This is a genomic window from Methyloparacoccus murrellii (assembly GCF_054657115.1).
Map to the genome: position 1 here is coordinate 1 of NZ_BAAHXD010000001.1, position 57464 is coordinate 57464.

Sequence of the window (57464 nt, forward strand, 5' to 3'; positions counted from 1 at the left end):
CATACTAAAGCGAAGCCAATACCCATGCGACTGACACGACTTGAAATCAGCAATTTCCGCTGTTTTGATCATCTGCAAATCGATTTCCACCCGGAATTGACAGTATTGATTGCGCCAAATGGCAGTGGTAAGACGACGGTTCTGGATGCGGCAAGGGTAGCGCTATCTCCCTATGTCAAAGGCTTTGATCTTGGAAAAACCGGGAAAGGGGCGAGCATCCAGATCGCTGATGTCCGTCTGGAGTTGCAATCCAATGGAAACATGGAACCTCAGCTCCCCAGCCGGATAGAGGGGTATGGTGATTGGGGCGAAAATCGGGTCAATCAGACGTGGACGCAAACCCGGGAGCGAATCAAGCCCGGCACTAATACGTTGGGCGATGCAAACACCAAGGCACTGACAAAGCTTGCCAGCACCCTGGAGAAACAGGTGCGCGGTGATGAGGGGGAGGTCATCCTGCCGCTTGTGAGTTACCTTGGCACTTCCAGACTCTGGTTTGAAGGTCGGTTTACCTCGAGGGCGGAAGATGTTGCACTGAATACGAGCGATTACTCCCGAACGTCCGGTTATCTGAATTGTCTCGCTTACGCTTCAAGCTTCAAGGCGTTCACGGCGTGGTATGGCTGGGTCTTCCGTAGTTACCGCGAAGAACAGATTCAATCAATCGAAAGCTCGACACCACTGAGCGAAACCGGGCGGCGATTTGCTGTTATCGTCAAAGTCATCCAGGACGCCGTGAATGCCCTCATAAAAGAGGCAACCGGTTGGCATGGGCTGGAATACAAGGCCAGCCAAAACCAGCAACTGATCATGCGCCATGACCGGTTCGGTAGCATGCCGGTTGAGATGCTCAGCGACGGTGTCCGCAACGCCATTGCCATGGTGGCTGATTTGGCATTTCGCGCCTATAAGCTCAATCCGCATTTGGGGGCCAATGCGGCTCTTCTCACGCCGGGTATCGCTTTGATCGATGAAGTGGATATGTTTCTGCACCCGTCGTGGCAGCAAACTATTGCCGGCTCACTCATTCGGGCTTTCCCATGCGTGCAATTCATCGTCACGACCCATAGCCCACAGGTGCTAACTACAGTCAACCGCGACAACATCCGAATTCTCCAGGCCACGGAGACCGGCTTCGAAGCCAGCAAACCCGACTTCAGCCCTCTGGCGCACGAGTCCGGCGACGCCCTTGCCAAGGTCATGGGTACCCACCGCGAGCCTGAGCTGCCCTTGCAGTACGACATCCGCCGCTACGAGCAGTTGGTTCGTGCAGGGCTTGAGGATAGTTCGGACGCACAACAACTGCGCGACACACTGGAAAACGCTGGCTATCAGTTCCACGAGAGCGATCTCGCAACTTGGCGCTTTCTTGCCGCGCGCAAATCGGGCAAGGCGGGTTGAGCATGGTCGAATTGCAACACCGGCTCATCCCGACCCAGGCACTGAGTGATTTCGTCGCAGACCACCCCGTGTTGGGCGCTAAGGACTTTGAAAGCCATGACTTCCAACTGGTCAAGCAAGCCATCAAGGCCGATCTGAACGCAGATCAAGGCGGACTGTGTGCTTATTGCGAAAAGCCGTTGCCGGCGATCGAAGGCCAGATCGACCACATCAAGCCCAAGGCGGGCGCGAATGCCAGGCCGGATTTGCGCTTTGTCTATGGCAACTTCGCCCATAGTTGCATCAACCCGAAAACCTGTGGGCAGAAGAAGAAAAATGGCCTGCTGCCCATCGAACCCGGTCCTGGCTGCAATGCCGAATGGTCGCTGTCCACCGATGGCACCATCGAACCGCTGCCCGAACTGACCCGGCAACGCCGGCACGCCGTGACCCAGACACGTGACATGCTGGGCTTGAACAAGGACTCGAACCTGGTGGATGAACGCAAGCGTTGGCTCAACAGCGCCATCGCTGTTCTTCAGCAGGTCCCCGCCGACTTCCCCGAATTTCTCCAGAGTGCGCCCTATCGGCACATCCTGGCGGCTGCTTTCTGACACCCGAACATGACCCCCATCAAAACCCCCAGAAAACTCATCGAAGTCGCCTTGCCGCTGGACAAGATCAACGCGGCGGCGGCGCGGGAGAAGTCGATCCGGCACGGGCATCCCAGCACCCTGCATCTGTGGTGGGCGCGGCGGCCGTTGGCGGCGGCACGGGCGGTCATCTTCGCGCAGATGGTCAACGATCCATCGGAATCGGTACCGGGTGATCGACGGACACGGTCATGGAAAGATGCGGTCAAGATCGAGCGCGCGCGACTGTTCGGCATTCTGGAACGGCTGGTGCTGTGGGAAAACACCAACAACGAGGCGGTGCTGAACGAAGCGCGCGCGGAAATCTGGAAAAGCTGGCGCGAGACCTGCGAACTGAACAAGAACCTGGGAGCGCGGGCTTCCAGCCCGCAAGAAGCGGCCAAGATGGCCGCGCTCCAAGAGTTATTCAATCCCGATAAGCTGCCCGCTTTCCACGATCCCTTCGCTGGCGGCGGCGCGCTGCCGCTGGAAGCCCAGCGACTGGGGCTGGAGGCCTATGCCTCCGACCTCAACCCGGTGGCGGTGACCATCAACAAGGCCATGATCGAAATCCCGCCGCGTTTTGCCGGCCGCACGCCGGTCGGGCCGCTCCCGGCGGGTGAGAAGAAGAACGTCGACATGCATGAAGACTGGTCCGGCGCGCGCGGCCTGGCCGAGGACGTCAGGCGCTATGGGGCCTGGATGCGATCCGAGGCGGAAAAGCGCATCGGCCATCTGTATCCGAAGATCGAGATCACCGCCGAGATGGCGGTGGAACGGCCCGACCTGAAACCATTGGTCGGCCAGAAGCTGACCGTCATCGCCTGGCTATGGGCGCGCACCGTGCGCAGCCCCAACCCGGCTTTCAGCCATGCCGACGTGCCGCTGGCCTCGACGTTTGTGCTGTCGAGCAAGGAAGGCAAGGAGGCGTATGTGGAACCGGTGGTGGAGGGAGACTCGTATCGGTTTACGGTGAAGGTGGGGACACCGCCGGAGAGTGCGAAAGGCGGCACCAAACTGGCGCGTGGTGCGAACTTCCGATGTCTGCTGTCCGACATGCCGATTGATCCGAAGTACATCAAGGCCGAAGGCGTTGCCAGACGCCTTGGACAGCGCTTGATGGTGGTGGTCGCCGAAGGTGTGCGCGGCCGTATTTATCTATCGCCGACCGAACTACATGAAGCCATTGCGCGCCAGGTGCAACCTGAATGGAAACCTGAGACACCGTTGCCGGACGATCCACGCAACTTCTGGACGTTGAATTATGGCCTGAGCAAATTCAGCGATCTCTTCACCCCCCGCCAACTGGTGGCGCTGACCACCTTTTCCGATCTGGTGCAGGAAGCCATCGAAAAATGCAAAGCCAACTACCTGGGAGCGCGGGCGTCCCGCCCGCAAAAAACCTGGCACACCCGAGGCTACCTTCCCCATTGGGAAGCCGGTGAAATCGCCCAGGCCATCACGTTCCGTCTCCATGACAGCCTTCCCCGTGAATTGCTGGAACAATGGCGCGAGGAGCTATCCCGTCTTCCCGAAACCGAACAATCCTTAGAACGCCGTAAGCGCATCGAAATCGCGCTGGATACAGGGTACGGCGCTTGCCACTTGCGCTGCCCCGATGTTGCCAAGATTGTGGAAGACGCCTTGCTGCATTTTGATGGGCAACGTTACCGGCTGCACGCCTGGACGATCATGCCCAACCATGTACACGTACTGGCAACGCCGCTGCATGGCTATAGCCTTTCTTCGATCCTGCATTCCTGGAAGTCCTTCACGGCGAAAGAAGCCAACCGGATTTTGGGGCGAGCGGGAGAGTTTTGGCTGGAAGAGTACTTTGACCGGGCGATTCGCAGCGATGCGCATTTCGCGCGTGCTGTCGAATATATTGAGAATAACCCGGTGAAGGCAGGTCTGTGCACCAGCGCCGAGGAATGGGAGTTTGGGAGTGCATGGGAGCGCGGCCATCCTGGCCGCAAGGAAGAGCGGGCGGGACGCCCGCGCTCCCAGGATGAAATTCCATTGGACGAAGGCGGCAGCGGCGCGACGGCGTATGCGCAGGCGGTGGGGGTGTATTTGGGGTTTGCGCTGAATAAACTAGCCGACCGCGGCTCTAGTATTTGCACATGGTTTACCGAGCGAGACTCGACACGTAACACCTTCGCGCGTCAATCGATTCCGATGACTTGGGACTTTGCCGAACTGAATACGTTGCTAAGTGGCACAGGAAGTTTCACAGGGGCTACGGGATGGACAGCCGAGAGCATTGAAGGCGTAGCGGTTGCAGATGCATTCGGTATACCAGTAGCGACGCAAGCTGATGCACAATCGCAGGCGATCAGCAAGACGAAGGTCATTTCCACCGACCCCCCGTACTACGACAATATCGGCTACGCTGACCTTTCCGACTTCTTCTACGTTTGGTTGCGGAAGAGCTTGAAACCGATCTTCCCCGGCTTGTATGCCACGCTGGCCGTGCCCAAGGCCGAGGAACTGGTCGCCACGCCTTACCGCCATGGCGGCAAGGAACAGGCCGAGGCTTTCTTCCTCGACGGTATGACCCGCGCCATCCGCAATCTGGCTGATCAAGCCCACCCGGCCTTTCCAGTAACTATTTATTACGCCTTCAAACAAGCTGAAACCAAGGGCGAAGCGGGCACCTCCAGCACCGGCTGGGAAACCTTCCTTGACGCGGTGATCCGAGCGGGCTTCGCCCTCACCGGCACCTGGCCCATGCGCACCGAACTAGGTAACCGCATGATCGGTGCCGGCACCAATGCATTAGCCTCCAGCATCGTCCTCGTCTGCCGCAAGCGTCCCGCCGATGCGCCCACCGTCAGTCGCCGCGAGTTCATCCGCGAACTGAATGCCGTGCTGCCGGATGCCTTGGCGGATATGGTAAATCCAGGGAGTGCGGGCGTCTCGCCCGCCAAAAGCGGCCAAGATGGCCGCGCTCCCATTGCGCCGGTGGACCTGTCCCAGGCCATCATCGGCCCCGGCATGGGCATCTTCAGCCAGTACGCCGCCGTGCTGGAAGCGGACGGCAAACCCATGTCGGTGCGCACCGCGCTGCAACTGATCAACCGCTTCCTGGCCGAGGATGACTTCGACCACGATACCCAGTTCTGCCTGCACTGGTTCGAGACCCAGGGCTGGGCCGAGGGTCAGTACGGTCAGGCCGATGTGCTGGCCCGGGCCAAAGGCACCAGCGTGCTGGGCATGCAGGCGGCCGGCGTCATCGAATCCGGCGGCGGCAAGTTGCGGCTGCTGCGCTGGGCCGAATACCCGCGCGATTGGTCCCCCGAAACCGACGACCGCACGCCGATCTGGGAAGCCCTGCACCAACTCATCCGCGCCCTGAACAGCCAAGGCGAGACCGAAGCCGGCGCCTTGCTGGCCCGCATGCCGGCCCGGGCCGAACCGATCCGGGCGCTGGCCTACCGCCTCTACACCCTCTGCGAGCGCAAGGGCTGGGCCGATGACGCCCGCGCCTACAATGAACTGGTCACCGCCTGGACCGGCGTCGAACGCGCCGCCAGCGAATCCGGCACCCGGGGCGAGCAGACCGGATTCGACAACTTCTGAGGACCACGCCATGTTGAAGAGTTACGAAGCGATTTATGACCGGGGCCGTCTCCAATGGGTCGATCAGGCTCCCCGGATTGAACACGCCCGGGTGATGGTGATCGTGGCTGAGCCTGATCAGGTCACCATACCCCCGGAACATCCCGCTGATCAGGTCGATCAACTGCTGGCCAGAACCGCCGGGGCATGGGGTAGACACTCGACCAGCGAGGTCAAAGCGCGCATGGCCAAACAGCGTCAGGCCGACTGGGGGAGCGACTGAGGATGGCCTACCTGTTCGACAGCAATGTCTTCATCTTTCAACTGAATGGCGTATTGGGGGACACAGGGCAGGCTCTGCTGCGAACCGGTTTGATTGAAGGCGGCGCCTATTCCGTCATCTCGCGTATCGAGGTGCTGGGCTATCCGCAGTCAGCCGCTGAACTGGCCTTGGCGGAGGAACTCTTTGAACGGCTCAACCCGATAGCCGTGGACAATGCCGTCATCGCACAGACCATTCGTCTGCGTCAGATGCGCAAGATCAAGATTCCTGATGCCATCATCGCCGCCAGCGCCCTGATTCAGGGCTTGCCGCTGGTGACCAATAACGTGAGCGACTTTCAATGGATCGAGGGGTTGCGCCTGATCGATCCTCTGCCCAAGATGACGCCATGACCCTCAAACCCTGGCGCGAGATCGCCGAACCCCACTCCGATGTCCGCGAGGGCAAGTTCCAACAGGCCGAGTTTGCCGCCGATCTGTCGCGCGTGCACGCGGGCACCGCCAACGAGGAATACCAGAACCCGGCGCTGTTCTATCAGCGCACCTTCATCACCGAGGGCATGCGCCTGCTGCTGGATTCGGTGATCAAACGGCTGGCCGGTCGCGGCGGTGACCCGGTCATCCAGTTGCAGACCGCATTCGGCGGCGGCAAGACCCACACCATGCTGGCGGTCTATCACCTGGCCAAGGGCGAGGTGCCGGTCAGCGACATGCCCGGTCTGTCGACCCTTCTCGATGCGTCCGGTATCACCGAACTGCCCCGGGCGCGGGTGGCCGTGCTGGATGGCAACCAGTCCGCGCCCAATCAGCCGTTTACCCCCGGGAGCGCCGGCGTCTCGCCGGCATCGACGAAGGGCCGCCAGGATGGCGGCGCTCCCACGATTCACACCCTATGGGGTGATCTGGCCTGGCAACTGGGTGGGGCCGAAGGCTATGCCCTGGTGGCCGACGCCGATGCGTCCGGCACGTCGCCGGGCAAGGCCGTGCTGGAGACACTGCTGTCCCGCTACGCGCCGTGCGTGATCCTGATCGATGAATTGGTGGCCTATGTCCGCCAGTTCGAGGACGGCAAGACACTGACCGGGGGCAGCTTCGATTCCAACCTGTCGTTCATCCAGGCCTTGACCGAAGCGCTGAAGGCCGTACCCACGGCGGTGCTGCTGGCTTCGCTGCCGGAATCGGACAAGGAGGCCGGCAGCCAGCGCGGTGTGAAGGCGCTGGAGGCGCTGTCGCATTACTTCGGCCGCATCCAGTCGCTGTGGAAACCCGTCGCCACCGAAGAGGCGTTCGAGATCGTGCGTCGGCGGCTGTTCAGCCAGATCACCGACCGGCTGGCAGCGGAAACGGTCTGCCGGGCCTTTGCCGACTTCTACTCCACCCATCGCAGCGACTTCCCCCAGGACACCCAGGAAAGCCGCTACCTGGAACGGCTGCAGCATGCCTATCCCATCCACCCCGAAGTCTTCGACCGGCTGTATGAGGACTGGTCCTCGCTGGACAACTTCCAGCGCACCCGGGGCGTGCTCAAGCTGATGGCCAAGGTCATCCACCGGCTGTGGAAGGATGGCAACAACGATCCGATGATCATGCCCGGCAGCTTGCCGCTGTATGACGGCGATACCCGCAACGACATCATCTACTACCTGCCACAAGGCTGGGACCCGGTAATGGACAAGGACGTGGACGGCGAACGGGCCGAGACCACCGACATCGACAGCCAGGACACCCGTTTCGGCAGCCTGCAGGCTTGCCGCCGTTGTGCCCGCGCCGTGTTTCTCGGCAGCGCGCCCAGCACGGCGCATCAGATGGTGCGGGGCATCGAACTGGAGCGGGTCTTGCTTGGCGCGGCGGTAGCCGGTCAGCCGATCGGCACCTACAAGGATGCCATCCGCCGGCTTGGTGACCGCTTGCATTACCTGAACCATGCCAACAACCGGTTCTGGTTCGATACCCGGCCCAATCTTCGCCGGGAAATGGAAGACCGCAAGCGCCGCTTCCAGGACAAGGAGGATGTGATCCCGGCCATTCGCGACCGGGTGCAGAAGTCCTTCGCCCCCGGGCTGTTCGCTGGGGTGCATGTGTTCACGCCCAGCGCCGATATCCCCGATGACTGGCAGATGCGTCTGGTCGTGCTGCCACCGGATGCTCACTACAGCCGCTCGGGCCACAGCGTCGCCGAAGAACGTGCCATCGACATCCTGAAAAAGCGCGGCGAGCAGCCCCGTTTCAAGCAGAATCGCCTGATCTTCCTTTCGCCGGATTACGACAACGTGGCCCGCCTGCGTGACCTGACCCGCTCGATGCTGGCCTGGCAATCGATTGTCAGCGACATCCGCGAGATGAAACTGAACCTGGATCAGTTTCAGGCCAAGCAGGCGAACAAGAGCCTGGAAGAGGCCAACGAAACCCTGAAGCGCATGGTGCGCGAAACCTGGAAGTGGCTGCTGGCGCCGGTTCAGGACGCCAAGCCTGGGAAGGGGCTGTCCGAGATTCAGTGGGAGGCGTTTCCGGTCAACCCCGGCGCGCCGAACCTGACCCAGGAAATCGAGCGCGTCCTCAAGGAAAACGAGCTGCTGATTACCGAATGGGCGCCGGTTCATTTGCTCAAGCTGCTGAGGGATTGGTTCTGGAAGGACGGCGTGCAGGAGGTCAGCGCGGTCAATGTCTGGCAGCAAACCTGCCAGCAGTTGTACCTGCCGCGCCTGCTCAATGACCATGTCTTTCACCACACCGTCCAGGCCGGCGCGGAAAGCCGGGACTTCTTCGGCCTGGCGCAGGGCAAGGAGGAAAACCGCTACATCGGCTTCAGCTTCGGCGAGCGGACCTCGGTCTTCCTGGATACCGTTCTATTGATCGAACCGAGCGTGGCCAAGACCTATGCGGCCGCCATCAAGGAGCCGCCTGCACAGGGAACGCCTCCGGGTAGCACACCTGACGCGCCGGCGGCAGGAACGCCACCGTCTATCGATCCATCCGGGACACCCGGTACGGGAGGCACGGTCACCCGGACCACCCAGCGGCACTTCTACGGCACCATCGACCTTGATCCCGTGAAGGCCAAGATGCAGTTCGCCGACATTGTCGACGAAGTCGTTCAGCCGTTCACGACCCGGGCCGGGGTGAAGGTCAGGATTGCCGTCGAAATTCAGGCCGACTACAGCGCGGGCTTCGATGACGGGCTGCAACGGGCCGTCAGGGAGAACTGTAACGTGCTGCGCTTCCGGAACGCCGAGTTCGAGGAGGGCGAGGGTTGATCGCCATGGCCCCGCGTCCGGGCCACATGCCCGGGTATCGCGCCCGACACGCTGTTGCCTCCGGACGGGAACGTCCGTGGCCATCGATATGCCAGACGGGCATACCCCGGGCATGAGCGAATTCCTGCGCCAGCCCCGGCACGCCTACGAAGACCCGCTGGCCCGCATCTGGCGGCTCTGCGCCGAACGGGTCGGCTTTCGCGTGATCCGCTCGCGCGAGGCCTACGCCTCCGCCGACGGGTGCGGCAACCTGCTGATCGCGACCGAGGACCAGTTCGACCCCGACGACAACCTCGGGCAGATGATCTTCCACGAACTCTGTCACGCACTGGTGGAGGGGGACAGGGGCGAAGGCCTGCCGGACTGGGGCCTGGACAATACCCGCACGGGCCACCCCTGGCGCGAACATGCCTGCCTGCGCCTGCAGGCCTGGCTGGCGGATCGCCACGGCCTGCGCGACTTCCTGGCGCCAACGACGGATTTCCGCGTCAGTTTCTGGGACAGCCTGCCGGCCGATCCCTTCGCCGTCCCGCCCGGACAGGGCGGCCGGCGCGAGCGGAGCTGCGTGGCGGCGCGCATTGGCGCCTGGCGGGCCAGCCTGCCGCGCTGGGCGGCCCCGCTGCGCGAGGCCCTGCAGGCCACCGCCGGCATCGCGGCGCTGGTGGCCGGGCACGGCGGTCCGACGGCTGGCCAGCCGGCCAGCCTGGTACCGCTGTGGGACACCGCGACGACGCCGCCGACGCCGCACCCGGCCGGGCATGCGGCCATCGCCGCGTACCACGCGGGCGCGACCTGCGGCGACTGCGCCTGGCATGACCGACGGCGCCACAGCCTCGGCTGCCGGCACGTCCCCCGGGCCCGGCTGCGCGGCAACCCGCCGGCCTGCGACCGTTACGAGCCCGCCGCCGAACTCGACTGCCAGACCTGCGGCGCCTGCTGCCGCGAGGCCTACCAGGCGGTCGAGGTCTCGTCCCGCGACCCCGTCAACCGCCGCCACCCGGAACTGGTGCAGGTCGAGGCCACGCGCCGCCGGCTGCGGCGCGCCGGCGACCGTTGCGCGGCGCTGACGGGCGGCCAGCAACCCGGCGAGGGCTTCGCCTGCACCATCTACCCGGATCGCCCGCAGACCTGCCGCGATTTCACCCGCGGCAGCGCCAACTGCCTGGACGCCCGCCGGCGGGTCGGGCTGTCGCTGTAACGCTTACAAAACCCCGGGACACCGGGTTGTCAGTCCCGGCTCCGCGGATGTGACCGTGCGAGCGCTCCGGCTCTACAATGCCGGGCATGGTTTCACTCCCCCATGGCGCCATCATGAAGCCGATATTGCAGATCCTGCGCAAACCCTGGGTCAGGACGGTTCTGGCGGTTCCGCTGGTGTACGGCCTGATCGGATTCCTCGGCCTGCCCTGGCTGGTGCGGCACCAGCTGCCGCCCCGGGTCGGGCAACTGCTGCAGCGGCCGCTGTCCATCGGGGCGGTGAACTTCAATCCCTTCCTGCTGCGCCTGGAACTGCGCGACACCACCCTGACCGAGGGTGACGGCCAGCCCCTGTTCGCGCTGCAACGCCTGCTGATCGATTTCGAGCTGCTCGACACGCTGCGCAACCGGGCGCCGACCTTCGCCGAGCTGCGGCTGGAACGGCCCATGCTCCAGCTGGTGCAGGAACCGGACGGCACGCTCAACCTGTCGCGGCTGATCGACGATCTGCCGGACAGCCCGGAGCCCGCCACGCCGGCGGAGGACAGCCCACCGCCGCGACTGGTGCTGCAGCGGATCGTCCTCGCCGACGGGCGGGTCGCGCTGGAAAACCGCGCCAGCGAGCCGCCCATCGCCAACCAGGCCGAGCATCTCGACCTGGAGCTGAAAAACCTGTCGACGCTGCCCGCAAGAGCGGGGCGCTACGCGGTGGACGCGGCCCTGCCGGATGGCGGCAGCCTGCGCTGGAGCGGCGAGCTGTCGCTGAATCCGGTCCGCTCCAGCGGCACGGTGACGGTGGCAGGACTCAAGCTGGCGACGCTCTGGCACTGGGCACAGGACCGTCTGGCGCTGGCGGAACCGGCGGGCGACCTTGAGCTGTCGAGCCGCTATGCCTTCGCGCAGCAGGAGGGCGAGAACCGGCTGCAACTGGAGGAGACCCGCGTCCTGCTGAAGGGCCTGCAACTGGCCACCGCCGAGCCGCGGCGCCCCCTGCTGGCCCTGGATACCCTGCGCATCGACCCGGCCCGGATCGACCTCGGCGAGCAGACGGTGGCGATACCGGCCATCACCCTGGAAAAGGGCCAGCTCGACCTGGTGGCCGACGCCAACGGCGAGCTGAACTGGCTCACCCTGCTCGGGCGCGGCCAGCCCGCCGCCACGCCGGCCGCACCATCCGTCACGCCGCCCACGTCGGCGGCGGCCAGTGCCACGGGCGAACCCGGGCGGCCCTGGTCGATCCGGCTCGGGGCCTTTCAGCTGAAGGATCTCGCCATCGGCTACCGGGCCGAACCGAACGAGACGCCGGTAGAAGCGACCATCGGCAGCCTCGGGCTGGCGTTCGGGGCCGAGGCGACGCTGGGCGGCACCGCGGCGCCAGACTGGAAGATCGGCGACATCGGCCTGCAACTGCGGCAGATCAGCCTCAGGCAGGCCCAGGACCCGCTGCTGCAACTGGACGACATCCGCCTCGAACGGGCGAGCATCGACGGCGTCGCCCATGCGATCCATGCACCGCTGCTGGCGATCGGCAAGGGCCGCATCGGCGCCGACATCGATCCGGAGGGCCGGCTCAACTGGCGGGCGCTGCTGCCGGACGCGACAACCACCGCGCCGACAGCGCCAGAACCGCCGGCCGCCGACACCCCCGCCGGCCAACCCTGGCAGTTGGCGCTGGACGAATTGCGCCTGGACGGGCTCGGCCTGGAGCTGAGCGACGCCAGCCGCGCTGCGCCGATCATGGCTCAGCTGGACGAACTCGGGCTGACACTCAAGGCTGCGGCCAGCCTCGACGCGGCAGCGCCCCAGGTCCGGGTCGAGGGCCTGAACCTGCAACTGAACCGGCTGGCCATTGCCGAGCTGGACCAGGATGCGCCGCTGCTGGCCTGGGATGTGCTGCGTCTGGAGGATGGTCATGCGGACCTCGGGCAGCGTGAAGCCGGCGCGCGGCGCCTGCTGGTGCAGGGGGGCGGTACCGCGCTGGCGCGCGAGGCCGGCGGCGACCTCTATCCGCTCTCCAGCCTGCGGGCGCCGGCCGCGGAGTCGCCGGCGCCCGCCAGCCAGCCGCCCCGCGGGACGACCGCCAGCACCGCGCCACCCTGGCACTACAGCCTCGGCGAGGTGGCGATCCAGGACTTCGATCTGGGCATCCGCGACCAGACCCGGACGCCGCCGCTGGCCTACGATCTGGACGGCCTGACGCTATCGGTCCGCACGGTCGACAACCGCGTCGGGACCCCGATGCCGTTCACGCTGGCGGCGCGCGTGCGCCAGGGCGGGCAGCTGCGCGTCAACGGCAGCGCCGCGCAGAGCGGCGAATCCGCCCACGCCAGGATCGAACTGGAGCGCTTCGACCTGCGGCCGTTGCAAGGCATGCTCGACGAGCATGTCGCCCTGCGACTGGAGGCGGCGAACCTTTCCACCCAGCTCGCCCTCGATTACCGCAACGCCCGGCCGGCGCCGCAGGTCCGCGTCAGCGGCGGCGCCAGCCTCGCCAACCTGAAGCTGACCCAGGGCCGCGACGGCGGCAAGTTCCTGTCCTGGGACGATCTGATCGCCCGCGGCATCGACTTCAGCCTGGCCCCGGACCGGCTGGCCGTGAAGGAACTCAAGCTGATCGGCATGGACAGCGTCATCGCCATCCGCGAGGACAAGCGTTCCAACATCGGCGACATCCTGAAAACGCCCGATGCCGGCAAACCGGCGGCCGCCGCGCCGCCGCCCCGCTCTCCCGCCCGGCCGGCCGCCACGCCCGCCTTCCCGGTCGCCGTGAACCGCCTGCTGATCAGCGGCGGTCGCGTCGATTTCAGCGATGCCAGCCTGGTCCTGCCTTTCGCAACGCGGGTGCACGATCTTAGCGGCTCGATCGCCGGCTTCAGCCTGACCCCGAAGAGCCGGGCGACGATACAGCTGGCCGGCCACGTCGACGCATTCGGCGAAGCCCGCGTGGAGGGCTCCCTGAGCCCGCTGGATACCCAGCAGTTCAGCGACATCGGGGTGGCGTTCCGCAACGTCGCCATGACCTCGCTGTCACCCTACAGCGCCACCTTCGCCGGCCGCACCATCGAATCCGGCAAGCTGGATCTCGACCTCCTGTACCGGATCGAGGACCGCCAGCTGAAGAGCCAGAACAAGCTGGTGCTGGAACAGTTCAGGCTCGGCGAGCGCGTCGAGAGCCCCAATGCCACCGCCCTGCCGCTGGACCTGGCGGTCGCGCTGCTGACCGACGCCAACGGCCGGATCCAGGTTTCGGTGCCGATCGAGGGGCGGCTGGACGACCCCAGGTTCGCCTATGGCAAGGTGATCGGCGAGGCCTTCGCGACCCTGGTCAGGAACATCGTCTCGGCGCCCTTCAATGCCCTCGCCGCGCTGATACCCGGCGGCAGCGGCGGCGATCCCGGCACGGTGGCCTTCGATCCGGGGCGTGCCGAGCTGCCGCCACCCGAGCGGGAGAAGCTGCAAAAGCTGGCCGGGATGCTGGCCGGCAAACCCGGCCTGAAACTGACCGTGCATGGCGGCGTCGACGACCAGGCGGATACCCTGGCGCTGAAGTCGCTGGCCGTCCGCCGGGCCGTGGCCCGCGAACTGGATGTGCCGCTGGCGCCGGACGAGACGCCGGACAGCGTCAACGTGACCGATCCCGCCAGCCAGCGCGCCCTGGAAATGCTGGCGGCGGCCGGCCAGGGCGGCGAGCACGTGGCCGCCGCCTATGTCCGCGACACCGGCCGCAATCCGCAGCGGGTGGGCAGGGTGGCCGGCTGGTTCGGGCAGGGCAGCCAGACACCGGATTTCTACGAGCGGCTGCTGGACTGGGTGGTCGAACATGCGGTCCTGCCACCCGGCGCGCTGGCCGAACTGGCCGACCGCCGGGCCAGGGCGGTGATGGCCGAACTGACCGAGCGCCAGCGCTTCGACCGCGCGCGGCTGGTCCAGGGACCGGCCGTCGCCGCCAAGGCCACGGAGGACGGACGCGTGGCCATTGCGCTGGAACTGGACACGGACTGAACGGTGTCAACCGACCAGCCATGCCGCCAACCGTGACCCGCCTGCCGCTGCTGGGGCTGCTCCTGCCGCTGCTGGCCGGCTGCTCGGCCTGGAGCACCCATGCCGGCGGACTCAGGGAGCCCGATGTTTCGCTGGCCGGACTGAGCCTGAAGGACCCGAACCCGCTCCGGCCGACTTTCCGGGTGCGACTGCGGGTGGACAATCCGAACGATCTCGACATCCGGCTGGACGGGGCGGACGTCGATCTCGCCCTGAACGGGCAGCCGGTGGCGACCGGGGTGAGCCGCAGCCCCCTGATCCTGAAAAAGCTGGCGACATCCGAGATGACGGTGGACCTCACCGCCGACGCCTTCGGTGCGGTCCGGCAATTGCTGACCCTGCGATCCCGGCCGGCGCTGGACTACCGGGTCACCGGCGACATGATCTGGCACGACGGGTTCGGTCCCTTCGGCAGGCTGCCGCTGAGCTTCGGCGGCTCGGTGGACCGGGCGACGCTGCTGCGCGCCGCCGGCAGCCTGGCGGAATGAACCCGGGGGCCTGAAACCCGAAACCCGGCCGGAGCCGGGTTTCGGAGCCAATCCGGCAAGGATGGCCGGTCAGCCGACGTTCTGCGCCGCTACCATGAAATACAGCATCGGAATCGAGAACATGGTGTTGAAGCGGCTGGTCAGCATGGCCGTGCGGGCGGCGGCCTTCTTCGCCTCGGCGTCGGCCTCCACGAGGCCCAGGGCGATCTTCTGGTTCGGCCAGATGATGTGCCAGACGTTGAAGGCCATGACGATGCCCAGCCACATGCCGATGCCGATATAGAGATCGCGCGACGGCCCGTCGCCGACGATGCCCAGCGTCATGGCCCGTACGATGTAGCCATTCATGGCCGCCACAACCAGACCCGTCACCAGCGTCACCAGCGCCGCCCAGCGGAACCAGAACAGCGCGGTGGGCGCGATGACCTTGCCGATGGCGGGTTTCTGCTCGTCGGGAATCTTGGGCATCGACGGGATCTGGACGAAGTTGAAGTACCAGAGCAGTCCGATCCACATCACCCCGGAAATGACGTGCAGCCAGCGGAACAGGAAGCTGAACCAGTTGTGATCCAGCTTCACGGTGCCGGTAACCAGGGCCAGGACGACCACCAGGGCGGCGCCGAACAGCAGGGCGCGCTCCAGCTTGTCGAGACCGAACTTGGCGAGGGACTCTATCAGCATCAGCATGGCATTTTTCATGGTGTTCTCCGTTAGGTGCCGGTGAAGTCGCCCGGGACCGCCCCGGACGCCGCCTGATTATGCACCCGCGATGACCGATTGAAACCCGTCGCAACCCACCCGCTGGCGGGCCGGCTTCAGGCCATCGTCAGCACCAGCTTGCCGACCGTGTGGCCGGTCTCGATCTGCCGATGGGCCGCGGCGGCCTGCGCCAGCGGCCAGGTCTGGCTGACGTGCAGGCTGAGCCGGCCCGCGTCGATCCACTCGCCGCATTGCCGCAGGATGGCCAGCTGGTGGTCGCGGGCGGCATCCAGGCGCCGCAGCATGGGTGTCAGCATCAGCTCGAAGCCGATGCGCAGGTTGCGCAGCCGGGCTTCCGCCAGCGACAGGGGGCCGGGGTCGAGCAGGGTCACCAGGTCGCCGAAGTGCGCGGTGCAGCCGATGCTGCGGGCGAAAATCTCGGGGCCGACCGTCTCCGCCACCAGATCGGCGCCCTGCCCGCCGGTGAGCCGGTTGACCTCGGCGACGAAGTCCGCCTCCCGGTAGTCGATGACCTCATCCGCGCCCCAGTCCCGCGCCCGGCGCGCGTTCTCCGCCGAGCCCACGGTAGCCAGCACCCGCGCACCGCGCAGCCTGGCCAGCTGCAGGGCGACGTGCCCGACCCCGCCGGCGCCGGCATGGATCAGTACCGTCTGGCCGGCTTGCAGCCGCCCCCGGTCGTAGAGCATGCCCCAGGCGGTGATCAGCACCAATGGCCCCGCCGCGGCCTGGACGAAATCCAGCGTGCGCGGCATCGGCGCCGCCCAGCGCTGGTCGAGCACGGTGTACTCGGCATAGTTGCCGGGCTCGTCGCCCAGGCCGCCATGGCAGAACCAGACACGGTCGCCAACCCGGAAGCGGTCCACCGCCGCGCCGACCGCCACCACCTCGCCGGCCCCGTCGCAGCCCAGCACCGCCGGCAGGGGGCCCGCGCCGAGCAGGCCGTTGCGGCGCAGCTTGGTGTCGACGGGATTGACGCCCGCCGCCCGCAGCCGGACCTTGATCCCGGTGGGATGGGCGATGAGGGGTTCGGGGAGATCGGCAGGTTCCAGGACCTCGACGGGGCCGGGCCGGGTCATGAGGATGGCTTTCATGGGCAGCTCTCGATGGGGTGAAACGAAGCGGACGGCTACGGGATCCAGCGGCCGATCCGCAGCGGCGGCGCGACCGGCCCATCGGCCAGCGGCCGCCGCAGGCCGAGATAGTGCCGGGTCCAGTACGGGGCATCCAGAGGCGAGACCACCACCTGGCCTCTGGCGCTGCTGGCGTGGACGAAGTGATCGTTGCCGATGTAGATGCCGACGTGCGAATAGGGCTGGCCGGTGGTGTTGAAGAACACCAGGTCGCCGGGCTGGCGCTGGCGGCTGTCCAGCGTCGGCAGCGCCATGGCCATCTGGTAGGCGGTGCGCGGCAGAGCGATGCCATGCCTGCCGTAGACGTACTGGACCAGTCCGCTGCAATCGAAGCCGCGCTGCGGCGATTCCTCGCCCCAGCGGTAGGCAATGCCCTTGAGGCTGAGCGCCTCGCGCACGACCGCCAGATTGATGGGTTGGCGAACCGGCCGCGGCGCCGGCGTGGGCTGGCTGGCGCAACCCGCCGCGAGCAGCGGCAGCAGGCCGAGCCACAGCCAGCGGGTCATGAGCATGCCGGTGCGCGTTCATCCGCCGCGGCCAGGCCCGGGGATGCGGGCTCCAGCGACCGGATCGCCGGCGACGCCGGTGTCGTCCATTGCCGCCGGTACTCCGCATAGCCATGGGCTTTCAGCAGCCGCAGCCGGCCGGCGCGCTCGCGCAGCCAGACCGATGGCAGGTCATGGCCGTTGAAGCGGCTGGCCTTGACCAGGGCATAGGCGCCCACGTCGGTGACGTGCAGGCGGTCGCCGACCCGCAGCGGCTCGGCAAAGCGGTGCACGCCGAAGAGGTCGCCGGCCAGGCAGCTGCTGCCGGCCAGCAGCCAGGCATGGGGGGCGTCCGGCCGGGCCTCGCGCACGCACGGCGGACGCTGGTATTCGAACACGGCGGGCAGGTGATGCACTCCGGTATCCAGCACGGCGACCGCCTGGCCATCGCGCCGGAAGGTATCGACGACGGTGGTCGCCAGGCTCCCGGCCCCGCCGACGATAGCGTTGCCCGGCTCCAGCCACACCGCCAGCGGGCAGCGCTCACGGAACGCGCGGATCGCCGCGCCGAAAGCGTCGGCCTGCGCAATGTCGCGCGGGTTGTAGCCGCCGCCCAGATTGATCCAGCGCAGGGCTTGCAGCCGGGGCCCCAGGAGCGCCTCGATGCGCGCCAGGGTATCGCGCAGCGAGCCCGGCTCGCGGCCATCGAAATGGGTATGGAAGTGCAGGCCATCGATGCGCGCGGCCAGCGCCGGTTCGGCTGCGAGCGCCGCCCGCAGCTCGTCCAGGGGCACGCCCAGCTTGGATGCCGGCCGGCAGGGATCGTAGCGCAGATCGTCGGCGGCGGAGAGTCCCGGGTTGACGCGGATACCCGCGGCAACCGCCGGATTCAGGCCGGGCAGGAACCGCCGGCACTGCTCCAGGCTGTTGAAGCTGATCGCCGTGCACAGCCGGCCAAGCTCGGCGATGTCGGCGGCCCGCAGACCCGGCGTGGTCAGGTGCAGGGCGGCGGCGCCGGGGTCACCGGGATGCAGCGCCTCGGCCGCCAGCCGCGCCTCGAACAGCGAACTGGCGGCAAAGCCGCTGACGCCGGGGCGGATCAGCGCCAGGAGACCCGTGAGGGGCTGCGCCTTGATGGAGTAGAGCAGGCGCGCGCCGCTGGCCCGGCAGAGCCGCTGAAACAGGCCGAGCCGCGCCAGGATCCGGCGCTCGTCATAGACGAAGGCCGGGGTTTCCGGGATGCCGGCATCGACAGCCATGCCGCTGCCCGCCGTCAGCGGCCCGGCCCGCCGCGCCATTCGCGGACCAGCTCGGTAGCCGCCATGGCGTAGAGCGGGCTATGGTTGTAGCGCATGATCACCGAGAAGTTGTGGAAGGTGATCCAGAACTCGGGGCCGTTCTCCCCTGCCAGCTGCAACAGGCCGGCCTTCTGGCCGCCACCGACCGGCTCGGCGGGCGTCACGCCGAGATTGGCGAGCTGCCCCAGCGTCAGGCTGGCCTTGGGATTCTTGGTGCTGACCACGTCGCGGTAGCCGTCACCGCTGACCCGCGCCGGCACGGCGATGGGTTCGCCGGCGCGCCAGCCGTTCCTGGCGAAATAATTGGCCACGCTGGCGATGGCGTCGGCCGGGTTGTTCCAGATGTCGCGCCGGCCGTCGCCATCGCCGTCGGCGGCCAGCTTGCGATAGCTGCTGGGCATGAACTGCGGCATGCCCATGGCGCCGGCATAGGAGCCCAGCGGGCCCAGGTAATCCATGCCCTCCTCCCGGCACAGCAGCAGGAACTGCTCCAGCTCGCTGCGGAAGAAGCCGGCGCGGCGCGGGTAGTCGAAGCCCAGGGTCGAGAGTGAGTCGATCACCCGGTACTTGCCTGGCTTGACGCCATAGGCGCTCTCGATGCCGATGATCGCGGTCGCCATCTCCGGCGGCACGCCGTAGCGGGATTTGGCCCGGGCCAGCGCCGCCTCGTTGAGCGCCATGAAGTCGCGCCCGCCGTTGATGCGCTTCTCGGTCAGGAACAGCTTGCGGTAGGCGTGCCAGGGCTTGGCCTCGTAGGGCTTGGCCATGGCGTCGAGGATGGCGGGCACGCTGCCGGCCTGGTCGAAGGCGCGGGTCAGTTCGGCCATGCCGAAACCGTGCTTGCGGCTCATCTCGGCGATGAAGTCACGGACCTCGGGGCGCTGGGAAATGCCCGGCGCCGGCGGCAGCAGGACCTTGGGTTCGTCGGCATCGGGCCGGGGCGCGGCCTGCCGGGGCGGCTTGCGGTCGACGGGCGCCGGCACGGTCGAGGGGGTCGGCGTGGAGCAGCCGCCCAGCGCGAGGCTGGCGGCGGCGAGAAAGACGGCGATCGGGCTCGTTTTCATGATGCGCGGGTGGTGTGAAGCGAAAAGCGAAGCATAGCGGCAAGGGCGCGTCGGGCCAATGCGGTTTCAGTCGCGCCGGCGGAGCCGGTGCACCTCGATGGACATGAGGATGCCGAAACCCGCCAGCAGCGTGACGGTGGAGGTGCCGCCATAGCTGACCAGCGGCAGGGGCACGCCGACCACGGGCAGGATGCCGATGACCATGCCGATGTTGACGAAGATGTAGACGAAGAAGGTCAGGGCCAGGGCGCCGGCCAGGTAGCGGCTGTAGCGATCCTTGGCCTGAACGACGATGTACAGGCAGCGGGCCAGGATGATGCCATAGGCGGCCAGCAGGCCCAGGCAGCCGACCAGGCCGAACTCTTCCGCCAGCACCGCGAAGATGAAATCGGTCGAGCTCTCGGGCAGGAACTCCAGGCGCACCTGGGTGCCGCTCAGCCAGCCCTTGCCGACCACGCCGCCGGAACCGATGGCGATTTTCGACTGGATGATGTGGTAGCCGCGGCCCAGGGGGTCGGCCTCCGGGTTGAGCAGCATCAGGATGCGGTCGCGCTGGTAGCCGTGCAGGAAGCGCCACAGCACCGGCAGCGAGCCGACGCCGAGGATCAGCAGGCCGGCCAGGTAGCGCCAGCCGATCCCGGCCAGGAAGACCACCGCCGCGCCCGAGGCCGCGACCAGGATCGCCGTGCCGAGATCGGGCTGACGGGCGATCAGCAGCACCGGCAACAGGATCAGCACGGCGGAGACCAGCAGCTGGAGCCGCCCGGGCGACGGCAGGGCGCGCGACAGGAACCAGGCCAGCATCATCGGCGTGGACAGCTTGGTCAGCTCGGATGGCTGGAAACGGACGAAGCCCAGGTCCAGCCAGCGCTGGGCGCCCATGCTGACCTTGCCGAACAGCAGCACCAGCACCAGCATGACGATGCCCACCAGGTACAGGATCGGGCTGGCATTGAACAGCTGGCGCGGATGCACGCAGGCGATGGCGAGCATCACGCCCAGGGCCAGCAGCAGGCGCAGCGCCTGGCGCAACAGCACCTGCGGATCCTGTCCGGAGGCCGAGTACAGCACCGCCATGGCCACGGCCGAGAGCAGCAGCAGGCCGCCGAGCAGCGGCCAGTCCAGCGGCAGGCGCCGCAACGGGCCGGCCGGCGCGTCGGGCGCCAGCCGCAGGCGCAGCAGATGGTGGTCGATCTTCATGGCTGGTCCTGCAACAGGTACTGGTCGATGACCCGGCGGGCGATCGGTGCCGCCACGGTGCCGCCGTGACCGGCATTCTCGGCGAGCACGGCCACGGCGATGCGCGGCGCCTCCGCCGGCGCGAAGGCGATGAACCAGGCGTGATCGCGCAGCGACTGGGTCACCCGCATGCTCTTGTAGCTCTTGCCCTGGGCCACGGAAAACACCTGCGCGGTACCGGTCTTGCCGGCCATGCGATAGCTCAGCCCGGCGGCAATGCGGCGGGCGGTGCCGCGCTGCACCACGTCGACCATGGCGCCGACCACGGTATCCCAGTGCCCGGGATCGATCGGCCGGCCGCCCGCGGGCGATCTCGGGTAGGGATGCTCGACCTCCCAGCCGGCCTTGATGCGCTTGACCAGGCGTGGCTCGACAGCCAGGCCGCGGTTTGCCAGCACCGCCGTCGCCCTGGCCATCTGCAGCGGGGTGACGGTGACGAACCCCTGGCCGATGCCGGCGATGACGGTATCGCCAGCCCGCCATTCAGCCTTGCGGTACTTGCGCTTCCATTCCTCCGAGGGGTAGATGCCGGCCTTCTCGCCGGCGATGTCCAGCCCGGTCACCTGGCCGAGACCGAAGCGGCCGTGCATGAAGTCGTGCAGCCGGCGGATGCCCAGGCGGGTGGCCAGATCGTAGTAGTAGACGTCGCAGGACTGGACGATGGAAAGCCGCATGTCGGTCGGCCCATGTCCGCCATGCGCCCAGTCCCGGTATTGGTGGCGCGAGCCCGGCAGGCGGAAATACCCGGGGCAGGCAACACGGTGGGCCGGCGACAGGCCAAGCAGTTCCAGCCCGGCCAGGGCCTCGAAGGGCTTGACGGTGGAGCCGGGGGGGTAGGTGCCGCGGGTGGCGCGGTCGTACAGCGGCCGCGCCTCGTCCTGCTGCAGGGCGGCATAGCGCTCGCGGCTGATGCCCTGGATGAACGGGTCGGGATCGTAGCTGGGCTTGCTGGCCAGGGCGAGGACATCGCCGTTGCGGGGATCGATGGCCACCACCGCGCCGTGATACTCGCCCAGGGCATCCATGGCGGTCTGCTGCAGGCGGATGTCGAGCGACAGGAACAGGTCGGTACCGCTCACCGGCTCGTGCCGGCCCAGCCGGCGCACCATCCGGCCCCTGACGTTGGCCTCGTATTCCTCGTGGCCGGTGAGCCCGTGCAGCAGGGTCTCGTAGCTCTTTTCCAGCCCGCTCTTGCCGATGAAGAAGCTGCCGCGATACTGGGCGGGGTCGAGGCTGGCCAGCTCCTTGTCGTTGATGCGGGCGATGTAGCCGACCACATGGGCGGTCAGTTCCCGATAGGGGTAGGTGCGCATCATGCGCGTGTGGATTTCGGCGCCGGACAGCCAGGGCAGCCGCACAGCCACCCGGGCCGCCTGCTCCTCGGACAGGCCCAGGCGCAGCGGCACGCTCTCGAAGGGCTTGCGCATGGCGCGCTGCGCGTGGAATTGCCGCAGTTCGGACGGGCTCAGGTCGAGCACCTCGGTCAGCTGCTCCAGCAGCCGGGGCCAGTCCTCGACCTGCTCCGGGACGATCTCGAGATTGAAGGTCACGACATTGTCGGCCAGGGGCTCGCCGTTGCGGTCGTAGATCATGCCCCGGTTGGGCGGCAGCGGCGCGATCTTGATCTGGTTCTCGCGCGACAGGCTGGCGTACTGCTCGTGGCCGGCAATCTGCAGGTAGACCAGCCGCACCACCAGCGCGACCACGGCCAGCAGCATAACCGCCACGCTGGCGATGATGCGGTTGAGGAACAGCCGGTTCTCGCGGAAATCGTCCCGGATCGACAGATTCTCGCTCATGGCTCTCGCGCCAGGGTGCCGGGACCGCGCAGCAGCGCGCGGAGCACCGGCCAGGCGAGGGCGCCGCTCAGGGCCGGCAGCCAATAGGCGGCCCGCACGGATTCGGCCAGTTCGGCAGGCCGGGTCCAGAGGACGAGCAACTGCCCGAGCAGCAGCAACAACAGCACCCACAGGCCCTGCAGGGGCAGCGGCAGCCCCAGCAATCGTGACCGCAGGCGCAGGTTGAGGTAGACCATGACGGCATAGGCCAGGGCCTGCTGGCCGAGCAGCCGGCCGGTCAGGGCGTCGGCCAGCAGGCCGAACAGCCAGGCGGTGAGGATGCCGACACGCCCGGGCGCCTGCAGGCTGCCCTGCAGCAGCAGCAAGGCCAGCCAGTCGGGGCTGAGGGCAAACCAGCCCGGCGGCAACGGCAGCAGGCGCAGCAGCAGGGCCAGGAGCAGGCCGGACGGCCTAGCGAGCGGCATGGTCGGGGTCGGTCGCAGTGCCGGCCTGGCTGACGGCGGGAATGCGCGGAATGGGCGTCGCATCGCTGCGAACCACCAGCAGTTCCCGGTTGCGGTCCAGCTGTGCCACGGGCACCGCCCGCAGCGCGCCGCTACCGGGCTCGGGGACCATGCGGGCAACCGGGTAGCCGGCCGGGAATCCGCCGCCCATGCCGGAGGTGACCAGCAGGTCTCCCGCCTGGATGTCGGCGCTGCCGGCCAGATAGGGCAGCTCCAGCCGGTCGCTGGCGCCGGTACCGACGGCGATGGTCCTGAGTCCGTTGCGATTGACCTGCACCGGCAGCGCGTGGCTGGCATCGGTGATCATGATCACCTCGGCGTTGTGCACCGTCACCCGCAGCACCTGGCCGACAACGCCGTTGCCGTCGACCACCGCCTGACCGGGCTGCAAGCCGTGCCGGCTGCCCTTGTTGACGACGATGAGGTTCTCGTAGGGCACGACGTTGATGGCCAGGGGCTCGGCGATCAGCACCTGATCGCCGACCTTGAAGGTGGTGTCGAGCAGGCCGCGCAAGCGGATGTTTTCCTGTTCCAGGGCTTCCAGCCTGAGCTGCCGGCCCTGCAGAATCAGGGCCTCGCGCCTAAGGCGCCGGTTTTCCTCGGCCAGCTCGGCATGTGCCCGGCGCTGCTCGCCGAATTCGCGGGCCAGCCGCGCCGGGGCGCTGGCGGCATAGCGGATGGGATCGATCAGGTAGGCCAGCGGCTGGCGCAGGGAGGCGAGCGCGCCGCGCCGCTCCAACGAGACGAGGATCAGCGAGGCGAGCAGGCACAGGACCAGCTTCAGATGCAGCGTCGAGCCGTTGGCGAACAACGGCCGCGAATCGCTTCTGGCGCGCATGCGGCGGAGTTGGCGAGCGTCGATCGGCCCGGGGGCGCCTCACTCCATCGAGAAGATCGCCATGCCCTTGGTATCCAGGAGTTCGAGCACACGGCCGCCGCCCCGGGCCACGCAGGTCAGCGGATCCTCGGCGATGTGCACGGGCAGGCCGGTTTCCTCGGAGATCAGCCGGTCGATGTCCTTGAGCAGGGCGCCGCCGCCGGTCAGGTAGATGCCGCGCTCGGCCACGTCGGAGCCGAGCTCGGGCGGGGTCTGCTCCAGCGCCGTCTTGACGGCGTCGACAATGCCCTGCAGGGGCTCCTGCAAGGCTTCGAGAATCTCGTTGCTGCTGAGCACGAAGCTGCGCGGCACGCCCTCGGACAGGTTGCGGCCGGTGACCTCCAGCTCCTTGATTTCGCTGCCGGGATAGGCCGAGCCGATCTCGTGCTTGATGCGTTCGGCGGTCGCCTCGCCGATCAGCGTGCCGTAGTTGCGACGCACATAGCTCATGATGGCGTCGTCCAGGCGGTCGCCGCCTATGCGGGCGGACGCGGAGTAGACGATGCCGTTGAGGGAGACGATGCCCACTTCCGAGGTGCCGCCGCCGATGTCCAGCACCATGGAGCCGCGCGCCTCGTCGACCGGGAGACCGGCCCCGACCGCCGCCGCCATGGGCTCCTCGATCAGGTAGACCTCGCGGGCACCGGCACCCAGCGCCGATTCCTTGATGGCGCGCCGCTCCACCTGGGTGGAACCGCTGGGCACGCAGATCAGCACGCGGGGACTCGGCCGGAACCACTGGCTCTCGTGAACCTTGTGGATGAAATACTGGAGCATCTTCTCGGTGATCGTGAAGTCGGCGATGACGCCGTCCTTCATTGGCCGGATCGCCGTGATGTTGCCGGGCGTGCGGCCCAGCATCGACTTGGCCTCGGAGCCGACGGCGGCGATGCTCTTCTGGCCGCGGGCCCGGTCCTCGCGGATCGCCACCACCGAGGGCTCGTCCAGCACGATCCCCTTGCCCCGGCAATAGATCAGGGTGTTCGCAGTGCCGAGGTCGATGGACAGGTCGGTCGAGTAAAAACCCCGGAGCTGCTTCAGAAACATGATCTTTCCGCCGTCCAAAAATCAGCTATTTAACAACGGCCGGTCAGGTGTCGCAAGGCAGCCCCGACGTGATCGGGATACCCCGCCGGGGCGCACGGCACGGTCCGTCATCCAGGCGCCGGCGCGACCGCAAGGACATTGTCCGCGGCGACCCCGAGCCGATGCTTTGACGTTACCGATGGATTTCCCGAATAATGGTGGACATTCCCATCCCCAGCCTTCCGCTTAGAGTGAGCAAAAACCATGTCCCTTACCTCTGAAGAGGTCAATCGCATTGCCTGGCTGGCCCGGCTGGCCATCGACCCGGACAAGACCGCCGCCTACGCCCGCGACCTGTCCGGCATCCTGGATTTCATCGAGCAGATGGGTACCGTGGACACCGACCAGGTGACGCCCATGGCGCACCCGCTGGACCAGGTCCAGCGCCTGCGGCCCGATACCGTGACCGAAGCCGATCAGCGCGCGCTGTTCCAGGCCCAGGCGCCGGCCGTCGAAGCCGGCCTGTATCTGGTGCCGAAAGTCATCGAGTAAACCCCTCCCGAGGCAGCGGCACGCCGCGCGCCGGCGCAGCCGACCGCCCGCCGCCCCGGCCATCCGCCCGGGATCTTCCGGAACCGAACCATGCACGAGAACACCATCGCCGAGCTGGCGCTCGGCCTCAAGAACAAGGACTACAGCAGCGAGGAGCTGACCCGGGCCTGCCTGGACCGCATCCAGGCGCTGGACGGCGAGCTGAACGCCTTCATCACCGTGACCGGGGAGGCCGCGCTGGCCGCCGCCCGGGCCGCCGACGCCCAGCGGGCGCGCGGCGAGGCGGGGCCTCTGACCGGCATCCCCATCGCCCAGAAGGATATCTTCTGCACCCGGGGCGTCCGCTCCAGCTGCGGCTCCAGGATGCTCGACAACTTCGTCTCGCCCTATGACGCCACGGTGGTCGAGCGCTTCCACCAGGCCGGCGCGGTGATGCTGGGCAAGCTCAACATGGACGAATTCGCCATGGGCTCGTCCAACGAGACCAGCTTCTACGGGCCGGTGAAAAACCCCTGGGATACCGGCACGGTGCCGGGGGGCTCCTCCGGCGGCTCGGCGGCGGCGGTGGCCGCGCGGCTGGCGCCCGGCGCGACCGGCACCGACACCGGCGGCTCGATCCGCCAGCCGGCCGCGTTCTGCGGCATCACCGGCCTCAAGCCGACCTATGGCCGGGTCTCGCGCTGGGGCATGATCGCCTTCGCCTCCAGCCTCGACCAGGCCGGCCCCATGGCGCGCACCGCCGAGGACTGCGCCCTGATGCTGCAGGTCATGGCCGGCTTCGACCCGCGCGACTCGACCAGCGTCGACCAGCCGGTACCGGATTATTCGGCCACGCTCGGCGACAGCCTGGAGGGCCTGCGCATCGGCCTGCCGAAGGAGTTCTTCGGCGAGGGGCTCGACCCCGAGATTGCCCGCCTGGTCCACGCGGCGGTCGACGAGTACCGCCGGCTGGGCGCGACCGTGAAGGAGGTCTCCCTGCCGCACATGCACCTGTCGGGCCCGGCCTACTACGTCGTCGCGCCGGCCGAGTGCTCCTCCAACCTGGCCCGATTCGACGGGGTCCGCTACGGCTACCGCTGCGCGGAGCCGAAGGATCTCAAGGACCTCTACATGCGCTCGCGCGGCGAGGGTTTCGGTGCCGAGGTCCAGCGTCGCATCCTGATCGGTACCTATGCCCTGTCGGCCGGCTATTACGACGCCTACTATCTCAAGGCGCAGAAGATCCGTCGCCTGATCAGCGAGGATTTCCGGCGTGCCTTCGAGGACGTGGATGTGATCATGGGACCGACCTCGCCCTCGGTGGCCTTCCGCTTCGGCGAGAAGAGCGCCGACCCGATCGCCATGTACCTGTCGGACATCTACACCATCGCGGTGAATCTGGCCGGTTTGCCGGGGATGTCGATCCCGGTGGGCTTTTCCAACCGGCTGCCGGTGGGGATGCAGATCATCGGCGATTATTTCGCGGAAGAGCGCTTGTTGAACGTGGCGCATCGCTATCAGCAGGTCACGGATTGGCATCGGCAAGCGCCCGCGTTGTGAATATGGATTAGCCGGGCGCTGCCGCCATGGCCGGGGACCGCGCCTATGAGATGCTCTGGGATTGCGGCTACTGCGGTGCCCAGAAACTCCTGGGCAAGAGCCAGAAATTCTGTCCCCAGTGCGGTGCGCCGCAGGATACCCAAGCCCGCTATTTCCCGGACGAACCGGACAAGGTCGAAGTCCTGGGCCATCGCTACGAAGGGGCCGACAAAATCTGCCCGGCCTGCCAAGCGCCGAACGGGGCTTTGGCGGAATTTTGCGGGCGCTGCGGTTCGCCTTTGAGCGAAGCGGCCAGGGCGAAGCGGCTCCAGGACCAAGTGCGGGCCGACGAGGCCAAATTCGCCGCCAGCCTGTCGCTACGCCAGCAAGAGGCGGAACGGCGGCGGTGGCCCCTCCGGCCCGGACAGGGAATCAGCGGCTTTATCTTTGGGTTGCGGTGGTGGTGTCCGGCCATTACTGGCGGCAAGCGATCCAGATCGAGCGTTACGGGCCGGTGGCCGAATCGGCGTGGTGCGATTCCATGCCGTTCGCGGCCTATGGGGTTGCCCGGCATTCGGAAATCCGCTCGTATCAACAAATCCCCGACGGCCAGGATTGCCAGATGCGGCGGGTGGACCGGGGCGATGGCACCTTCACCGAGCATCAGGAATGCCGCCCCAAATACCGCAGCGAACCCGTCTACGACCAGCGCTGCGATTACCGCATCGACCGCTGGTCGTGGAGCCGCGAGGCCAGCGCCGAAGGCCACGACCTTGCGCCGCGCTGGCCGTCAACGGGTTTGGCGGGTGCCCGCCCATGCCTGGGTTGCGAGCGGGAAGGCGGGCGCGAATCGCGCTTCGAGGTCTTGCTGCGCGGCCAGGGCCGGGAGTACCGCTGCGGCTTGGCGCAGGAAGCTTGGCGCGGGATGCGGGACGGCAGTCGTTGGACCCTCAAGGTCGGGGCGGTGGATAAGCAACCGCGTTGCGATAGCTTGAAGCCGGTGGATTGACCGAAACGGGCGGGTTTTAATCGAATATTGAAGAGGTGGAATCCATGACTGGCATTTATGGCGACGCGCACCGGCACATGCAGGCTTTATTTGAAACCACCGCCCTGGCCGACCGGGTACGCGATATCATCGTGGCCCCGGACATCGCCGACCCGCATAAAGGCTTCATCGAAACCCGCGACCTGTTCTTCCTCAGCACGGTCGATCATCGGGGTTTTCCAACCTGCTCGTACAAGGGCGGCGCACCCGGCTTCGTCCGGGTCTTGGATGGCAAAACCCTGGCCTTCCCCAGCTACGACGGCAACGGCATGTTCCTGTCCATGGGCAATATCGCCGCCAATCCCAAGGTGGGCCTGTTGTTCATCGATTTCGAGACGCCGCACCGGATCCGGGTCCACGGCACCGCCCGTGTCGATCCCGCCGATCCCTTGCTTGCGGGCTTCCCCGGCGCGGAATTGCTGGTGCGGGTCGAAGTCGCCGAAATCTTCGTCAACTGCCCGCGCTATATCCACAAGCACCAGCGCGTCGCCGCTTCCCAATACGTGCCACAGGCGGATGGCCCGGCTCCATTGCCGCCCTGGAAGCGCATCGACGCCGTGCAAGATGTGTTGCCGGAGCGGGATAGGGGCCGGGTGGCGGATCATGGCGGCACGATCACGCCGGAGGAATACGGTGCCCTGGTCATGAAAGGCGAGGCGTGAGTTGCTCGCCCAACCTGGCTATTGGCCGGAATAATTTTTACTGACGATTTAAGGTATCACTCATGCAATGGGAAACCGTCATCGGGCTGGAAATCCATGCCCAGCTCGCCACCAAGTCCAAGATTTTCTCCGGCGCCGCCACCGCCTATGGCGCCGAGCCGAACACCCAGGCCTGCGCCATCGATCTGGGCCTGCCTGGCGTGCTGCCGGTGCTGAACGAGGACGCCGTGCGCATGGCGGTCAAGTTCGGCCTGGCCATCGGCGCCACCGTCGCGCCGCGCTCGGTGTTCGCGCGCAAGAACTACTTCTACCCCGACCTGCCCAAGGGCTACCAGATCAGCCAGTACGATCTGCCGGTGGTCAGCACCGGCCAGCTCGTCATCGAGGTGGACGGCGTGGAAAAAACCATCGGCATCACCCGCGCGCATCTGGAGGAGGACGCGGGCAAGTCGCTGCACGAGGACTTCCACGGCTTTTCCGGCATCGATCTCAACCGCGCCGGCACGCCGCTGCTGGAAATCGTCTCCGAGCCGGACCTGCGCTCGGCCAAGGAGGCGGTGGCCTACATGAAGAAGCTGCATGCCCTGGTGCGCTATCTGGAAATCTGCGACGGCAACATGCAGGAAGGCTCGTTCCGCTGCGACGCCAACGTCTCCATCCGCCCGAAGGGCCAGGAGACATTCGGTACCCGCGCCGAGATCAAGAACCTCAACTCGTTCCGTTTCGTCGAGAAGGCGATCAACTTCGAGATCGAACGCCAGATCGAGATTCTGGAGAGCGGCGGCCAGGTAATCCAGGAAACCCGGCTGTACGACTCCGCCAAGGACGAAACCCGCTCCATGCGCAGCAAGGAGGAAGCCAACGACTACCGCTACTTCCCCGATCCGGACCTGCTGCCGCTGGAAATCAGTACCGGCTTCATCGAGGAGGTCAAGGCCACGCTGCCGGAGCTGCCGGACGCCAAGCGTGACCGTTTCAAATCCCTGTACGAGTTAGGCGACTATGATGCAGAGGTATTAACCGCGACCCGTGAGCTTGCCGATTTCTACGAAGACTACAAAGCAAAGGTCGACGCAATGGTAGGCGTCAACCCGGTATTGACCATTAGCACGGCGAAGCTTTGCGCTAACACTGTTATGGGGGACTTGTCGGCAGCTCTTAACGCTGATGGCCTGGAAATTACCGAGTCGAAGATTGATACAGAAAGGCTTGCTGGATTAACCGCACGCGTCGCTGACGAAACTATTTCCGGCAAGATCGCTAAGCAGGTATTTGAAGCGATGTGGAACGAAGGCGGCAGCGCCGACGACATCATCGAGCAACAGGGGCTCAAGCAGATCACCGATACCGGCGCCATCGAGGCCATCATCGACCAGATCATCGCCGCCAATCCGGACCAGGTCGCGGGCTACCGGGCCGGCAAGGAGAAGCTGTTCGGCTTCTTCGTCGGCCAGGCCATGAAGGCCACCCAGGGTAAGGCCAATCCGGCGCAGCTCAACGAGCTGCTGAAGCAGAAGCTCTCCTGAGCATCCCCGCGAGACGCGCCGTGACCACACCCGACCCCGCCAGCCGACCGACGCTGGCCGACCTGCTGCCGAAGCTGATGGGCTTCGCCCGGCTGGTGCAGAACCTCGCCAACCGCTTCAAGGGACTGGCACGGTGGCTCGCCATCAGCGGCGTCCTGTCAGCCCTGCTGCTGGACTGGCTGACCGTCCGCGCCTGGGATCTGTCGGCGACCTGGGCAGTCGTGCTCGGCACGCTCCTGCTCCTGCCCGGCCTGGTGCTGGGCTGGAGCTGGTACGTGCTGGTGGAAGCCAGCAACCTGCCGCAGCGCGTCGCCCAGTGGGCCGGACAGGCAAAGCACCTGGCCGGTGGTGTGGCGCAGCGCCTGCTGGCCGACAAGCCGCCGGCCGAGACGAGCGGCCGCCTGGGCGACCTGCGCAAACTGGGCGGGCTGACCTACGACATCGCCGCGATGGGCCTCGACGCCACCGACCTCATGGCCATCCTCGGCGGCACCCTCAGTTTCACCAACCCGGTGTTCCTGCTGGTACTGGCGATTTCGGCCGGGCTGATCGTGCTGCTGAATCTCACGGCAACGATCATGGCTCTGATCGCACTGTTCTGACAGGTCCTCAGATATCGTGCGCGCAGGCGCGCGCGAGGCACAACCGAAAACGTCAAGCCCCGTTCCCACGGCACGGGGCAGGGGTTTGATCGCCAAGCCGAGGCAAGCGAGCCCACGCGGGCCATACCGATTGCCTATCCCTTTCCTGGATAGCAAGGACGCTGCATCGACATCCGCCCAGACATCTAGCGACGCAGACCAGCATAGTAGCGCGCCAGCTGCCTGATCTCGTCCTCGTTCAGCTGCTGGGTGATGCTGTGCATGCGACCGTAGAGGTCGTTGTGGCGGGCGCCGCTCTTGTAATCGAGCAGCGTCTGTTCGAGATAGGCGGCGTTCTGCCCGGCGATGGCGGGCACGTCGATCTTCTGGCCCTTGCCGCTGGCCTCGTGGCAGGCGGCGCAGGGCGGCAGGATGCGGCGGCTGTCGCCCATCTCAACCAGGACCTCGGCGGCTTCCGAGGCCGGCTCGGTCTTGGGCGCGGGTGGCAGCGCCTGCTGGCTGTAGTGGGCCGCGACATGCGCCATGTCCTCGGCCGACAGGCCGGCAACCAGGCCGGTCATGACCGGATTGTCGCGGCTGCCGTCCTTGTAGTCCTGCAACTGCTTGTAGAGGTAGGGCGCCAGCTGGCCGTCGAGATACGGGAACTGCCCGCCGTTGGCATGGCAGGCGGCACAGGTTTCCGCGATGGCCTTGCCCTTGGCGGCATCGCCGCGCTTGAGGGCCGCGAGCTGTTCTGGGGTCCAGGCGACCTTGGAGGAGGGTTCGGCCCATGCCGCGCCGACCGAGACCGCCATCAGCAGGGTGGCAAGCCAATAGCCTGTTTTCATGATCAATACCCCCATCCGGTCGAGCCGAAGGTTTTCGTCAGGAAGAACTGCGCGATCGGATAGCCGAAGTTGGCCAGCATCAGCGCGAGGATGATGACGTTCCAGACACCGAAGCCATTCAGCAGCGGCGGCACGCGGCCGCCCGCGGGCTCGCTGTCGGCGTAGCGGATTTCGGCGATGGCCTCGCTCACCGGCTCGCCGCGCTTCTGGGACTTGGCCAGGATGTGCAGGAACAGTAGGGCCGAGCCGAGCAGGACCGCACCACCGATGATCATGGCCAGCTCGTAGGGATCCCAGGCCAGCGTCAGCACGCTGTTGTAGGCGACGCTGGAAATGCGCCGTGGCTGGCCGAGGAGGCCGAGGATATGCCAGGGCGTGCTGAGGATGATCATGCCGATGAACCAGCTCCACAACTGCACCAGGGGCAGGGCACCCGGAATCAGCGCCTTGCCGGTCACCCGCGGCCACACGGCGTAGGCGACCGCAAAGTACAGGATGACCGTGGTGCCGCCGAAGATGAGATGGAAATGCCCCGGCACCCAGGCGGTATTGTGGACCATGGCATTCATGGCATAGCTGGCGTTGACGATGCCACCGAAACCGCCGGCGATCAGCATCAGGAACGCCAGGATGGCTGCCAGCACCAGCGGGTTACGCCAGGGCAGCGCGCCGATCCAGCCAAACAGCCCCGTGCCGCCGGCATCGCGGCCGGCTTTCTCCAGCGAGGCGACCACGGTGAAGCCGGTCAAGAGGGTCGGCACGGCCACCAGGAAGGTACCGATGCCATGGATCATCTTGAAGCCCTTGCCCTGCTCGGGGTCCATGTACAGGTGATGGAAGCCGATCGGCAAGCCGAACACCAGCAGCAGGACGAAAGCGAGGCGGGCGAGGTCCTGGCTGAACAGCTTGCCGCCGGCCGCCTGGGGCACCAGGCAATAGAGGGCGATGTAGGCCGGAATCAGCCAGAAGTAGACGATCGGGTGCAGGGTCCAGGAGAACAGTGTGCGAGCCAGCCCCACGTCGATGGTATCGATCCAGCCCAGTACCCAGGGAATCAGCTGGAACACGGCCTCCAGCGCCACGCCGGCACTGGTCCACAGCCACAGCAGGGCATTCGCGGTATTGGCGAACATGGGCAGCGGCACGGGTTCGCCCGGATGGGCCTTTTTCCACTGAGCGAACATCACCACCATGATGGCGGCCCAGAACCAGGAACCGACGATCAGCAGGGTGGCGCCCAGGTAGAAGAACGCGCTGGCCTGCACCGGCGGATAGAAGGTGTACAGCACCGAGGCCTTGCCCAGCAGCAGCGGAACCGCCGCCATCAGGGTTCCGGACACGGAGATGGCGAACCCGGCCCAGGCCAGGCGCGGATTCCAGATCGGCATCTTCAGGCTGCTGGTCGCCACCAGATAGCCGAAGCCCATGATGAAGAAGGTGGTCAGCACGAACCCCATGAGGACACCATGGGTGCTGACGGAGGCGAAGTAGACCTGTGGCGACTGGATGGCGGCGATCAGGCCGCTGCGCTCCAGCACCTGATAGAAGCCCAGGAGGCAGGCCAGGCCGAAGGCCCCGAAGGCGAGCCAGAAATGGCCCAGCACGAAGATTCTGAAGTTTTTCTCAGCCATGCCCTTATCTCCCCGTCGTTTGCGTGGTGCCGGACTGCCAGCTTTCGCGCGACACGACCGTGACCTTGCTCCACATATGGTCATGTCCCATGCCGCAGTATTCATTGCACAGCATCGGGTACTCGCCGGGCTTGGGGAAGGTGGTCGTCAGCGTGGAAACGTAGCCGGGCACAACCATGGTGGCCATGTTGGTCATGGGCACGTGAATGCCGTGCAGGACATCGGCGCTGGCCACCCGGAAGGTGACCGGCTGGCCGGCCGGAATGCGAATCTCGCGCGGATAGAAACCGTAGCGGGCGGCGACCAGCGTCACGCGGATGCTGCCGTCCGGCAGCGTGGCGACGCCCAGCCTGTCCTCGGCGAATTCCTCGCTGAGATGCAGACGGGCGGAATCGATGGTTTCCATCGCGCCGGGCGGATGCACGTGCTTGACGAGGCCCGTGTAGAGGATGGCGGCCACGAAGGTGCCGACCATGGCCAGGGCGACGTAGATCCAGCGTTTCTCCAGCGGATCGACGTGCAACCTGGCTGGCAGGTCGCGCAGTTCCCGGAGCTCGGCGGCCAGCGGCGATCTCTGATCAGAATCGTGATTCTTGTCCATCGTGAAACTCCGCTAATGCACCGTGCCACGCGGCAGGAAAACCCCGAAATACAGGAATAACCAGGCCGCAAGCATGGCGATGGCCACCATGCACAGCAAGGCCCAGGTTCCAATCGGCGTAAACTCCGACGTGATGGGCGGCTTATTTTCGTTTTCCATGACCCATACCCCTTTTATGTCGCAACAAACCAGACGTTCGGAGTGTGCAATGCGGTATGGGCAAAAGCAAGCGCAATCATGTGACCGCCGCTCACGTCAGTTCCGGGAACCGGGCGGCGATGCGACGGGATGGTCTGCGACCTTCGCGCTGGCGGCCGGCCGCCGGGCCGGTTCGGGAGCCTTGGCAACGCAAGCGGGCGCCGCCGGAAGATCGCTCGCAGTCAGGATTGACGGGGCAAGCCTTGGTCGAATCCCGGCGGGAAACGCGGGTTGATGGGGGATGGGAAGGACGCCGGGGCAAGACGCCGGCCGTGCTTGGCCGAAGGTTCTGCCGCGAGGGCTGTGAGGAAAGAGAGGACCCGATCCCGCACGCATGGCCGGGATTTCCGGGTGCCAGAACGGAAACGGGGCCGATAACGGCCCCGCGAAGCGTCAGCGCCTGACCGGAGGGGCGATCAGAAGCGGCGACCGCCGCCGAAGCCACCGCGATCGTTGCGATCGCCGCCGAAGTTGCTGCGACGCGGACCCGCGGAGCGGTTGTCGTCGCGCGGACGCGCTTCGTTGACGGTGATGGTACGGCCACCCAGGTCGGTCTGGTTCAGCTTGTCGATCGCGACCTGCGCGCCGGCATCTTCCATTTCGACAAAACCGAAACCCTTGGACTGGCCGGTCATGCGGTCAGTGATGATATTGACGGAGGACACGTCGCCGAACTGGGCAAATGCCTCGCGCAGTTCATCCTGCGTGGTCTTGAAGGAAAGATTGCCTACGTAAATGTTTTTCATACCAACATCTCCAGCTCCGACAGGCCGTCGGAACTCAAACTTGACAAACAACAGTGGTCACGGGGACCGGTTCAACCTTGGGAGTTACTTCGTGGGAGAGCGGACTTCAAGAACGGAGCGGCTGAGACGCTGGATTCGCGAAGCAATAACGCGACGCCATGGAAGAACTGTACAGGCGAAGCTACGGTAACACGGCCTTTCCGTTTTGCCCACGTTTTTTTCGCCCCCTGCGCCCGCCGCTGACAGGCCGGCTTGAAGCCCCGGCAGGCCTGGCGTCTAATCGCTTCCATGCCGATATCCCGCCGCACTGGAAGCCGCCCGCAGGAGGCGCGAGGACTGCTGCTGATGTTGCTGGCCTGCGTTCTCTTCGCGCTGATGGCGAACTGCGTGTATGCGGCCTCCCGACTGGCGGTGCCAGTCGCAGCCAGCGTCATCAGCTTCGTCCGCGTGAGCGTCAATCTGGCGGCGCTACTCCTCCCGGCCATGGTGGCAGGCAACCTGCGCGGGCTGTTCGGTGACCTGCGGCTGGCACTCTGGCTGCGCGGGCTGTTCGGCGGCGTATCGCTGATGCTCTCGTTTGCCTCGATCCAGCGCATCGGACCGGGCGAAAGCGCCTTCCTGACGGCCAGCAGCGGCATCTTCGTCGCGGCGCTGGGACCGTGGGTCCTGTCGCAGCGGAACAGCCTGCGCGACTGGCTGGCGATAGCGGGTGCGGTGGCGGGCATGGTCCTGCTGTTCCGTCCCGGCCTGGATGCCGTCGACCTGACCGGCCGCCTGATGGGCGTGCTCTCGGGCTTCCTCGCGGCGCTGGCCTACCTGATGATCGCCCGCGCGGGCCGCAGCAACCCGCCCGCCACCGTGGTGTTCTACTTCTGCCTGGTGGCCGTGCTGTTCCATCTCGTCTGGTTCGCCTGGAGCGGTTTCGCACTGCCGGCGGGCGGCATGGCCTGGACCTGGTCGCTGACGGCCGGTATCGCCGGCAGTGCGGCGCAGCTGCTGCTCACCCGGGCCTACCAGCTGGCGCCGGCGATACTGGTCAGCGCGGTCGGCTACTCCGCGCCGGTGATGAGCATGCTGATGGGCATCGCCTTCTTTGGCGAGACACCCGACAGCACGGCCCTGATCGGCTGCGGCCTGATACTGGCCTGCGGGGTGGCGCTGCCCTTTCTCGCGGTCCGGCGGCTGCGGCCGGGTTGAAACCGAGCCGATCCCCGCCCGGTTCGATCCGTTTACAATGGATAGAAAAACCATCACGGAGCGCGCCATGTCACAGTCCCTGCTAACCCTGCTGCTGCTGTTCTGGTCCCTGCTGGCCTCGGCCCAGGAGGCCAGCGCCGAGATCCACCGCATCGATGCCCAGGGCGTCGGTGCGCGCCTCGGCACCGTCACCATCAGCGAAACCGCCGCCGGCCTGGCCTTCCAGCCGGATCTGGCCGGCCTGCCGCCCGGCCCGCATGGTTTCCATCTGCACGAGGGCAGCGGCTGCGCTCCCGGTGAAAAGGACGGCAAGGCTCAGGCCGGTCTCGCCGCCGGAGGCCATTACGATCCCGACAAGACCGGCCAGCACAAGGGCCCCGAGGGTGCCGGGCACAAGGGTGACCTGCCGGTGCTGAACGTGGCCGCCGACGGCACGGCCCGGGAAGCGATCGTCTCGAAGCGGTTGCGCCTGGACGAGGTCAGGGGACGGGCATTGATCATCCATGCGGAGGCCGACAACTACGCCGACCAGCCTGGCGGCGCGCGTATGGCCTGCGGGGTGATCCAGACCGTCAGCCGCTGAGCCACGGCCTGAGGACGTACCGGACAGCTGCCGCCCGAGACCGCGCCCCCACGATTTCCCCGTGCCACATCGCAAGCCTGCCCCAGCAACACTGCCCGACGCCGTCCTGGTCGAGGCCCCGGCCCGCCTGCACATGGGTTTTCTCGACCTGGGCGGCAGCCTGGGGCGGCGTTTCGGCAGCATCGGCGTCGGACTCGAGGAGATCGGTACCCAGCTGATCGCGGAGGCGGCCGACGAACTGCAGGTCAGCGGGCCCGACGCGGAGCGGGCGCGGCGTGGCGCGGAACGGCTGGCGGTCCATCTGGGCCGGGCCCTGCCGGCCCGCATCACCATCCGCGAAGCCATTCCAGGCCACGCCGGCCTCGGTTCCGGCACGCAGATGGCGCTGGCGGTGGGTACCGCGCTCGCTCGCCTGCACGGGCTCGATCTTGCCCCGGCGGAGATTGCCGCCATCACCCAGCGCGGCGCCCGCTCGGGCATCGGCATCGCCTGCTTCAAAGCCGGCGGCCTGGTGGTGGACGCGGGGCGCGGGGCGCGAACCGGGGTTCCGCCGGTGATCGCGCGGCTGGATTTTCCCGCGGACTGGCACTTCGTCATCGTGCTGGATCAGGCGGATCAGGGTCTGCACGGTCAGGGCGAGACCCAGGCCTTTGCCACGCTGCCGGAATTTCCCCGGGCCGCGGCCGCCCACCTGTGCCACCTGCTGGTAATGCAAGGTCTGCCGGCCCTGCTCGAAGCCGATCTGGTGGCCTTCGGCGACTTCGTCACCGCCCTGCAGGCCGCGGTGGGCGATCATTTCGCGCCGGCGCAGGGCGGCCGCTTCACCAGTCCGCGGGTCGCCGCAGCGCTGGACTGCCTGGCCGCCCAGGGTGGCGTAGGCATCGGCCAGAGTTCCTGGGGTCCGACCGGGTTCTGCCTGGCCGCCAGCCGGGCAGAAGCCGAGCGGCTGTGCGCGCGGTGCCGGGAACAGCAATCCGGCGAGGAGCACCTGCGCTTCCTCGTCGGCACTCCGCGCCGCCGCGGCGCCTTGGTGCAGGATCTGGCCGGCGCCCTTGCCTGATGCCGCCATCGGCACATCCCCGGCCTGCGCGCCCGATCTGCCGCCGCAACTGCTGCTGATCAGCTGCTCGGCCCGGGCGCTGGCACAGTCGGCGCAGCGGGCAGGCATGCGGGCCGTTGTCCTGGACCATTATGGCGATGCCGATACGCGCGCCGCCGCGGCAGCCGTGGCCGCCATCCCCGACACCGGACAGGGCTTCGATGACGCGGCGCTGCTGACCGCCGCGGCACGGCTGGCACCGGCCTGGGATTACCCGCTGGTCTGCGGCAGCGGCCTCGACGGGCAGCCCGAGGTGCTGGCCCGGCTGGGCCGCGAGCGGGTCATGCTCGGCAATCCGCCGTCAATCCAGTGCCAATTCCGCGATCCCCGGCACTTCTTCGAATGGCTGGATCGCTGCCGCATACCGTATCCCGAGGTCCGGTTCCAGCGCCCCCGCGATCCCGCCGGCTGGCTGATCAAGTCCGGTTGCAGCGAGGGGGGCAAGCGTGTACGCTTCTGCGCCCATCATGAGGCCGCTCCAGGCGATTATTTCCAGCGCCATATCGAAGGCGCCGCCCATTCGGCGCTGTTTCTGGCGAACGGCGAATCGGCGCGCCTGCTCGGCATCAATACGCTCTGGACGCTGGACCGCGGCGAGACCCCCTTCCTCTTCGCTGGCGCCATGAGCCACCCCCTGCCGCAGCATCCCCTGACCGGAACGCTATCCGGCTGGCTGGACCGGCTGGCGCGGGCAACGGGTCTCGTGGGCCTGGGCAGCCTGGATTTCGTGCTGGACCGACGGGGCCAGCCGCAGGTACTGGAGGTGAATGCCCGCCCCAGCGCCACCCTGGCCCTCCACGATCCCGACTACGCGGAAGGTCTTCTCGCCGCCCATGTTCGCGCCTGCCGCAGCGGCCAGCTGGTCGACATCGCCCCGGCCCGGCAGATCCGTGCCTTCCGCGTCGCGCTGGCACCCCGGACCATGACGCTGCCGGCGGATATCCGCTGGCCGGCCTGGGTCGCCGACCGGCCCATGCCCGGCACCCGCTGCGAAGCCGGCCAACCGCTGTGCACCGTGCTGGCCGCGACGCCGAACCCGGCGGCGACGCTCGCGCAGCTGGCACGGCGCCACCATCGCCTGAACGCCCTGCTGCCGCCATAACGGCATCCGGCCAAACCGACCACACCCCCACATCACTCACATCCGGAGACGAGCTTCATGCAATCCCACGTCAGCGTCAACGCTTACGCCCTGCCCATCGTCAAGTACATGATCGCGCATGCCGACCGGCTGCGGCTGAAGATCGACCGTCTGGCCAACAATTGCACCGTCATCGATGCAGGCATCCAGGCGGTCGGCGGTCTCGAAGCCGGCCGCCTGATCGCCGAGATCTGCATGGGGGGCCTGGGCAAGGTCAGCCTGATCCAGGATTCGACCTTCAAGCGCTGGCCGACCATGGTCAATGTCCACAGCACCAACCCGGTGTTCGCCTGCCTCGGCAGCCAGTACGCCGGCTGGAGCCTTGCCCATGGCGAGGGCAAGGGCGCCTTCTATGCCCTGGGTTCCGGCCCGGCGCGGGCGATGGCCACCAAGATCAAGGACGGCGTCGAAAAGCCGGTCGAGGAGCTTTACGAGGAGCTCGGCTATCGCGACGTGCACGGCGAAACCGCCATCGTCATGGAAGTCGACAAGGTGCCGCCGGTCGAGGTGATCGACAAGATCGCCCGGGCCTGCAAGGTCGAAACCGACAGCGTGCACGTGATCCTGACACCGACCTCCAGCCTGGCCGGTGGCATGCAGGTTGTCAGCCGGGTCCTGGAAGTGGCCCTGCACAAGGCTCACTCGCTGCATTTCCCGCTGGGCAACATCGTCGACGGCATGGCCTCGGCGCCGGTCCCGCCGCCGCACCCCAGCTTCGTCAAGGCCATGGGCCGCACCAATGATGCCATTCTCTTCGGCGGCACCGCGCACCTGTTCGTCAAGGGTAGCGACGAGGCGGCCAAGGCGCTGGCCACCGAGCTTCCCAGCTCGACCTCGCGCGACTACGGCAAGCCGTTTGCCGAGGTCTTCAAGGAGTACGGCTACGACTTCTTCAAGGTCGACGCCATGCTGTTCAGCCCGGCGCGGGTGATCGTGACCGCCATCGAATCCGGACACAGCTTCCACGCGGGCGCCCTGGACGAGGCCCTGCTCGACCGTTCGTTCGAGGAATAGTGCGGCCCTGCATCGCCATCTTCACCGAGGATCCGGGCTGGCACGGCAAGCGCCTGCGCGAGTCGCTGGCCGCGCGCGCCTGCGAGGCCCGCTTCCTGAGCCTCACCGCCTGCCGCCTGGACCTGGAGAGCGAGGGGCCGGGCATCTGGCTGCCCGGCCTGGAAGGCCGGCTGCCGGACGCCGTGTTCGTCCGCGGCGTGCCGGGCGGCACGCTGGAACAGGTGGTGTTCTACCTGAACATCCTGCATGCCCTTGCGACGCTGGACATCCCCGTCTACAACGATGGCCGCGCCATCGAGCGCACGGTCGACAAGGCCATGACCAGCTTCCTGCTGCGCCGCGCCGGCATCCCAACGCCGCCGACCTGGGTCATGAGCGATCCGCTGGCCGCCCGCGAACTGGCCGAGCGCGAACTCGCCAGCGGCCACCGGCTGGTGTCGAAACCGCTGTTCGGCTCGCAGGGCGATGGCCTGCGCCGCTACGACCGCCGCGAGGATCTCGACGGTTTCAGCGCTGACCAGGGCATGTACTACCTGCAGCGCTTCATCGATTCCGGGGACAGCTCGCACGACTTCCGCGTCTTCGTCATCGCCGGCAGGACCGTCGCCGCCATGCGCCGCTCCGGACTGACCTGGCTCAACAATGTGCATCAGGGCGCCATGTGCGAGCCGGTGCGGCTGGACGACCTGCGGCTCTGCCGCCTGGCCGAAGAGGCAGTGCGGGTGCTGGACATGGACTATGCCGGAGTCGACATCATCCGCGACCGGCAGGGGCGCTACGCCGTGCTGGAGGTCAACAGCATTCCCGCCTGGAAGGGTCTGCAGGGCGTGACCGATACCTCCATCGCCGATCGCCTGGTGGACGACCTGCTGGCCCGGCTCGACCCGGCCGTCCTCGACCGCCAGTGCGCCCCATGAGCGGCGCGGCTGTCCGGCCGGGCCGCCAGGCCGCGGCCGAAGCCGCCTATCGATGGGCCTGCGAACTGGAACTGAGAGCCTTCAAGCCCGGCAATGTCAGCCTGCATTCCGAAGGGCACGACATGACCGTGGAGGACTTCCGCCGCAGCGCCCGTGTCAGCGCGCCCTGGCTCTGCGAGCTCGAACTTGGCCTCGGCGAACGCATCTGCCGCGCCACCGAGGTCACCCGCGCCGAGGTCGGCTGCAACACCAATCTCGGCATCCTGCTGCTCGCGGCGCCCCTGCTGGCGGCCTTCCTCTCGCCGGTGCGGCGATCCTCGCTGCACGAAGCGCTACGGCAGACCCTCGCCACGACGTCCGTCGACGACGCGACCTGGGTCTACCGGGCCATTCGCTGTGCCAACCCGGCGGGCCTGGGAGATGCCGCCGAACAGGATGTCCACGACAAGCCGACTGTCTCCCTGTTCGACGCCATGCGCCTGGCCGCCGACCGCGACCGCGTGGCCCGGCAATACAGTGATTCATTTGCCGATATTTTCCGCATAGCGGTTCCACTGTATGATGCGCGGCTATCCCTTGGGGATGATGAAGAGTGGGCGACCGTAGCCGTGTTTGTCAGCTTTCTGAGCCGTCATCCGGATAGCCACATCGAACGCAAGTTCGGTGCGGACCAGGCCAGACAGGTTTCCAGCCGCACGACCGAGGCGGAAATCCGCCTGGCCGGATGCGAATCGACCCACCAGAGACTGGAGATCCTGCGTGACCTTGACAGGGAATTCAAGGCAGGCGGCATCAATCCAGGCACATCGGCGGACTTGACAGTGGCGACGCTCCTGGCGGCGCGACTGGGGAGTCAATACTGAAACGCGAGATTTCAGGCCACAGTGAGGAGACCGAAATACCAATAACAAGGCGGGCCCCCACCGGGTTCACCTGCCGGGGAGACATGCCAATGTCGATTCTTAGGAAGTTCTTTTCTTTCTTCAACAACGATAATACCGAGGACTTAAATATGGGAAAAATCAACAAGATGCTGGTTGGCGAGGCCCTGTGTGGCGGCGGTAACGAAATCGCCCACATCGACCTGATCATGGGTCCGCGCGGCAGCGCGGCCGAGACCGCGTTCGCCAACTGCGTCACCAACAACAAGGATGGCTTCACCAGCCTGCTGGCCGTGGTCGCGCCGAACCTGCTGTGCAAGCCCGCCACCGTGATGTTCAACAAGGTCACCATCAAGAACGGCAAGCAGGCCACCCAGATGTTCGGACCGGCCCAGCGCGGCGTCGCCATGGCGGTTGCCGATTGCGTGGAAGACGGCACCATCCCGGCCGACGAAGCCGATGACCTGTTCATCTGCGTCGGCGTCTTCATCCACTGGCTGGCCGAGGACGACGCCAAGATCCAGGACTACAACTACGAAGCGACCAAGCTGTCCATCAAGCGCGCCGTTGCCGGCGAGCCGAAGGCAGCCGACGTCGTGGCCCAGAAGGGTTCCGTCGAGCATCCCTTCGCGGCGCACAAGTAAGACGCCTCGCACTAAAAACGCTGCCCGGGCCTGGCCTCGGGCAGCGTTTTTTTTCGCCCTTCATTCCTCAGCGGCTGACCGTTTCCGCGTTGAACCGGCGAATCACCGCCGCATCGAGCCACTGCCGATGTATCGCGCTGGCCACCAGCACCGCCGCGGCTCCGGCCTGCTGCAGCGATTCCAGATCGGCAACATGGCGAACCCCGCCCGCCGCGATCAGGCGATGGCCGGGATAACGGCGCACATGACTTTCCAGGCGTCCGAGATCGGGGCCTTCCAGGCTGCCGACACGACCCAGGGTCATGAGAATCACATCCCGCGGCCACCGGTCCGCCTCCCGGAATATCCGCCCGGGGCCCAACGGCTGGTCGTCGCGAAAATCCAGCGACAGGACGCAATCGGCTTGCCAGCGCGCCAGCTCGCCCAGCGTCGCCTCGGTCAGCGACTCGCTGCCCAGCACCGGCACCCATTGCCCCGGCCGGCCCGTTCGCACCGGAGGTTCCAGCGGCAGACCGGCATCGACCCAGAAGACCGTGTCCGGAAATCGTTGCAGCAATTCGGCGATAATGGCGCTTTGCGGCGCGCTCCCCAGAATGGCATCCAGATCGGCGACATACACCGTGGCGAACGCCGCCAGGCGCATCAAGCCGCTTACCACCGACACGGGACCGGCATCCGGGCTCAGCGGCGACCGCAGGGGCGCGTAGTGCTGGCGCTGGCCCCGATACGCCTGGACAACCTGTCCACCCATGAGATCGATGACCGGAATGATCTGCACGCGGAAACACCGTGAAAGTTCTGGTATTTGAATATATTACCGGCGCCGGCCAGGCCGGCGCGCCCAGCCATGCCCTCGCGGCGGAAGGCGACCTCATGCTGGACGCCCTGCTGGCGGACCTGTCGGCACTGCCGGGACTGAGGCTGCTGGCGCTGCGCGACCGCCGCCTGCCCATCACCCCGGCCGCCTCGGCCCGCGGCGTGGACTGGCGGTTCGTGGAACCCGGCGCGGATGGCCGGCAATGCTGGCGGGAATTGCTCGCGCAGGTCGATGCCGCCTGGCCGATCGCCCCCGAAAGCGATGGCCTGCTGGAAGCGCTGTGCCGGGACGTCGAGCAAGCCGGTAAGGTGCTGCTGACGACCGGCACGGCCGGCGTCGAGCTCGCCGCCAGCAAGCGGCGGACCCTGGCGCGCCTCGCGCAGCATGGCATTCCCGTGGTGCCCAGCCGGGCGCTGCCCGCCGATGCGGACGCGCCACCCTGGCCGTTCCCGTTCGTCGTCAAACCCGATGGCGGCGCGGGCTGCGAGGAGACCTACCGCGTCAGCGAGCCCGGGCAATGGGCGCGGCGGCGAAACGCTGTCACCGCGGATACCCCCCGGCTGGCGCAACCCTGGCTGGCTGGCGAAAGCCTCAGCCTGTCCCTGCTGGCGGCGCGCGGCCAGGCCGCTCTGCTCAGCATCAATACCCAGCTCATCCATGTCGATGCGCAGGGGGGGATCTCGCTGCGGGGCTGCCGGGTCGGCTCGCTCGCCGATAGCGGGGGCACCTTCCAGCGGCTGGCAACAGCGATCGCCGCCGCCATGCCCGAGCTGTGGGGGCTGGCCGGTGTCGACCTGATCCTCACCACCCAGGGTCCGCAGGTTCTGGAGGTCAATCCGCGCCTGGCCTCGTCCCATGCCGGGCTCAGGTCCGCCACGGGCGTCAATCCGGCCGCGCTGGTGCTGCAACTCCAGGCCGACGGCGTGTTGCCTGCGGTGCCGCCGCCACGCGCCCAGCCCGTCACCATCGCCTGGGGTGGACACTGATGGACGGTAGCGTGGTCGGTTGGGATATCGGCGGCGCCCACCTGAAGGCCGTCCGGCTGGATGCAACCGGCGCCATCGTGTTCGCCCGCCAGGAAGCCTGCCCGCTCTGGCGCGGCCTTGGGGAACTCGAAGCGGCTCTGGCGCGCATCCTGAGCCATCTGCCGAAACCGGCGGCCGACCGCCACGGCATCACCATGACGGGCGAGCTGGCCGACAATTTCCCCAACCGGACCGCAGGCGTCCTAGCGCTCGCGGCACGTATGCGGGAACACCTGGCGCCGATGCCGGTCGAGGTGTTCGCCGGCCATGCTGGCTGGATTGCGGCCGCCGCGCTGGCGCCCGATCATGCCCGCCGGGTGGCCTCGGCCAACTGGCTGGCCAGCGGGTTCTGGACGGCCAGCCGGATGCCGGAGGGACTGCTGATCGACATCGGCACCACCACCACCGATCTCCTGCCCTTCGCCAGTGGTCAACCGCGACCACGCGGCTTTACCGACAGCGAACGCATGCGACACGACGAACTGCTCTACGGCGGCGTAGCAAGGACCCCGGCCATGACGATCGCCCTGCGCGCCCCGGTGAATGGCGCCTGGGCGCCGGTCATGGCCGAGCTGTTCGCCACCACCGCGGATGTCTATCGACTGACCGGCGAACTGCCCGAGCGGGCGGACCAGCATCCGGCCGCCGATCAGGGGCCCAAGACATCGGCCGCCAGCCGGCAACGGCTGGCGCGGCAATTTGGATACGATGCCGAGGATCTGCCGCCGGCGCACTGGCAGGATCTGGCCCGATACCTGCGCGAGTGCCAGCTTGCCCGGCTGCGGGAGGCGGTCGAACTGCAACTCTCGCGCGGCCTGCTGACGGAGCAGGCACCACTGGTGGGCCTGGGTGTCGGGCGCTTCCTGGTCCGGCAGCTGGCGCAGCGCCTGGACCGGCCCTATCGCGAGTTCAGCGACCTTTTCACGACCGGGCCTGCGGCCGGTGACTTCGATGCCGCCGACTGCGGCCCGGCCGCTGCCATCGCGGCGCTGGCCCTGCATGGCTGGCGCGCGGAGGTCCGATGACGACACGACTTCAGGAGCTGCCCTATTTCGAGGACAGCGCGGCCCTGTTCCTGCCCTGGTCCGATCGGCCCTGGGCGGTCTTCCTGGACAGCGGCTTCCCGCACAGCCGCCAGGGCCGCTACGACATCATCGCCGCCGACCCCGTCGCCACCCTGGTCACCCGCGGGAGCCTGACCGAGATTCGCGAGGGCACCGACATCCGGCTGTCGCCCGAGGATCCCTTCGCCCTGGTCCAGGCGGCGCTGGGCCGGGCCCGGCCAGCCGACGCCAGCCTGCCGTTCTGCGGCGGCGCCATCGGTTACTTCGGCTACGACCTGGCCCGGCGGCTGGAAAAGCTCCCGCAGCGGGCTCTGGATGCCGAGGGTATCCCGGAAATGATGGTCGGCATCTATGAATGGTGTGTCGTCGTCGATCACCGCGAACGCCGTACCTGGCTCGCGGGACGCGGCGACAGCCGGCGTGTCGAGCGGCGCTGGCCGCACCTGATCGAGGCCTTCAGCCAGATCCAGACCCTGGGCTGGCGGCTCGGGGACTTCGAGGTACTGGCCGATGTCCGCGCCAACCTGGACAGGAGCGCCTATGCAGGGGCCTTCGCACGCATCCAGCACTACATCGCCGAGGGGGACTGCTACCAGGTCAACCTGGCCATGCGCTTCGCGGCGGCCTGCCAGGGCAACCCCTGGGTCGCCTACCAATACCTCAGGACCACCAATCCCGCCCCCTTCAGCGCCTATCTCCAGTATCCGCAGGTGCAGGTGCTCAGTTCGTCGCCGGAGCGCTTCATCAAGGTGACCCGGGGCGAGGTCGAGACCAAACCGATCAAGGGCACGCGTCCGAGAATCCAGGACGCCGTCGGTGATGCGCTGCAGGTGCTGGCGTTGCGCGACAGCCTCAAGGACCGGGCCGAGAACCTGATGATCGTCGACCTGCTGCGCAATGACATCGGCAAGAACTGCGAGCCCGGCTCGGTGCATGTACCAAAGCTGTTCGAGATCGAGAGCTACGCCACTGTCCACCACATGGTCAGCACCATCCGCGGCCGTCTCCGGCCCGGACAGGGCACCATGGATCTGCTGCGCGGCTGCTTTCCGGGTGGCTCGATCACCGGCGCGCCGAAGATTCGCGCCATGGCGATCATCGAGGAGCTGGAGCCGCACCGCCGCGGCCTCTATTGCGGCGCCATCGGCTACATCGGTTTCGACGGCAACATGGACAGCAACATCAGCATCCGCACCCTGGTCCACTCCCGCGGGGAACTGCGCTTCTGGGCCGGCGGCGGCATCGTGGCGGACTCGAAGGTCGACCAGGAATACCAGGAATGCCACGACAAGGCCGCGGCAATGCTGCGGCTGGTGCGGCAGTTCCGCACCCGGGACCCCAGCGGTGCCCATCTCCTGGGTCGTTAAGCTCGGCGGGAGCTTCTGGGACTCCCCCCGCCTGCCGCTGTGGCTGGCGGGCCTCGCGCGGCATGCGGTGGTGCTGGTGCCGGGCGGCGGCCCCTTCGCCGACGCGGTCCGCCAGGCGCAGGCGCGCTGGGAATTCGACGACCGGCTGGCCCACGCGCTCGCCATCCGTGCCATGTCGCAGTATGGCCGGATGCTGCAGGGACTCTGCCCATCGCTGGCCATGGCCAGCGATACGCGGGGACTGCGCGCCTGCCACAGGCGGGGGCAGGCGGTCATCTGGCTGCCGGATGCCGACCAGCTGGTGCGGGAGGCCATCCCCGCCAGCTGGTCGGTCAGTTCGGACAGCCTGGCCGCCTGGCTGGCGGAACGGCTCCCGGCCCTGCAACTGTTGCTGGTGAAGTCCGCCGAGCCGCCCGCCGGGACGGCGGCGCTGCCAACCCTGATCCAGTCGGGATTGCTGGATTCGGCCTTTCCGGATTTCACCCGCGGCTGGGCGCGCCCGGTCTGGGTGAGCGGGCCCGGCAACCACGGCCGGCTGCCCCGGGGTCTGGAACAGCCCGAACGCGTGTTCACGCGGGTTACACTCATGCCCTCGCCATCCTTCTGGAGATCATCGCCATGGCCATCCGGGTACGCTATTTCGCCAGCCTGCGGGAAAAGATGGGACGGGTCGAGGAGCAGCTGATGGCCGAGGGCCTGACCACCGTGGGGGACGTCTGGAAAAGCGTCGACGAGGGGCGCCCGCTGCCGGAAAACCTGCTTTGCGCCGTCAACATGGAGTACGCCCAGGCGGCCACGCTGGTTCGGGATGGCGATGAGGTCGCCTTCTTCCCGCCGGTCACCGGGGGCTGAAAGGATGATCTCGATACGCGAAACCGCCTTTGACCCCTATGCGGAACTGCTCCGCTTCCAGGCGGAGCACCTGCGGCAGGCGGCCGGCAAGTACGGCGCCACCAGCGTGTTCGTCGGCACCATGCGGGATTTCAACGAGGGCGAGACGGTCGCGGGACTGTGGCTGGAGCATTACCCCGGCATGACGGAACGGGAGCTGGCACGGATCGTGGCCGAAGCGCAGCAGTGCTGGCCGTTTCTCGACTGCCTCGTCATCCACCGGGTCGGGCAGCTGCGGCCCGACGAGACCATCGTCCTGGTCGCGGTCTGGTCGGCGCACCGGTCGGCGGCACTGCAGGCGACGCAGGCAATCATCGAGGCACTCAAGCACCGGGCGCCGTTCTGGAAACGGGAAACCCTGGCCAGGGGCGAACGCTGGGTGGAGCAAAACACGGCCGGCTGATAATCTCTGCCCTCCGTCGGGGAGATATCCTCCCCACCCTGCAGGAGGAAACCGTCCCCATGTCCCACACCGCCTATCAACTTCTGGAAGTCGTCGGCACCTCGCCGCTGAGCAGCGACGATGCCATCCGCAGCGGCATCGAGAAGGCTACGCAGGCCCATCACAAGATCGACTGGTTCCAGGTGGTGGAAACCCGGGGCCAGGTCCGGGACGGGAAGGTCACCCAGTTCCAGGTCATCATGAAGGTTGGCATGCGGCTCGATAGCCAGCCTTCCGTTTCCGCCATCTGAACGTCAGGAGGCTGCCGATGTTGCTGACGCTCCTGCACCGCCTGCGGGCCCGGCAGTGGTTTCTGCTGGGATTCCTGTTCTGTGTCGGGCTGATACTGACCGCCTTCTACTTCCAGTTCGTCGACGGGCTGGACCCCTGCCCGCTGTGCATCTCCCAGCGCATCATGGTGGTGGCCACCGGCCTAGTGCTGCTGGCGGCCGCCATCCACAATCCGGGGCCGCGCGGCATCGGCGGTTACGCCATCGCCGGCGGGCTGACGGCGCTGGCAGGCGCCAGCATCTCCGGCCGGCACGTGTGGATTCAGCATCTGCCGGCGGACGAGGTCCCGGCCTGCGGCCCTGGCCTGTCCTACATGTTCCAGTACTTCCCGCTGTCGGACACACTCAGGGCCATGGTCACCGGAACCGGCGACTGCGCCCATGTGGACTGGACCCTGCTCGGCATGAGCATGCCGTTCTGGGTACTGCTGTGCTTCCTCGGACTCGCGGCCCTGAGCCTGCTGCAGCTGCTGAACCGGGACGCGTGAGACCGAGTCCGCCGTCCTGGCGCTGCCGGCCCCGGCTGTCATCATGACATGACTGATGCTGGTTTATGATCGGCGGCCCCTGCTGCATTGATCCAACACCATGCTGAACCCCTGGCGCTCCGAGCTTTCCCTGATCCTGCTGGCGCTGTTGATCGGCGCCTTCCTGGGCAAGCTGTTCCATCACCCCTGGCTGAGCATCTGGGTGGTGGTGCTGGTCTATCTGGCCCACCACCTCATCCACGCCAACCGCCTGCTGGAGTGGCTGCGCGGCGGCAAGGCCAGCAAGCTGCCCCAGAGCACAGGTATCTGGGAGGAAATCTTCTATCTGATCTTCCGCCTGCGCCGCCGCAACCGTCGCCGGAAGAAGCAACTGATCCGCATGCTGGAACGCTTCCGCACCGCGACCGCGGCACTGCCGGACGCCACCGTGGTGCTCAGCGCCGGCGACGAAATCGACTGGTTCAACGATGCCGCCGGCCGACTCCTGGGACTCAGGCGCGGCGACATTGGCCAGAAAATCGGCAACCTGATCCGCTACCCCAAGTTCAATCACTATCTCGCCCACGCCAACTACGATGCCACCGTGGACATTCCGTCCCCGGCCAACGCGAACCTGCAACTCGACATCCGCATCGTGCCCTACGGCGAGGATCTCCGTCTGCTGGTGGCGCAGGACGTGACCCAGCTACGGTTCATGGAGCGTGTCCGGACCGATTTCGTCGCCAACGTCTCCCATGAGCTGCGCACGCCGCTGACGGTCATTCGCGGCTATATCGAGACCCTGGTCGACAATGCCGGCCAGATTCCGGAACCGCAGGCGCGGATGTTGCTGCGCATCGAGGAACAGACGCTGCGCATGCAGTCCCTGATCGACGACCTGCTGACACTGACGCGGCTGGAATCGACCACCCATCCCCTGCCGAAACAGCGGGTCGCTGTGCCACAGCTGCTGCAGGCCATCGTCGAGGAGGCGCAGGAACTCGCCGTCGACGCCAAGCCCGAAATCGCGCTGTCGCTGGAAACCAACAGCGGGCTGCTGGGCAGCGAGCAGGAATTGCGCAGCGCGTTCTCGAACCTGGTCCACAATGCCATGAAGTACTGCCGCGCGGGTGATCGGGTGACCGTGCGCTGGCGCCCGCTCGGGAGCGGGGTGCAGCTGGACGTCAGCGATACCGGGCCCGGCATCGCCCCGGAATTCATCCCCCGGCTGACCGAACGCTTCTACCGTGTCGATGCGGGTCGCGGCCCCGGTGGCACGGGCCTGGGCCTCGCCATCGTCAAGCATGTCATGGCGCGACACGGGGCAGAATTCAGGATCAGCAGCGAATTGGGCCGGGGCAGCACCTTCAGTTGCCTGTTCCCGGGCCATCGCACCAACGTGGACGCCCACGCCCACACAGACGAGACCGCCGGATAACCCGGGCCGGGAGCGTGCTTTGCTCCGCCAATCCCGCCCCGGTGGATTGACTTCCGCGCCGCAAAATGTAGTTGCAAGGCTTGTCAGCAACAGCTACTATTGGCCCTGTTGCGAATTTCTCAACATCTGTTGTTAATTGGGCTAATTGGGAGCTAAACCATGTCGAAGAAAACTTTACTGGCCTTGAGCCTGGCGGGGTTGACGGGTGTATCCGTCGCCTACGCCGACGAACACAACACACTGGACACGTCCGTCGACGCGTCTGCTGCCGGTACCGATGCAGCCGCCTATTCGGCTCCGGTGGGCAACGGCGAATACACCGATGATCGCTGGTACGCCGCGCCGTTCGGCACCTTCATCCAGCCGGCAGGCGCCCGCAATGCACAGGGCGGCTGGGGCGCGGGCCTGGCGCTGGGCAAGATCATCAACGAATACTTCAACGTGGAAATCCGGGGCTTCTGGCAGAACATCACCAACAACGGTGTTCCGCAACTGGGCGCGGCCTACCAGCGGCAAGCCAACAACTTCAATACCTGGGATCATGGCGGCACCGACTTCACCGGCGGCACCATCGACCTGCAGTACTATTTCATGCGCGACACCTTCTCGCCTTACGCCGTCTTCGCGATGGGCGGCATGAACTCCAGTTGGCGCGGCTCCTTCAATGACCTGGCCGCCGGCCCGGGTGGCGTCAACAACCTGACCAGCAAACAGACCGCCTCCTTCATCTTCGAAGCCGGCGCGGGCGCAACCTACGAACTGGCTGACAACTTCCTGCTGCGCGGCGACGTCCGCTACCGTGGCGATACCGCCGCCAGCAACTGGCCCGGCAACACCGACCTGTTCAACGACCTGCTCGTGAACGTCGGCTTCGTCGTTCCGTTCGGCGACAAGCCGGGCGCCGCCGCTGCCGCACCCATCGCGGCCGACGACTGCGCGACCCGCGACACCGACGCCGACGGCGTGAACGATTGCGACGACAAGTGCCCCGGCACCGCTTCCGGCACCAAGGTCGACGACCAGGGCTGCCCGATCGTGATGGAACTCAAGGGCGTCAACTTCAAGTATGACTCCGCCGAACTGACCCCGGGCGCCATGACCATCCTCGACGGTGTCGTCGAGCAGCTGGTTGCCTTCCCGGCCAAGAAGGATATCGAGGTCGCCGGCTATGCCAGCTACGAAGGCAAGAAAGGCAAGGAACAGCACAACCTGCGCCTCTCGCAGCATCGTTCCGAGTCCGTTGCCCAGTACCTGCGCAGTAAGGGTGTGACCAACAACCTGTATGCGAAGGGCTACGGCACTGAGTACCCGATCGCCGACAACGGCACCGAGGAAGGGCGCATCAAGAACCGCCGCGTGGAACTGCGCTGGATGGGTGACTAAGCTCCCCGCCCTCGACATGGGTAGCCCCGGTTACCTGTAACCCTGCAAACCCGCCTCATGGCGGGTTTGCTTTTTGCGCAGCATCGCAACGCCCGGCATCCCCTCCCCGACAGGAGATGCGGCGCGTTGCCATGTCACCACGAACGCCGGGCACACTGCCCGACCGAAGCGCCAAACCCGGAGCAGGAAAAACCTGTACCACTGCATCAAGAAATCGCTCCCGCCATGACATTCGCAAGCTCGACCCTCGCCTCAAGCCATGATCCGATGCGTCTGGGCCGGCAACTGTCGCCAGCACCGCGCCCGCTGCAGTTCGGCACCAGCGGCCGCCGGGGCCTGTTGGCGGACCTTTCCCAGCTGGAAATTTTCATCAACGCCCTGGCCGAACTCGAATACCTGCAAAGTCTGCCAGCCGATGAAGGCGGCATCCTGCGGGGCGACGATTTTTTCCTTGCCACGGACCTGCGGCCCAGCTCAACCAGCCTGATCGGCGGGCGACCCAACCGGGGCGAACTGGCGCAGGCCATCGTGGCAGCCATCCGCGCGGCGGGCATGAACCCCGTCTACTGTGGCGCCATTCCGACGCCGGCGCTGACTGCCCACGCGCTGCTGCTGGGCAAGGGCAGCATGATGGTGACCGGCAGCCACATTCCCTTCGATCGCAACGGCTACAAGACCAACACCGCCCGTGGCGAGTTGCTGAAACACCATGAACACCCCATTAACGAGCAGGTCGCCAGCGTCCGCGCGCGTGTCTATGCCCAATCCCTGGCCGATTCGCCCTTCGGCGCCGATGGCCAGTTCAAGGATGGCCATCGGCAGCTGCCCGCAATCCAGCCGGCCGCCCGCGAAAACTATCTGCATCGGTACCTGGACTTTTTCCCCGCCGATATCCTGGCCGGGCTGCAGATAGTCATGTACCAGCATTCCGCCGTCGGCCGCGATCTGGTGCCGGAGATCCTGCGCGGTCTCGGCGCAGAGGTCATCGAGGCCGGGCGCAGCGAATCCTTCGTGCCCATCGATACCGAGAACATCGACCAGGCCCAGCTCGGCGGCATGCAGTCACTGATCGACGCAGCCGCCGTCCGTCACGGCCCCGTGGACGCACTGGTCTCGACCGATGGGGACAGCGACCGGCCGCTGATCGTGGGGGTCGACCCCGTGACGCACCGGGCACAGTTCTTCGGTGGCGACCTGGTCGGCATGATCGCCGCGGAATACCTGGCTGCCGACGCGGTCGTGGTGCCGATCAGCTGCAATGACGCCATCGATCGGGGCACGCTGCGCGACCGCCTCGAACCCAGGACGCGCATCGGCTCACCCTTCGTCATCGCCGGCATGCAGGCCGCACTGGCGCGGGGCAGGCAGGCCGTGTGCGGCTGGGAGGCCAACGGCGGCTTCCTGACCGGCTCGACCCTGGAACGGCATGGCCGGCGACTGGCACCCCTGCCGACCCGGGATGCCGTACTGCCGATCATCGCGGTCCTCGCCGCCGCTCGCGAGCGGGGCATTCCCCTGACCACGCTGTTCCAGGAGCTCCCGCGCCGCTACAGCCGGGCGGCGCTGCTGAGGAACTTCCCGCGGGCGCAGAGCCTCGCGCTGCTGGCGCGCCATTCGCCGCCCCAGCCCGGCCTTTGCGAACTGGCGTTCGCAGCGGATGAGACGCTCCACGGCCGTACCGCCACCGGCGAGCCACTGCCACTGACTGCGGCGGATGTCCGGCAGCTGCTGGGGTTGCGCGCCACGCTGGCGACCTTCTTCACGCCCGAGGACGGCTTTGATGCCATCGTCCGCATCAACACTCTGGACGGATTGCGACTGTCCTTCGGCAATGGCGACATCGCCCACCTGCGGCCTTCCGGCAATGCGGACGAGCTGCGCATCTACGCCGTAGCGGACAGCCAGGCAAGGGCCGATGCCATCGTCGCGCGGGGTGTGGCGGAACCGGATGGCATCCTCCGCCGCCTGGCCGCCAGTCCCGATGCAGCGGGCTGAGCGCGCGCGCCCACGGCCGGCAAGGCCCGGGCCGCCGCGGCTTTCGATGGTAAACTAGTGTGCCCATGAGGCATCAGGCAGCAGCCGGCCATGGCGGCAGCGGTCTTTCCGCCCGGTGGAGCCGGGGAATCCACAGGAAGCAGAGGCGATGAAAGAGGCGGACTACAACACGTACATCAAGGCGTTCACCCGCCTGTTCGACGTCTTCGACGCGGCGGCGCCCTACCTGAACGTCAGCGAGGATTTCCAGTACTTCATCGGTCGCAAGCGTGCCTGGCTGGAACGCCTCAAGTCCCCCGAATTCCCGGTCGCCTTCCTCGGCGCCTTCTCCGCCGGCAAGAGCACCATCATCAACGCCGTGCTCGGCGACGACATCCTGCCGCAGGCGACCAAGTCGCTGACCGCCATCCCCACACTGATCCGCAAGGGCCGCAGCAACAAGGCCATCATCTCCTACCTTACCGAGGCGGAGCGCGCCGAACTCAAGGATCTGTACCTGGAGGAGCTCTCCAAGGAACTGCGCACCAATCCGGAGACCTACCGCGCCCTGGGCAAGGCCGAGCTGCTGGCCCGCCTGGGCAGCGACATCGAGCGCCAGCGGACCCAGTACGGCTCCTTCAACAAGCAGAAATTCTTCGACGAACTCAAGGCCCTGATCGAGGGCTGGGACCGGCTCAGCGGCGCCACCCAGGAAATCAGCCTGGAGGAACTGCCCAACTACGTCACCGAAGACTATGCCGATGTCCTGTTCGTCAACCAGGCCGAGATCTACCTGAGCGACGTCAACATCCCCGAGAACGTGGTGCTGGTCGACCTGCCGGGGCTGGGCGTGGTCAACCCCCGGCACCGCAAGGTCACCAAGACCTATGTCGAGAACGACGCCAAGGCCTTCGTCATCGCCATGAAGGTCTTCCACCTGCTGGAGGGCGAGGAGATCGAGCTGCTGGCGGAGATCCACAGCCAGCGCAAGCGCGTGCTGCAACGGGCATTCTGGGTCATCAACCAGTGGGATGTCCTCAGCGCGCGGCAGAAGAAGGAGGAACTGGCGAATTTCGAGCAGAAGATCGAGCACTACGGCTTCCACATCACCAAGGACCGGGTCTTCAAGGTCTCGGCGCTCAACTACCTGCTGCTCAAGCTGATCCAGGAGGGCCGCCTGGATGCCAGCCCCAGCGTGCGCGAGCACGTGGACAGCCTCAAGAAGGCGATCGGCCGGGTCCCCGACAAGGGCGAGGCCGCCCACCAGATCAAGGCGCTGGAGGAAACCAAGAGCTTTTCCAGCTTCCGTACCAGCCTGTTCGAGTACCTGGCCTATACCGCCAAGGCCGAATTCCTCGAGGAAGCCCGCGGCGAGTACCTGGATCTGGCCCGGCGGCTGCGCGAATGGCTGGAACCGCTGTATCGCAGCTACCAGGACATCGACGACGACGGCATGAAGAGCACCTTCATCGCCAGCCAGCTGTCGCGCCGGCAGGACGAAGCCCTGCGACGCCTGCGCCAGACGGTGGAGGAACACGTCAAGCTGCTGCGGACCGAGCTGCTGCCGGAGTTCGTCTTCTGGCGGGAGGAGGATCAGGCCCAGCTGAGCGAACAGGTCAAGACCGCCATTGATACGCTCGACCGCAAGGCGCTCAAGAACGAGCTGCTGAAGGGCCTGGACCTCAACGCGGTGGTCAGCCGACTGCCGCACAAGATCGAGGAAAACCTCAACATCCAGAAGACGTTCCGCGGCCAGTTGCAACAGCTGCTGGAAGACCACATGGTCAAGCGCCACCTGACCCAGCTGCTGCAGGCCATCGTCGCCACCGAGGTGCTGCCGGACAGCGTGCTCCAGGAGCTGGAGGACCGCCTGAGCGGCCGCGACCTGCAGAACCGCCTGAAGGGCATGTGCGATGTCTTCCTGTTCGAATACGGCGATATCGTCAACCAGTTCGGGCGGACCGTCATGGAGCAGGAAACGCTGCGGGACACCCAGAGCGCCGAGAATATCCTCAAGACGGTCCAGGGCAATCCCGACGATGCCGTCACGCTGGCCCGCACCATGAGCCTGATCGGCCCCGGGGACGGTATCCAGCAGCTGCGCAAGCTCGGCCTCGATGCCCTGAACCGCATCCACCATGCCCTGACCGGGACAGCGGCCGCCCCCGGGAGCGCACCTCATGCCGGCGACGCCATCGACCGGGCACTGGAATACTACAAGACCGGCATTCTCGACTACGCGCACCGGCAGCAGCACCAGATCAACCTGTTCGCCCGCCGCGGCATCAAGAACTACTTCGAGGAGCTGGAAGTCGAGCTGCTGGCCTATTTCGACGCCATCAAGGGAGAAATCGCCATGCTGATCATGCGCCAGCTGACCGACGACCTTGACGCCGAGCTGACGTCCGAGCTCGAGAAACAGCGCATCATCAAGGACAGCTACCAGTTCATGACCCAGGAAGTGTCGCTGGAGCTGCGCCGGGCCGACGCCTGAGGCCTATCGTCCCGGACATCGCCCAAGACCACCCATCCCCCGCGCCCGGACCGGGCACAAGCCGATTCCCAACCCCACAACCGGACCCGATACTCACCGATGACAGCCCTGATCTGCGGCTCCATGGCCTACGACACCATCATGGTGTTTCCCGACAAGTTCAAGCACCACATCCTGCCGGAGCAGGTACACATCCTCAATGTGTCCTTCCTGGTGCCGGAGCTCCGCCGCGAGTATGGCGGCTGTGCCGGCAACATCGCCTACAACCTCAGGCTGCTGGGTGGAGAGCCGCTGATCATGGCCACGGTCGGCAAGGATTTCGCGCCCTATTCCCAGTGGCTGGGCTACTGCGGCATCAGCCAGGAGCACATCACCGTGCTGGAAGACAGCTACACCGCGCAGGCCTACATCACCACCGACCTGGACGACAACCAGATCACCGCCTTCCATCCGGGCGCCATGTCCTTCTCGCACCGCAACACGGTACCGACCGATCGCGGCATCCGCCTCGGCCTGATCTCGCCGGACGGCAAGGATGGCATGCAGCAGCATGCGGCCCAGTTTGCCGCCGCCGGCATCCCCTTCATCTTCGACCCCGGCCAGGGCATGCCGATGTTCGACGGCGCCGAACTGCTGGACCTGGTCGACAAGGCGACCTGGGTCACGCTCAACGATTACGAAGCCCAGCTGATGCAGGAGCGCACCGGCCTGTCGGCGGACGAACTGGCGCGCCGGGTCGAGGCGCTAGTGATCACCCGCGGCGCCAACGGCTCCCTGATCCATACCCATGGCCAGGTCATCGAGATTCCCCCGGCCAGGCCACATGCCACGCTGGACCCGACCGGCTGCGGCGACGCCTACCGGGCCGGTCTGGTGTATGGCCTGCTGGAAAAGCTCGACTGGCCCACCACCGGCCGCATCGCCTCGCTGATGGGCGCCATCAAGGTCGAGACCCACGGCACCCAGAACCATACCCTCACCCTGGCCGCGTTCAAGGAACGCTACCGGGAAAACTTCGGCGCCAGCTTCTGAACCGGGGCACGCGGCCATGCAACAGACCCGCCGACTGCTCGACATCATGGCCCGCCTGCGGGATCCGGAAAACGGCTGCCCTTGGGATCTCCGCCAGGACTTTGCCAGCCTGATTCCATACACCCTGGAAGAGGCCTACGAGGTCGCCGAAGCGGCCGAGCGCGGAGACATGGAAGATCTGCGGGAAGAGCTGGGCGATTTGCTGCTGCAAGTGGCCTTCCACGCCCGCATGGCCGAGGAAGCCGGCCATTTCGATTTCGAATCCGTGGCCGAGGCCATCGCCACCAAGCTGGTGCGGCGACATCCCCATGTCTTCGGCGATATCGAATTCGCGACCGACGAGGAACGGCATCGCTACTGGGAAGATTCCAAGACCCAGGAACGTCGCGAGAAAGGCAAGGCCGAACCCGATGACAG

Annotated in this window: 53 protein-coding genes and 1 pseudogene (1 of these 54 running past the window's edge); 38 read left to right on the forward strand and 16 right to left on the reverse strand. The window is 66.7% G+C overall.

Annotated features, from left to right (window positions below):
• The 9 genes from ACYQ1H_RS00005 to ACYQ1H_RS00045 all read left to right on the forward strand — a co-directional run.
• The coding region (locus tag ACYQ1H_RS00005) for an AAA family ATPase (RefSeq protein ID WP_460026068.1) at positions 1-1401 on the forward strand (1401 nt) is incomplete at its 5' end.
• Positions 1402-1403: 2 nt separating this feature from the next.
• Entirely contained in the window at positions 1404-1994 is a 591-nt protein-coding gene (locus ACYQ1H_RS00010; protein ID WP_460026069.1) for a retron system putative HNH endonuclease, read from the forward strand.
• A 9-nt stretch (positions 1995-2003) separates the two neighbouring features.
• Positions 2004-5594 (forward strand): REP-associated tyrosine transposase, encoded by a 3591-nt coding sequence (locus tag ACYQ1H_RS00015; protein WP_460026070.1) that lies wholly within the window; start codon positions 2004-2006, stop codon positions 5592-5594.
• Between the two features lie 10 nt (positions 5595-5604).
• The gene (locus ACYQ1H_RS00020; protein WP_460026071.1) at positions 5605-5856 is read left to right on the forward strand and encodes a hypothetical protein; all 252 of its coding nucleotides are present in this window, start codon (positions 5605-5607) and stop codon (positions 5854-5856) included.
• A gap of 2 nt (positions 5857-5858) precedes the next feature.
• Positions 5859-6248 (forward strand): type II toxin-antitoxin system VapC family toxin, encoded by a 390-nt coding sequence (locus tag ACYQ1H_RS00025; RefSeq protein ID WP_460026072.1) that lies wholly within the window; start codon positions 5859-5861, stop codon positions 6246-6248.
• Positions 6245-9109 carry an ATP-binding protein gene (locus ACYQ1H_RS00030; RefSeq protein WP_460026073.1) on the forward strand — a complete coding sequence of 955 codons (2865 nt, stop codon included), beginning with the start codon at positions 6245-6247 and terminating at the stop codon, positions 9107-9109. The genes ACYQ1H_RS00025 and ACYQ1H_RS00030 overlap by 4 nt, the downstream gene beginning before the upstream one ends.
• A 112-nt stretch (positions 9110-9221) precedes the next feature.
• Positions 9222-10307 (forward strand): YkgJ family cysteine cluster protein, encoded by a 1086-nt coding sequence (locus tag ACYQ1H_RS00035; RefSeq protein ID WP_460026074.1) that lies wholly within the window; start codon positions 9222-9224, stop codon positions 10305-10307.
• Positions 10308-10420: 113 nt separating this feature from the next.
• Positions 10421-14308, forward strand: coding sequence for a DUF748 domain-containing protein (locus ACYQ1H_RS00040; RefSeq protein WP_460026075.1), 3888 nt, complete (start codon positions 10421-10423; stop codon positions 14306-14308).
• A gap of 20 nt (positions 14309-14328) precedes the next feature.
• Positions 14329-14835, forward strand: a complete 507-nt coding sequence (locus ACYQ1H_RS00045) for an LEA/WHy family protein (RefSeq protein WP_460026076.1) — start codon at positions 14329-14331, stop codon at positions 14833-14835.
• Positions 14836-14904: 69 nt separating this feature from the next.
• On the opposite strand, the gene ACYQ1H_RS00050 is transcribed toward ACYQ1H_RS00045, so the two are convergent.
• The 10 genes from ACYQ1H_RS00050 to ACYQ1H_RS00095 all read right to left on the reverse strand — a co-directional run bounded on the left by ACYQ1H_RS00050 (position 14905) and on the right by ACYQ1H_RS00095 (position 24997).
• Entirely contained in the window at positions 14905-15534 is a 630-nt protein-coding gene (locus ACYQ1H_RS00050; protein WP_460026077.1) for a urate hydroxylase PuuD, read from the reverse strand.
• Positions 15535-15650: 116 nt separating this feature from the next.
• Positions 15651-16646, reverse strand: a complete 996-nt coding sequence (locus tag ACYQ1H_RS00055; RefSeq protein WP_460026078.1) for a zinc-dependent alcohol dehydrogenase family protein — start codon at positions 16644-16646, stop codon at positions 15651-15653.
• A 35-nt stretch (positions 16647-16681) separates the two neighbouring features.
• Complete coding sequence (locus tag ACYQ1H_RS00060; protein WP_460026079.1) at positions 16682-17191, reverse strand: C40 family peptidase; 510 nt, start codon at positions 17189-17191, stop codon at positions 16682-16684.
• A complete protein-coding gene (locus tag ACYQ1H_RS00065; RefSeq protein ID WP_460026080.1) occupies positions 17188-18468 on the reverse strand; it encodes a type III PLP-dependent enzyme domain-containing protein in 1281 nt (426 codons plus the stop codon). Before ACYQ1H_RS00065 ends, ACYQ1H_RS00060 begins: the two co-directional genes overlap by 4 nt.
• Positions 18444-19532 (reverse strand): lytic murein transglycosylase B, encoded by a 1089-nt coding sequence (mltB, locus tag ACYQ1H_RS00070; RefSeq protein ID WP_460026081.1) that lies wholly within the window; start codon positions 19530-19532, stop codon positions 18444-18446. The genes ACYQ1H_RS00065 and mltB overlap by 25 nt, the downstream gene beginning before the upstream one ends.
• A 66-nt stretch (positions 19533-19598) precedes the next feature.
• Positions 19599-20732, reverse strand: coding sequence for a rod shape-determining protein RodA (gene rodA, locus ACYQ1H_RS00075; RefSeq protein WP_460026082.1), 1134 nt, complete (start codon positions 20730-20732; stop codon positions 19599-19601).
• Positions 20729-22570, reverse strand: a complete 1842-nt coding sequence (gene mrdA / locus ACYQ1H_RS00080; RefSeq protein WP_460026083.1) for a penicillin-binding protein 2 — start codon at positions 22568-22570, stop codon at positions 20729-20731. Before mrdA ends, rodA begins: the two co-directional genes overlap by 4 nt.
• Positions 22567-23034 (reverse strand): rod shape-determining protein MreD, encoded by a 468-nt coding sequence (mreD, locus tag ACYQ1H_RS00085; RefSeq protein ID WP_460026084.1) that lies wholly within the window; start codon positions 23032-23034, stop codon positions 22567-22569. Before mreD ends, mrdA begins: the two co-directional genes overlap by 4 nt.
• Complete coding sequence (gene mreC / locus ACYQ1H_RS00090) at positions 23021-23911, reverse strand: rod shape-determining protein MreC (RefSeq protein ID WP_460026085.1); 891 nt, start codon at positions 23909-23911, stop codon at positions 23021-23023. Before mreC ends, mreD begins: the two co-directional genes overlap by 14 nt.
• A 39-nt stretch (positions 23912-23950) precedes the next feature.
• On the reverse strand, positions 23951-24997 hold the full coding sequence (locus ACYQ1H_RS00095; protein ID WP_460026086.1) for a rod shape-determining protein: 1047 nt from the start codon (positions 24995-24997) through the stop codon (positions 23951-23953).
• Between the two features lie 243 nt (positions 24998-25240).
• Here ACYQ1H_RS00095 and gatC point away from each other — a divergent pair, with 243 nt between their 5' ends.
• The 7 genes and pseudogenes from gatC to ACYQ1H_RS00130 all read left to right on the forward strand — a co-directional run bounded on the left by gatC (position 25241) and on the right by ACYQ1H_RS00130 (position 30884).
• Positions 25241-25528, forward strand: a complete 288-nt coding sequence (gene gatC, locus ACYQ1H_RS00100; protein ID WP_460026087.1) for an Asp-tRNA(Asn)/Glu-tRNA(Gln) amidotransferase subunit GatC — start codon at positions 25241-25243, stop codon at positions 25526-25528.
• A gap of 90 nt (positions 25529-25618) precedes the next feature.
• Positions 25619-27067, forward strand: a complete 1449-nt coding sequence (gene gatA / locus ACYQ1H_RS00105) for an Asp-tRNA(Asn)/Glu-tRNA(Gln) amidotransferase subunit GatA (RefSeq protein ID WP_460026088.1) — start codon at positions 25619-25621, stop codon at positions 27065-27067.
• A gap of 50 nt (positions 27068-27117) precedes the next feature.
• Positions 27118-27327: pseudogene (locus ACYQ1H_RS00110) on the forward strand (hypothetical protein); the annotation flags it as partial.
• A gap of 182 nt (positions 27328-27509) precedes the next feature.
• Positions 27510-28055 carry a hypothetical protein gene (locus ACYQ1H_RS00115; protein WP_460026176.1) on the forward strand — a complete coding sequence of 182 codons (546 nt, stop codon included), beginning with the start codon at positions 27510-27512 and terminating at the stop codon, positions 28053-28055.
• Between the two features lie 44 nt (positions 28056-28099).
• Positions 28100-28756 (forward strand): pyridoxamine 5'-phosphate oxidase family protein, encoded by a 657-nt coding sequence (locus tag ACYQ1H_RS00120; RefSeq protein ID WP_221064584.1) that lies wholly within the window; start codon positions 28100-28102, stop codon positions 28754-28756.
• A gap of 62 nt (positions 28757-28818) precedes the next feature.
• Complete coding sequence (gatB, locus tag ACYQ1H_RS00125; RefSeq protein ID WP_460026089.1) at positions 28819-30282, forward strand: Asp-tRNA(Asn)/Glu-tRNA(Gln) amidotransferase subunit GatB; 1464 nt, start codon at positions 28819-28821, stop codon at positions 30280-30282.
• A 20-nt stretch (positions 30283-30302) separates the two neighbouring features.
• On the forward strand, positions 30303-30884 hold the full coding sequence (locus ACYQ1H_RS00130; protein WP_460026090.1) for a hypothetical protein: 582 nt from the start codon (positions 30303-30305) through the stop codon (positions 30882-30884).
• A 185-nt stretch (positions 30885-31069) separates the two neighbouring features.
• Here the strand turns inward: ACYQ1H_RS00130 and ACYQ1H_RS00135 are convergent, their stop codons facing one another.
• From ACYQ1H_RS00135 to rbp, 5 genes are all read right to left on the reverse strand, one after another.
• Positions 31070-31711 carry a c-type cytochrome gene (locus tag ACYQ1H_RS00135; protein WP_460026091.1) on the reverse strand — a complete coding sequence of 214 codons (642 nt, stop codon included), beginning with the start codon at positions 31709-31711 and terminating at the stop codon, positions 31070-31072.
• A 2-nt stretch (positions 31712-31713) separates the two neighbouring features.
• Positions 31714-33342, reverse strand: coding sequence for a b(o/a)3-type cytochrome-c oxidase subunit 1 (locus ACYQ1H_RS00140; RefSeq protein WP_460026092.1), 1629 nt, complete (start codon positions 33340-33342; stop codon positions 31714-31716).
• 4 nt (positions 33343-33346) lie between these two features.
• The gene (locus tag ACYQ1H_RS00145) at positions 33347-33943 is read right to left on the reverse strand and encodes a cupredoxin domain-containing protein (protein ID WP_460026093.1); all 597 of its coding nucleotides are present in this window, start codon (positions 33941-33943) and stop codon (positions 33347-33349) included.
• Positions 33944-33955: 12 nt separating this feature from the next.
• Positions 33956-34102, reverse strand: coding sequence for a hypothetical protein (locus tag ACYQ1H_RS00150; RefSeq protein ID WP_460026094.1), 147 nt, complete (start codon positions 34100-34102; stop codon positions 33956-33958).
• 455 nt (positions 34103-34557) lie between these two features.
• Entirely contained in the window at positions 34558-34887 is a 330-nt protein-coding gene (rbp, locus tag ACYQ1H_RS00155) for an RNA-binding regulator (RefSeq protein WP_460026095.1), read from the reverse strand.
• A gap of 288 nt (positions 34888-35175) precedes the next feature.
• Between rbp and ACYQ1H_RS00160 the strand changes: the two genes are divergently transcribed.
• From ACYQ1H_RS00160 to fae, 8 genes are all read left to right on the forward strand, one after another.
• Positions 35176-36084, forward strand: coding sequence for a DMT family transporter (locus ACYQ1H_RS00160; protein WP_460026096.1), 909 nt, complete (start codon positions 35176-35178; stop codon positions 36082-36084).
• Positions 36085-36151: 67 nt separating this feature from the next.
• Positions 36152-36667, forward strand: a complete 516-nt coding sequence (gene sodC, locus ACYQ1H_RS00165) for a superoxide dismutase [Cu-Zn] SodC (protein ID WP_460026097.1) — start codon at positions 36152-36154, stop codon at positions 36665-36667.
• 61 nt (positions 36668-36728) lie between these two features.
• Positions 36729-37727 carry a beta-ribofuranosylaminobenzene 5'-phosphate synthase family protein gene (locus ACYQ1H_RS00170; RefSeq protein WP_460026098.1) on the forward strand — a complete coding sequence of 333 codons (999 nt, stop codon included), beginning with the start codon at positions 36729-36731 and terminating at the stop codon, positions 37725-37727.
• On the forward strand, positions 37720-38868 hold the full coding sequence (locus ACYQ1H_RS00175) for an ATP-grasp domain-containing protein (protein ID WP_460026099.1): 1149 nt from the start codon (positions 37720-37722) through the stop codon (positions 38866-38868). Before ACYQ1H_RS00170 ends, ACYQ1H_RS00175 begins: the two co-directional genes overlap by 8 nt.
• A gap of 57 nt (positions 38869-38925) precedes the next feature.
• A complete protein-coding gene (mch, locus tag ACYQ1H_RS00180; RefSeq protein ID WP_460026100.1) occupies positions 38926-39921 on the forward strand; it encodes a methenyltetrahydromethanopterin cyclohydrolase in 996 nt (331 codons plus the stop codon).
• A complete protein-coding gene (locus ACYQ1H_RS00185) occupies positions 39918-40838 on the forward strand; it encodes an ATP-grasp domain-containing protein (RefSeq protein ID WP_460026173.1) in 921 nt (306 codons plus the stop codon). Before mch ends, ACYQ1H_RS00185 begins: the two co-directional genes overlap by 4 nt.
• Positions 40835-41701 carry a triphosphoribosyl-dephospho-CoA synthase gene (locus ACYQ1H_RS00190; RefSeq protein WP_460026101.1) on the forward strand — a complete coding sequence of 289 codons (867 nt, stop codon included), beginning with the start codon at positions 40835-40837 and terminating at the stop codon, positions 41699-41701. Before ACYQ1H_RS00185 ends, ACYQ1H_RS00190 begins: the two co-directional genes overlap by 4 nt.
• A 149-nt stretch (positions 41702-41850) precedes the next feature.
• Complete coding sequence (gene fae / locus ACYQ1H_RS00195) at positions 41851-42363, forward strand: formaldehyde-activating enzyme (RefSeq protein ID WP_460026174.1); 513 nt, start codon at positions 41851-41853, stop codon at positions 42361-42363.
• A gap of 67 nt (positions 42364-42430) precedes the next feature.
• On the opposite strand, the gene ACYQ1H_RS00200 is transcribed toward fae, so the two are convergent.
• On the reverse strand, positions 42431-43141 hold the full coding sequence (locus ACYQ1H_RS00200) for a HisA/HisF-related TIM barrel protein (protein WP_460026102.1): 711 nt from the start codon (positions 43139-43141) through the stop codon (positions 42431-42433).
• Between the two features lie 11 nt (positions 43142-43152).
• Between ACYQ1H_RS00200 and ACYQ1H_RS00205 the strand changes: the two genes are divergently transcribed.
• The 14 genes from ACYQ1H_RS00205 to mazG form a co-directional block, all read left to right on the forward strand.
• Positions 43153-44166, forward strand: a complete 1014-nt coding sequence (locus ACYQ1H_RS00205; protein ID WP_460026103.1) for an ATP-grasp domain-containing protein — start codon at positions 43153-43155, stop codon at positions 44164-44166.
• Entirely contained in the window at positions 44166-45230 is a 1065-nt protein-coding gene (locus ACYQ1H_RS00210; RefSeq protein ID WP_460026104.1) for a hydantoinase/oxoprolinase family protein, read from the forward strand. Before ACYQ1H_RS00205 ends, ACYQ1H_RS00210 begins: the two co-directional genes overlap by 1 nt.
• Positions 45227-46636 carry an aminodeoxychorismate synthase component I gene (gene pabB, locus ACYQ1H_RS00215; RefSeq protein WP_460026105.1) on the forward strand — a complete coding sequence of 470 codons (1410 nt, stop codon included), beginning with the start codon at positions 45227-45229 and terminating at the stop codon, positions 46634-46636. Before ACYQ1H_RS00210 ends, pabB begins: the two co-directional genes overlap by 4 nt.
• On the forward strand, positions 46614-47321 hold the full coding sequence (locus ACYQ1H_RS00220) for an amino acid kinase family protein (protein ID WP_460026106.1): 708 nt from the start codon (positions 46614-46616) through the stop codon (positions 47319-47321). The genes pabB and ACYQ1H_RS00220 overlap by 23 nt, the downstream gene beginning before the upstream one ends.
• Positions 47255-47488: a molybdopterin converting factor subunit 1 gene (gene moaD / locus ACYQ1H_RS00225; protein WP_460026107.1), complete on the forward strand. Its 234-nt coding sequence runs from the start codon at positions 47255-47257 to the stop codon at positions 47486-47488. The genes ACYQ1H_RS00220 and moaD overlap by 67 nt, the downstream gene beginning before the upstream one ends.
• 4 nt (positions 47489-47492) lie before the next feature.
• Positions 47493-47930 (forward strand): molybdenum cofactor biosynthesis protein MoaE, encoded by a 438-nt coding sequence (locus tag ACYQ1H_RS00230; RefSeq protein WP_460026108.1) that lies wholly within the window; start codon positions 47493-47495, stop codon positions 47928-47930.
• Between the two features lie 59 nt (positions 47931-47989).
• Positions 47990-48220: a dodecin gene (locus ACYQ1H_RS00235; protein ID WP_460026109.1), complete on the forward strand. Its 231-nt coding sequence runs from the start codon at positions 47990-47992 to the stop codon at positions 48218-48220.
• 17 nt (positions 48221-48237) lie between these two features.
• Positions 48238-48747 carry a disulfide bond formation protein B gene (locus ACYQ1H_RS00240; protein ID WP_460026110.1) on the forward strand — a complete coding sequence of 170 codons (510 nt, stop codon included), beginning with the start codon at positions 48238-48240 and terminating at the stop codon, positions 48745-48747.
• A 100-nt stretch (positions 48748-48847) separates the two neighbouring features.
• A complete protein-coding gene (phoR, locus tag ACYQ1H_RS00245) occupies positions 48848-50164 on the forward strand; it encodes a phosphate regulon sensor histidine kinase PhoR (RefSeq protein ID WP_460026111.1) in 1317 nt (438 codons plus the stop codon).
• A gap of 159 nt (positions 50165-50323) precedes the next feature.
• Positions 50324-51547 (forward strand): OmpA family protein, encoded by a 1224-nt coding sequence (locus ACYQ1H_RS00250; protein ID WP_460026112.1) that lies wholly within the window; start codon positions 50324-50326, stop codon positions 51545-51547.
• A gap of 225 nt (positions 51548-51772) precedes the next feature.
• On the forward strand, positions 51773-53542 hold the full coding sequence (locus ACYQ1H_RS00255) for a phosphohexomutase domain-containing protein (RefSeq protein ID WP_460026113.1): 1770 nt from the start codon (positions 51773-51775) through the stop codon (positions 53540-53542).
• Between the two features lie 148 nt (positions 53543-53690).
• On the forward strand, positions 53691-56015 hold the full coding sequence (locus tag ACYQ1H_RS00260; protein WP_460026114.1) for a dynamin family protein: 2325 nt from the start codon (positions 53691-53693) through the stop codon (positions 56013-56015).
• 99 nt (positions 56016-56114) lie between these two features.
• Positions 56115-57047, forward strand: coding sequence for a carbohydrate kinase family protein (locus ACYQ1H_RS00265; RefSeq protein ID WP_460026115.1), 933 nt, complete (start codon positions 56115-56117; stop codon positions 57045-57047).
• A 16-nt stretch (positions 57048-57063) separates the two neighbouring features.
• Positions 57064-57464, forward strand: the beginning of a protein-coding gene (gene mazG, locus ACYQ1H_RS00270; protein ID WP_460026116.1) for a nucleoside triphosphate pyrophosphohydrolase. Its footprint extends 406 nt past the window's final position; 401 of the gene's 807 nt are visible here — the first part of the coding sequence; it begins with the start codon at positions 57064-57066; the stop codon falls past the right edge of the window.

Bases quoted from the DNA above. Each gene is read 5' to 3' on its own strand.
- mch (WP_460026100.1), top strand. From the start codon at position 38,926: ATGCAATCCCACGTCAGCGTCAACGCTTACGCCCTGCCCATCGTCAAG.
- ACYQ1H_RS00230 (WP_460026108.1), top strand. From the start codon at position 47,493: ATGATCTCGATACGCGAAACCGCCTTTGACCCCTATGCGGAACTGCTC.
- ACYQ1H_RS00040 (WP_460026075.1), top strand. From the start codon at position 10,421: ATGAAGCCGATATTGCAGATCCTGCGCAAACCCTGGGTCAGGACGGTT.
- pabB (WP_460026105.1), top strand. From the start codon at position 45,227: ATGACGACACGACTTCAGGAGCTGCCCTATTTCGAGGACAGCGCGGCC.
- mrdA (WP_460026083.1), bottom strand. From the start codon at position 22,570: ATGAGCGAGAATCTGTCGATCCGGGACGATTTCCGCGAGAACCGGCTG.
- ACYQ1H_RS00060 (WP_460026079.1), bottom strand. From the start codon at position 17,191: ATGACCCGCTGGCTGTGGCTCGGCCTGCTGCCGCTGCTCGCGGCGGGT.
- fae (WP_460026174.1), top strand. From the start codon at position 41,851: ATGGGAAAAATCAACAAGATGCTGGTTGGCGAGGCCCTGTGTGGCGGC.
- ACYQ1H_RS00160 (WP_460026096.1), top strand. From the start codon at position 35,176: ATGCCGATATCCCGCCGCACTGGAAGCCGCCCGCAGGAGGCGCGAGGA.
- ACYQ1H_RS00265 (WP_460026115.1), top strand. From the start codon at position 56,115: ATGACAGCCCTGATCTGCGGCTCCATGGCCTACGACACCATCATGGTG.
- ACYQ1H_RS00255 (WP_460026113.1), top strand. From the start codon at position 51,773: ATGACATTCGCAAGCTCGACCCTCGCCTCAAGCCATGATCCGATGCGT.
- mltB (WP_460026081.1), bottom strand. From the start codon at position 19,532: ATGAAAACGAGCCCGATCGCCGTCTTTCTCGCCGCCGCCAGCCTCGCG.
- rbp (WP_460026095.1), bottom strand. From the start codon at position 34,887: ATGAAAAACATTTACGTAGGCAATCTTTCCTTCAAGACCACGCAGGAT.
- rodA (WP_460026082.1), bottom strand. From the start codon at position 20,732: ATGAAGATCGACCACCATCTGCTGCGCCTGCGGCTGGCGCCCGACGCG.
- ACYQ1H_RS00035 (WP_460026074.1), top strand. From the start codon at position 9,222: ATGAGCGAATTCCTGCGCCAGCCCCGGCACGCCTACGAAGACCCGCTG.
- ACYQ1H_RS00210 (WP_460026104.1), top strand. From the start codon at position 44,166: ATGGACGGTAGCGTGGTCGGTTGGGATATCGGCGGCGCCCACCTGAAG.
- gatA (WP_460026088.1), top strand. From the start codon at position 25,619: ATGCACGAGAACACCATCGCCGAGCTGGCGCTCGGCCTCAAGAACAAG.
- ACYQ1H_RS00050 (WP_460026077.1), bottom strand. From the start codon at position 15,534: ATGAAAAATGCCATGCTGATGCTGATAGAGTCCCTCGCCAAGTTCGGT.
- ACYQ1H_RS00140 (WP_460026092.1), bottom strand. From the start codon at position 33,342: ATGGCTGAGAAAAACTTCAGAATCTTCGTGCTGGGCCATTTCTGGCTC.
- ACYQ1H_RS00055 (WP_460026078.1), bottom strand. From the start codon at position 16,646: ATGAAAGCCATCCTCATGACCCGGCCCGGCCCCGTCGAGGTCCTGGAA.
- ACYQ1H_RS00015 (WP_460026070.1), top strand. From the start codon at position 2,004: ATGACCCCCATCAAAACCCCCAGAAAACTCATCGAAGTCGCCTTGCCG.
- ACYQ1H_RS00235 (WP_460026109.1), top strand. From the start codon at position 47,990: ATGTCCCACACCGCCTATCAACTTCTGGAAGTCGTCGGCACCTCGCCG.
- ACYQ1H_RS00250 (WP_460026112.1), top strand. From the start codon at position 50,324: ATGTCGAAGAAAACTTTACTGGCCTTGAGCCTGGCGGGGTTGACGGGT.
- ACYQ1H_RS00150 (WP_460026094.1), bottom strand. From the start codon at position 34,102: ATGGAAAACGAAAATAAGCCGCCCATCACGTCGGAGTTTACGCCGATT.
- ACYQ1H_RS00065 (WP_460026080.1), bottom strand. From the start codon at position 18,468: ATGGCGCGGCGGGCCGGGCCGCTGACGGCGGGCAGCGGCATGGCTGTC.
- gatB (WP_460026089.1), top strand. From the start codon at position 28,819: ATGCAATGGGAAACCGTCATCGGGCTGGAAATCCATGCCCAGCTCGCC.
- ACYQ1H_RS00260 (WP_460026114.1), top strand. From the start codon at position 53,691: ATGAAAGAGGCGGACTACAACACGTACATCAAGGCGTTCACCCGCCTG.
- ACYQ1H_RS00095 (WP_460026086.1), bottom strand. From the start codon at position 24,997: ATGTTTCTGAAGCAGCTCCGGGGTTTTTACTCGACCGACCTGTCCATC.
- mreD (WP_460026084.1), bottom strand. From the start codon at position 23,034: ATGCCGCTCGCTAGGCCGTCCGGCCTGCTCCTGGCCCTGCTGCTGCGC.
- ACYQ1H_RS00020 (WP_460026071.1), top strand. From the start codon at position 5,605: ATGTTGAAGAGTTACGAAGCGATTTATGACCGGGGCCGTCTCCAATGG.
- ACYQ1H_RS00135 (WP_460026091.1), bottom strand. From the start codon at position 31,711: ATGAAAACAGGCTATTGGCTTGCCACCCTGCTGATGGCGGTCTCGGTC.
- ACYQ1H_RS00240 (WP_460026110.1), top strand. From the start codon at position 48,238: ATGTTGCTGACGCTCCTGCACCGCCTGCGGGCCCGGCAGTGGTTTCTG.
- ACYQ1H_RS00025 (WP_460026072.1), top strand. From the start codon at position 5,859: ATGGCCTACCTGTTCGACAGCAATGTCTTCATCTTTCAACTGAATGGC.
- phoR (WP_460026111.1), top strand. From the start codon at position 48,848: ATGCTGAACCCCTGGCGCTCCGAGCTTTCCCTGATCCTGCTGGCGCTG.
- sodC (WP_460026097.1), top strand. From the start codon at position 36,152: ATGTCACAGTCCCTGCTAACCCTGCTGCTGCTGTTCTGGTCCCTGCTG.
- ACYQ1H_RS00190 (WP_460026101.1), top strand. From the start codon at position 40,835: ATGAGCGGCGCGGCTGTCCGGCCGGGCCGCCAGGCCGCGGCCGAAGCC.
- ACYQ1H_RS00010 (WP_460026069.1), top strand. From the start codon at position 1,404: ATGGTCGAATTGCAACACCGGCTCATCCCGACCCAGGCACTGAGTGAT.
- ACYQ1H_RS00030 (WP_460026073.1), top strand. From the start codon at position 6,245: ATGACCCTCAAACCCTGGCGCGAGATCGCCGAACCCCACTCCGATGTC.
- ACYQ1H_RS00120 (WP_221064584.1), top strand. From the start codon at position 28,100: ATGACTGGCATTTATGGCGACGCGCACCGGCACATGCAGGCTTTATTT.
- mreC (WP_460026085.1), bottom strand. From the start codon at position 23,911: ATGCGCGCCAGAAGCGATTCGCGGCCGTTGTTCGCCAACGGCTCGACG.
- moaD (WP_460026107.1), top strand. From the start codon at position 47,255: ATGGCCATCCGGGTACGCTATTTCGCCAGCCTGCGGGAAAAGATGGGA.
- ACYQ1H_RS00145 (WP_460026093.1), bottom strand. From the start codon at position 33,943: ATGGACAAGAATCACGATTCTGATCAGAGATCGCCGCTGGCCGCCGAG.
- gatC (WP_460026087.1), top strand. From the start codon at position 25,241: ATGTCCCTTACCTCTGAAGAGGTCAATCGCATTGCCTGGCTGGCCCGG.
- ACYQ1H_RS00045 (WP_460026076.1), top strand. From the start codon at position 14,329: ATGCCGCCAACCGTGACCCGCCTGCCGCTGCTGGGGCTGCTCCTGCCG.